This window comes from Pseudarthrobacter sp. MDT3-1 (genome assembly GCF_054510755.1).
Genome location: NZ_JBTNDX010000019.1, coordinates 1 through 55,785, shown reverse-complemented (window position 1 = coordinate 55,785; position 55,785 = coordinate 1). Strand labels below are relative to the sequence as shown.

The following is a 55,785-nucleotide window of genomic DNA, read 5'->3' as shown; positions in this document are numbered from 1 at the left end:
AGTGCTTCGTGCCTGAGGCCGGGGGAGCGTCAGGCGGCGATGGCTGTTAGAGCAGTTCGTCGAGGTCGTTGACCACGCTTGTGGCTCCGGCGTCGAGCAGGGTCTGCCGGCCGGCGCCGCGGTCCACGCCGATCACCGAGTGGAACTGCCCCGCGTGTCCGGCCTGGACACCCGAGACGGCGTCCTCAACCACCACGCATTCTTCGCTGGGCAGGCCCAGCAGTTCCGCGGCGTACTGGTACGTGGCGGGGCTCGGTTTGCCGGGCAGGCCCTGGGCCGCAGCCACCACACCGTCAACCACTATTTCGAAGTACCCGTTCAGGCCGGCGGCTTTAAGCACAGCCGGGGCGTTCCGGGATGAGGAGACGACGGAGACCTTGAGTCCGCGGTCCACGGCGGCTTCCAGGAAGCGCACCGAGCCTTCAAACGGCTCGACGCCGGCGCTGACGATGTCGTTGAAAACCTTGTTCTTCCGGTTGCCCAGTCCCTGGACGGTGGTGTCCTGCCCGGGGATCTCGGCGGAATCTTGACCGGTGGTGCCGTCACTGGGCTCGCCTTCGGGCAGCACGATGCCGCGGGACGCCAGGAAGTCCCGGACGCCGTCGAACCTGGGCTTGCCGTCGATGTGATCGAAGTAATCGTCCTCGCGGTAGCCGGGCACATCCGGACGGGACGCCAGGAAGCCCTCGAAGAGTTCCTTCCACGCCTGTTCGTGGACAGTGGCTGTGGGGGTCAGCACGCCGTCGAGGTCGAACAGGATGGCGGAGGCAGTGGTCCAGCTGGTGCTTTGGGTTTTCAGAACGTCAGTCATGCGCGGTGTCCTTTCAGACGGCGGGCAACAGGCGGGATGTCACGGGCGGGATGTCACTGGGCGGAAAGTAGTGGGGCTATGTAAGCGGGGCTGTGCATACAGGCGGAACGTGGAAGGGCTGGCAGAAAAGCGGCGGGCAGCAAGGAGGGGTCCAAGCAAGGAGCGGAGAGGGGCGGCCACGATGCCGCCGGGGTCAGCAGAGGCGGCTAAGGGCCACGGTAAAACCACGGCGGGCCGATGGGCTGCTGTTTAACGTCTTCTTCCATCATGAGCGCCTTGGCACGGCCTGACAACTTGGCGGAGCAGGCATCGCGGCGCAAGGCGGGCAGGAGGCCTGGATAGAGGCCTGGCACATGGCACCTGTCCGGCTGCCCTTTCCGACGGTTTCCAATGGCCCGCAAAGAGCCGGCCACCGACGAGTGTAAGCGCTTACAAATTTCGCGCGCAACTGTTTTTTCTCATATTGCGATACGGGGCACACGCCCGGGCGGGCACAGGGTTCAACCGATCACGCGCTTGGACCGATGACGCAGTTCAGCCGGGCACGTAGTGGCGCAGGAACGCGCTAACGTCCACCATCTCCGACTTGCTCATGGCGTGGCCCATGCCCGGATACGTCCTGGCGGTCAACCGGGTGTTTTCGTTCAGCCATTGTCCGGTGTAGGCCGTGGCGTCCTCATTGATCACCAGGTCCGCCTTGTCCCGCCCCCAGAAAAAGGGCGGCGGGGCCGTGAAGGATTCGGTCAGGGACAACAGCTCGTTTTCCAGCACAAAACCGGAAAGCCCAACCGTGGCCTTGTAATCCGCGGGATGGAGCCGGAGCAGCGTGCTGGCCATGGCCATCCCCTGCGAGTAACCCAACAGACTCACGCTGCTGTGCTGGCCCCTGACGGAGTTAATCCACGCCTGGACGGTGTTGGTGGCCGCGATGACATCCGCGAAATCGTTGGCCAGGAAGTAGTCCAGCAGGAACCAGCCGTAGTGGTCGCCGATCACCATGGGTGCGCGCAGGGCAACACAAGTGAACTCGGCAGGCAGGTATTCGAACAGCCGCACCATCCGCGACTCATCGGTGCCGTAGCCATGCATCATGACCAGCAGCGGCGTGCCGTCCCGTTCGCTTTCCGGCTTGGACCACGTAACTGTTTCCATCGGATCAGCGTAGCCAGTCCAGCGGGCCAGCGGCTCGCATCGACTCCTGCCGCGAATGTGCCGGAAAAGCCGCCCGCCGTGCTTGGCTCTCTATTCTGCCCCGGACCCGAGGTGCCCGGCCGCATCCTTCTGGACCGCAGCAGCCTTGGATGAGAAGTCGGCGATGGTCCGCAACTGCTCGTCGCTGTAGCCCTCCAGCAGGGCCGCCAGCCCGCCCATGAATCCAGGAAATAGGGCGCCGCGGCAGAGGCCTGGTCACCCACCAGTTCGATCAGCACCTTGCGCCTGTCCTCCTGATGCCGGACGCGCCGGGCCACACCCTTGGCCTCAAGCCGCCGCATCAGGCCGGTCACGGATGCGGGGGCCAAGCCCGGCCGCTCGCCGAACTCCCCCGCCGTCAGGGGGCCGAAGCGCATCAGAATGTCGATCGCCTTGCCCTCGGTGGCCGAGAGTCCCCGCAGTTCGGAGAACGAAATAAATCAGAAGGAGAACAGCCATGTTGAACTGCCTCATCATCGGGTCCGGCGTCGCAGGGCTGGCGACGGCCCTGTCACTGCAAAAGGCGGGGCACACGCCCGTTGTCTTCGAAGCGTACGGCGGCCCGTCGGACGGCGTCGGAGGCTTCCTTACCGTCGCCGTCAACGGCTTCGACGCCCTGGACACCCTTGGGCTGAAGCACGCCGCGGCAGGGCTGGGGTTCAGCACGCCGCGGATGTCCATGTACCTGGGCTCGACGGGACGCCACCTGATCGACTTCAAGTACGGCGGCGCCCTGCCGGACGGGACCACCGCCCGCACACTGACGCGCTCCGAGCTATACGGACTGCTCCGCACGGAAGCGACGCGTCGGGGCATCCGCATCCTGTACGGAAAGGGGCTCAGCTCCGTGACCGAAACCCCCGACGGCGTGACCGCAGGATTCGACGACGGCACGTCCGCCGAAGGCCACCTGCTGATAGGCGCGGACGGGCTGCGGTCCACCGTCCGGACTGGGTCTACCGTCACCACATCGACTGGGGAGCCGGGCACGACTCGGGATTTGAGGCCAGCGTTCCGCCCAACACCGGACACGTAAGGTAGCCTGACGCTGGAAAGCATGCTTAGCAAGTGCGGCGCACAGGATGCTGCCGCGCGTAGTACCGCCCCTCCAAGATCAGCGGACAACAAGGAGCAAGTCATGAGAATCGGTTCCTCCATCTTCCTTATTGCACTCGGCGCCATCCTGGCCTGGGCCGTCGCCCCGGGACTCATCCCCTTCATAGACCAGGTCATGGTTGGCTACATCCTGATGGCTGTTGGCGTGATCGGGCTGATCGCCTCCCTCATCCTGGCCTCACCGGGCCGCAGCCGCCGGGTCAGCGAAACCCGTTCGGTGGTTGATCCCAACACCGGCGAGCGCATCACCCGCAACGAAAGCCGCGACGGCGGTATCTAGGCTCCACAACCACCCGGACGCCGGGCCGGACCACACAGGCCCGGCCCGGCTTTTCCGTTCCGCGCGAAGACCCGGCCTGCGGACTTTGTTTCTTGTGGGTTTCCATTGACAAACCAACATAAGCGAAGATAAAGTCAAGTAATTCAACATCATGTGATGCCAATCACTGGACGTCACAGCCGCTGGGATTCAGCACTTTACGCAATGGAGGGTACGTGTTCGCCGAGGAGCGCCAGCAGAAGATTGCCGAGCTAGTCGCGGGCACGGGCCGGGTCAGCGTGACCATGCTGGCGGAGCGCTTCCGCATCACCACCGAAACCGTCCGCCGCGACCTCGCCACGCTCGAAACCACCGGCACCGTGCGGCGGGTCCACGGCGGAGCAGTTGCGGCCGACCGCTTCAGCACCACCGAGGAAAGCATCAACGAACGGACCATCCAGCGCCCGGACCAGAAGATGCGCATCGCGCAGACTGCACTGGCCCTGATCCCCCAGGCCTCGTCCGGCAGCATCCTGCTCGACGCCGGTTCCACCACCGAAGCGTTGGCCGACCTCCTCTCCCGCCGCGCCGCCGTCGAACCTTCCGCCGGCGAAACTGGAGCCGAACTGGTGGTCATCACCCACGCCGTTCCCATCGCAGCCAAACTGTCCAGCGCTCCCGGAATCGCCCTCCAGATCCTGGGCGGCCGCGTGCGCGGCCTCACCCAGGCCGCCGTGGGACAGTCAACAGTGGAGGCCGCGCAGCGGATGCGCCCGGACATCGCCTTCATCGGCACCAATGGCATCCACCCCACCTTTGGCCTCAGCACGCCCGATCCTGAAGAAGCCGCCGTCAAGGCAGCCTTCGTCCATTCGGCACGCCGCATCGTGGTGCTGGCCGATTCCTCCAAGCTGGACGCAGAAACCCTAGTCCAGTTCGCCTCCCTGAAAGATCTGGACACCTTGATTACAGACAGCGAGCCCAGCCCCGAACTGGCGGCAGCCCTGACCGAGGCCGGCGTCGACGTGGTGATCGCGTGATCGTCACCTTCACGGCCAACCCCAGCCTGGACCGCACGGTGGCCCTGCCCGGACCCCTGGAACGCGGCGAAGTCCAGCGCGCCGTCTCGGTCAGCCAGGAATCCGGCGGCAAGGGCGTCAACGTCTCCCGCGCCCTGGTTGCCTCCGGCCTGGAGACCATCGCGGTGCTCCCGGGCGCCGCGAGTGATCCCGTCCTCGCCGGGCTGCTCCACGATGGCGTGCCGTTCGCGGCCCTTCCCATCGACGAGCCGCTGCGAACCAACGTGGCGCTGACCGAGCCGGGTGGCGTGACCACCAAGATCAACGAGCCCGGCCCGCGGCTGAGCGAGGACCAGCAGGAAGCCCTGATCGGCCTGCTGCTGGAACGCGCCCGCGGCGCCAGCTGGGTGGTCCTGGCCGGTTCCCTGCCTCCCGGCTTCCCGGCCGACTTCTACGCCACCGTCACGCGGCGATTGCGGGCGGCAGCCAACGGCGGCGCCCCGCTGATCGCCGTCGACTCCTCCGGCGGCCCGCTCGTCGCCGCCGTCTCCGGCATCTCGCCGGACGGCACGGCACAGCATGGCACGTCACAGGACGGTGTGTCCGGGAAACCGGACCTCCTCAAACCCAACGCCGAGGAACTGGCGGAACTGGCTGCTGCAGCCGGCTTCGCCACGGCGTTTACCGCAGACGAACTTGAAGCGGATCCGGAATCTGCTGCAGCGGCCGCCGCCGCCGTCGTGCGTTCCGGTGTGGGTGCTGTGCTGGCAACTCTCGGATCCAAGGGAGCTGTCCTAGTAACGGCCGACGGCGCGTGGCTGGCCACGCATCCGCCGGTCGCCGCGGTCAGTACTGTCGGCGCGGGCGATTCATCGCTGGCTGGCTATCTGCTCGCACACGGCCAGGGCGCCGCCCCGGCCGATTGCCTCCGTCAGGCAGTGGCACACGGTGCCGCCGCCGCCTCCCTGCCGGGTTCCACTGTCCCGGCAGTCCACCAAACCACCCCGGATGCCGTAACCATCACGGCCCTTCGAAAGGATTGACAGTGACTCAGCTCATCACCACCGAACTGGTCGAGCTCGACCAGAACCTGGGCACCTCGCCCGAGGACGTGATCCGGCACCTGGCCAGCAAAGTAGCTGCCACCGGCCGCGCGTCCGAAGTTGAAGGACTCTTCGCCGACGCCTTCGCCCGCGAACAGAAGACCGCCACCGGCATCCCCGGCGGCATCGCCATCCCGCACTGCCGCTCTGCTGCGGTCATCGAACCCACGCTGGCCATGGCCCGGCTCAACCCCAAGGTTGACTTCGGCGCCAAGGACGGCCCCGCGGACCTGATCTTCTTCATCGCCGCCCCCGACGGCGCGGACCAGGAGCACCTGAAGCTGCTGTCCAAGCTGGCCCGGTCCCTGATCAAAAAGGACTTCACTGCCGCGTTGCGTGCAGCGTCTTCCCGCGAGGAAATCGTGGAACTGGTGGACGGCGCCCTGGCGGACAAGCCGGCGTCGCACGCTGCCGCTCCTGCGTCCGATGCCGCTCCTGCTGAGGCAGCCGCCGGCGCGGGCGCCGCTGCTTCCGCTGCCGGGTCTGCGGCCCGGCCGAAGCGCCTGGTGGCTGTGACCGCGTGCCCCACCGGCATCGCCCACACCTACATGGCAGCGGACTCACTCGTCGCCGCGGCCAAGGAAGTCGGCGTGGACCTGCAGGTGGAGACCCAGGGTTCCTCAGGCGCCAAGCCACTGGACCCCTCCGTCATCGCCGCCGCCGACGCCGTGATTTTCGCGGTGGACGTGGATGTCCGGGGCAAGGAACGCTTCGCCGGCAAGCCCGTCATCAACGCGCCGGTCAAACGCGGCATCGACGAGCCGGACAAGATGGTCCAAGAGGCTCTCGCCGCGGCTGACAACCCGAACGCACGCCGGGTTCCGCACTTCGGTGCCGAGGAACAGGCTGATAATGCGGCCATGGAAAAGGGCGAGCACATCGGCCAGAAGCTGAAGAAGGCCCTGCTCACGGGCGTCAGCTACATGATCCCGTTCGTCGCCGGTGGCGGCCTGCTGATCGCCCTGGGCTTCCTGATGGGTGGCTATCTGATCACTGATTTCGCCGATGCAATCGTGGTGGACAACAGCATCTTCAACCTGCCCACCGAATACCCTGACAACGCGTGGGGCCCGCTGGGCGCCTACCTCGGTGCCGTGCTCTTCAAGATCGGCGCCCTGTCCATGGGCTTCCTGGTGCCCGCCCTTGCGGGCTACATCGCCTACGCAATCGCTGACAGGCCCGGGATCGCCCCAGGCTTCGTCGCCGGCGCCGTAGCTGGATTCATGGGTGCAGGCTTCCTCGGCGGCATCGTCGGCGGCTTGCTCGCCGGCTACGTCGCCCATGTGATTGGAACCTGGGCCGTACCGCGCTGGCTCCGCGGCCTGATGCCGGTGGTAATCATCCCGCTGCTCGCCTCCTTGGTTGCGTCGGGCCTGATGTTCCTAATCCTGGGTGGCCCGATCGTCGCCCTCACAGCGGGACTGAACACGTGGCTGTCCGGCCTTACCGGCGCCAGCGCCATCGCCCTGGGCATCATCCTGGGTCTCATGATGTGCTTCGACCTCGGCGGCCCGGTCAACAAGGTCGCCTACGCCTTCGCCGTCGCCGGCCTTGGTGCCGCAACGCTGGACAACCAGGCTCCGTGGCAGATCATGGCCGCCGTCATGGCTTCAGGCATGGTGCCGCCGCTGGCCATGGCGCTGGCATCAACCGTCCTGGACAAAAAGCGCTTCAGCCTCGCCGAGCGTGAAAACGGAAAGGCTGCGTGGCTCCTGGGAGCTTCCTTCATCTCCGAAGGCGCCATCCCGTTCGCCGCCGCCGACCCGCTCCGCGTTATCCCCGCCAGCATGCTGGGTGGAGCAGTCACCGGCGCCATCTCCATGGCGGCAGCCGTAGGATCCAAGGCCCCTCACGGAGGAATCTTCGTGTTCTTCGCCATCGACAACTTCCTGATGTTCGTTGTCGCGATCGCGGCTGGAACCATCGTCACCGCCCTGGCAGTGATCGGTCTCAAGCGCTGGGCCGTCCGCGAACCCGCTGCTACCGTGGAGTCCGTTCCCGCAACCGTCTGACCCGGCCGTACACACCACAGATTCACGGCGCTGAACCAACAGGCGCCGAAAGAAAAAGGAGCAAGAATGTCAGAACGCACCGCAACCGTCGCCAGCCGAGTAGGCCTGCACGCCCGCCCCGCCGCCATCTTTGCGGAGGCCGCCGGCGAGTTCGACCTGGACATCACCATCGCCCGCCAAGGCGAGCCGGTCGATGAGGCAATGGACGCCGCGAGCATCCTGTCCCTCATGAGCCTGGGTGCCGCCCACGGCGACGTTGTGGTGCTCCGCGCCGAAGGTACCGGCGCGGATGACGCCCTGGCGCGTCTGGTTCAGATCCTGGAAACGGATCACGACGCCGAGTAGCGGCTTCACGCCGGCGGCCGCCGTTGCGCCTGTCCCCTCTTTGGGGAAGGTACGACGGCGGCCGCTGGTTCTTAAGCGTCTGGCCCAACTAGGTAGCAGCAAGTGTCGTTACGGACGCGCTTAACGACAGTTACTGCTACCCAGTTGGGCTACTTACCCGCGTTCGGCGATCTTCTTGACGTCCGCCACGAGCATGTCCCACATGCTCTTGGAGTGCTCCGCCGCGTCTTCGTTGGCGTTGTTGTCCTGTGAGAGCGTGAGCGTTGTTGCACCGTCCTGGTCCTCGAGGGTCCAGGTGAGCGTGTGGTAATTTTCCGGCTTGTCCTCTTCGCCGCCCAGCGGACTGAAGTGCGTGTGGACCAGCTTGCGGCCGGGATCTACCTCGAGGATCTTGCCCTTATCTTCGTAGGGCTTGCCTTCCCACTCGCCGCGCCACGCGATGGGGCTACCTTCCGTCCAGTCGGTTTCCAGGTCCGCGCCGAACATAAATTCCTTCACGGCGGCCGGATCGGTGATTACCTTCCAGACGCGCTCCGCCGGAGCATCAATGGTGATGGTGGATGTGGCCACGAGGTTCACGGGCACTACCGGGCCTCCTTGGCGGTCAACAGCAGATATTCCCAGTCCATTTGCCATACGGCATCACCGTGGGCCTCCCCAAACGAATCAGCCAGTTCGGTCAGGGCTTTGTCCAGGGCCTGTGCCTTGTCCTGGTCGTCGCCGATGAACTTGTAGACCGAAATGGTGGGACCGTAGTGGGACTTGAAGTACCGCAGGAAGTCCTCCGGCTGGTGGAAACTGCGGATGGCCAGCGTGCGCTTTTTCGCCTGGATATCGGTGATCCTGTCGCCGAAGAGTTCCCGCACGTGGTCTTCGCTGCCCCACAGCGGGGGCGGCTGGGCTCCGGGCGGGGGCGGCGGCGCGAACGGCTTCATGGTGGCAAACATCCTTCCAATGAAGCCTTCGGGCGTCCAGCTGAGCAGGCCGATGGTGCCGCCGGGTTTGCACACCCGCACAATTTCGTCCGCGCCGGCCTGATGGTGCGGAGCGAACATCACGCCCAGGCAGGACGTGACCACGTCAAATGAATCGTCCTCGAACGGCAGCGCCTCAGCGTCACCTTCCACCCATTCAAGCCCGACGCCGCGATCGGCAGCCTGCCGGCGCCCGGCGTCGAACAACTCCGGGGTGAGGTCGCTGGCCACCACATGGGCACCCATCATGGCCGCAGGGATGGCCGCGTTGCCGGCGCCGGCAGCCACGTCCAAAACGTGCTGTTTCGGCTTGATTCCGCAGGCATCAACCAGAATGGCCCCGAGATCCTGCACCAGCTCACTAGCCAGTGCCGGGTAGTCCCCCGAGGCCCACATGGCCCGGTGCTTTTGCTTCAGAGCCCGGTCTGCCTCGTCTACGTCCACTTTGTCATTCATGCTGGCGCCCCTCTCCTTTGACAGGCTTTTTCCTTGACAGGCTTCGAGTGACAGCACGCTGTTGCACAGGGCTGCAATGCGACCCATTGTGGCCGCAGCGGGGCGCGCTGTAAAGCGTCTGGGGCTAGGACTCGGCGCGGAAGCAAGCAAACTTAGGGTTTCCTTGTGTTTCCCCAACCCCGGAATTAGCGTGGAAGCCTGACCAGCCATTACGGCGCTTCGGCGTCCAGGATTTCCCGGTCCCGGTGAAGGAGGACGACATGCCCGGCAAAAAGAACCCGAGCCTGAAAGATCCTGAACTCTACGAGGAACTGCGCGAGGACGGCGCGTCCAAGCAGAAAGCCGCCCGTATCTCGAACGCGGCCGCCAAGAAAGGCCGCTCCGCGGTGGGCCGCAAGGGCGGGAAATCCGGCGACTACGACGACTGGACCGTCCCGCAACTCAAGGCCAAAGCCAAGGAAATAGGCCTCACCGGCTACTCAGCCAAAAAGAAGAGCGAGCTTATCTCCGCCCTGCGGAACTCCTAGGCGGCGGCCATCCCCACCAACACAGCACGCTTGCGGTCTACGCATTCCCGGTCCGCTTTTTCGCGGACCGCCTCAAGCACCCTTTCGCGCCCGCGTGGTAGTGGCCTTCGCCGCAGGCTTCGCGGCGGCGGTTTTGGTTTCGGAGGACTTCGCCGCAGCCGTCCTGGCGCTCGTTGTCCTCGTCCCAGCAGTCTTGGCACCGGCTTTGGCGGGAGCCTTCCCGCCGGGACTGTCGGCACTTTCTCCTGTGCCGGCGTCGTCCGCGTCCGCATCCTCAGAGGCGGCAGGCTTCCCGCCGCCGCGCTTCCGCTCCAGGCTGCGCTTCAGCGCCTCCATCAGGTCGATGACCTCGCCGTTGCCGCCCTCACCCGCTTCGGCGCCGAACGTTTCGTCGGTATCGAGCGAATCGCCCTTCTCCAGCTTGGCGTCGATGAGCTTCCGGAGCTGCACCTGGTAGTCATCGGTGAAGTGCTCGGGTTCGAAATCCGCGGCCATGGACTCCACGAGGGCGGCGGACATTTCGCGTTCCTGGGCGGAAATCCGGATGGACGTGTCCAGCGCAGGGAAGCTGGCGTCCCGGACCTCGTCGGGCCACAGCAGGGACTGCAGCACCAGCACCTCGTCCTTGATGCGCAGCGCCCCCAGCCGTGTCTTCTCGCGCAGGGCGAACTGGACGATGGCCACACGATCCGTATCCTCGAGCGCCCGGCGCAGCAGGACATAGGCCTTGGGCGACTTGGAATCCGGTTCCAGGTAATAGCTCTTCTCGAACATCATCGGTTCCAGCTGCTCCGACGGAACAAACTGGACCACCTCGATCTCGTGGCTGTTCTCTGCCGGGATGGATTTGAGCTCATCCTTGGACAGGACCACCGTCCGGCCCTCGTCCTCAAACGCCTTGTCGATGTCCGAATAGTCGATGATTTTGCTGCACACCTCGCAGCGGCGCTGATACCGGATCCGGCCGCCGTCGGCATTGTGGACCTGGTGGAGGCTGATGTCGTGGTCCTCGGTGGCGCTGTAGACCTTCACGGGCACGTTGACGAGGCCAAACGCGATGGCACCTTTCCAGATGGCTCTCATCCCTCAAGTGAACATCACGCGGGGCCGGAGGTGAAGACCCATGGCCGGCCCTAAAGAGCGCGTCAGGGTCGCGGGGCGGGAACTGACCCTCACCAACCTGGACAAACTCATCTACCCGGAAACCGGGACCACCAAGGCCGATGTCCTGGCCTATTACGCCGCCGTGGCCCACGTGCTGATTCCCGCCGCGGCCAACCGGCCCGCCACCCGCAAGCGGTGGGTCAACGGGGTGGGCACCGCCGGGCATCCCGGCGAGGTGTTTTTCCAGAAGAACCTGGAGGATTCAGCGCCGGGCTGGCTCCCCCGCGCCGCCATCACGCACAAGGACCGGACCATCTATTACCCGATGGTGAACGATCCCGCCACGCTCACCTGGTTCGGACAGATCAATTCGCTGGAAATCCATGTCCCCCAGTGGCAGGTGGACTCCCACGGCAAGCAGCTGAACCCGGACCGCCTGGTCCTGGACCTCGATCCTGGCGACGGCGCCGGACTTGAGGAATGCGCCGAGGTTGCCAGGCTGGCACGCGCCATCCTGCAGGACGTGGGCCTGGAACCTGTGCCGGTGACCAGCGGCAGCAAGGGCATCCACCTCTACGCGGGCCTTGACGGAACGCAGACCTCCGACCAGATCTCGGACTTTGCGCACGAACTGGCCCGCGCGCTGGAAGCGGACCACCCGGATCTCGCCGTGAGCGACATGAAAAAGACGCTGCGCACGGGCAAGGTGCTGGTGGACTGGAGCCAGAACAGCGCCGCAAAGACCACCATCGTGCCGTACTCCCTGCGCGGCCGCCTCACGCCCACGGTGGCCGCCCCGCGGACCTGGCAGGAGATCGGGTCTCCCAAGCTCGAGCACCTCGACTACAAAGCCGTGCTGCGCCGGGTCAAGGCGGGCAAGGACCCGTTCGCCGCCGTCGCCCGCGGTGCCGGTCACCCGGATTCCCTGGACGGGGAGACGGACGACGGCGGCGCCCACGTCCGCCTGGAGCGGTACCGGTCGATGCGGGACCCGGACGCGACGCCGGAACCGTTCTCCGGCGCCTCCGGAAATGGCGACACCTTTGTGATCCAGGAGCACCACGCGAGCAGGCTGCACTTCGATTTCCGGCTGGAGCACGAGGGGGTGCTGGTGTCGTGGGCCCTGCCGAAGGGCGTCCCGGAATCCGGCGAAAAGAACCACCTGGCCGTCCAGACCGAGGACCACCCCTTGGACTACGCCACGTTTGAGGGCACCATTCCCAAAGGCCAGTACGGCGCCGGGGAAGTCAGCATCTGGGACCACGGCACGTATGAACTGGAGAAATGGATCAACGGCCGGGAGGTCATCGCCACGCTGACCGGCACCGAGGGCGGCGGCCTGGGCGGCACCAAGAAGTTCGCCCTCATCCACACCGGTAGGGGGCAGGGCAGGGACGCCGAAGGGCAATGGCTCATCCACCTGATGGACAAGGACCACCAGACTTTCCATCCGCGGCGGGCTCCGGCGGAGGATGAACCGGCGGAGGACGCGGCGGATAATTCGGCGGCGGACGCTTCCGGGACTGAGCCTGCCGCGGACGTTTCCCCGGCCGCGGCCGCGCCTTCCCCACTGCGTGCTGAAGATTTCAGTCCCATGATGGCAACGTCCGGTACCGCCGCCGACCTTCACGGCAGCGACTGGCAGTTCGAGCTGAAGTGGGACGGCGTGCGTGCCCTGTTGGTCGCCGACGAAGAGAAGGTCCGTGTCTTCAGCCGCAATGGCATAGACGTCACCGCAACCTACCCCGAGCTGAAGGACCGGGCCTGCTGGCCGGCGGGCCCGTTCGTCGCCGACGGTGAGATTATCGCCGTCGGGCCTTCCGGCAGACCCGATTTCGGGCTGCTCCAGGGACGCATGAAACTGTCCCGGCCGGCCGACGTCGCCAAGGCCCGCGCAGCAATCCCTGTCCGGCTGATGCTTTTTGACCTGCTGTCCGACGGCAGCGAGGACCTTCGCCGGCTGCCTTTCGCGAAGCGGCGGCTGCGGCTGGAGGAGTTCCATCACCCGTCGGAGTGTCCCGTGGAGCTGTCCGCCGTCCTGGACGAGAGGATCGAGCACATCCTGGAGAGTGCGCAGGAGTTGGGGCTCGAGGGCGTGATGGCCAAGCGGACCGACAGCCGCTACGTCAGCGGGCAGCGGACCCGGACGTGGATCAAGATCAAGCTGGAGCAGACCCAGGAAGTGGTGGTGGGCGGTTGGCGGCCGGGCAAAGGCGGGCGGCAGGGTTCGGTAGGTTCGCTGCTGTTGGGCATCCCCGACGGCAACAAGCTGCGGTATGTGGGCCGGGTGGGCAGCGGGTTCAGCATGCGCGAACTGCACGAACTCCGCCAGAAAGTGGACGATCTGGCGCGCAAGACGTCACCGTTCGACGACGTTCCCCGCGTGGATGCCTCGGACGCCCACTGGGTGACGCCACGGCTGGTCGGTGAGGTGACTTTCGGGGAATGGACGGGCAGCGGCAAGCTCAGGCATCCGGTGTGGCGGGGCTGGCGGCTGGACAAGAACGCCGACGAAGTGGTGCCGGAGGGTTAGCGACGCTGCGTTGGCGACGCGCAAATTTTCCTGGGACACGCAAAAGGTCTGGCGACACCCGAATTCGGGTGTCGCCAGACCGTTTGTGTGTCGTCAGGTCGGATGCGCGTCGTCAGCGAGGGTGTTCCTAGGACGAGTGCGGCATCTGCGGGCGGCCGGTACGGTGCACGGCCGTGACTGCAGCCTCATGGCCCGCCCGGCCATGGTCTGAACCCTGCTCCTTGGGGTGCCGGTGCTTGCCGTTGCCGTCCGGCCAGTGGTGTTCGCCGGCCATCGCCGCAGTCACCGCAAGGGTGGCCGGGTCCGGCATGGACGGGGTGTCCATGGCTGCCGCGAGATGGTCCGCGACCTCCGGTTCGATCCTTGCTCCAGCATGTTTTTCAGCCATTTTTTCTTCCTTCCGCAATGAAATGAAGTGTTTACCAATGGTAGGTCTGGTGTGCTGTCCGGGCGCTGGATTTACCAGCGGACCTTCTTCTCTGCCGGGCCCTGCTTGCCGCTGACATGGGTGGGCTTGTGGTTCTTGCCGACGCTCTGCAGCCCGGCGTCGCCGCCCCTGGATTTGCTGGCCAGCATGGCCCGCTGCGCTTCGGTCAGCCCGGCCCGGATGCCCTTGGCTTCGGCATCGTCCTGCGCGGATTCGGGCTGGCTGGGAGTGTTTTCAGTCATTTGGTGGAACCTTTCTGAGGAGAATCAGTGTGTCTGACGAGATCAGCATGGACGGGGCCGGTGGTACCAGGCCGCAGGCGTCCACCTACTCAAAAATCAGTGTTCCCATGAATCAACAATAGGCAGTTTCAGGCTCGGTTGTGAACCCCCGGTTTCCGGCCTGTACATGGGGCCGAGTGGCGGCCGGGAACTGGTGCCCGAACGGCCGTGGCGGCCGTCACTTTTCCCCGGGTTTCAGGGGAAAAATGGCGCAAAAAAGGGGTCGTGAACAAAAAGATTCCGTAACGATGGGCCCCAACCGCCCGAATCCCAATGATGACGGGGCGAGAGCAGCCAAAAGAAATCCCTGAAAACCGGTGGAAACCCTCTCTAAGGAAGGCACTTTACGGTATAAAACTCTCATTTGCCATGGAATCCGCGTAAAATTGAAAGCCTGCCCAGAGCGGGGCAGCTACAAGTCGCAAGCAAATGACCTCCATAGGAGTCGCCCAAATGCCCACAGACCGAAGCACGACCGACTCTTCAGCAGGCGTGAACAACGCCAGCCGACCCAACGATGCAGTACCAAATAGCGCACTGCCAAGTGCGCGTAAACCGAAGATCCTTGCGCGTCGCCGGCTCAAAGAGTCCGACGTGAATGTTGTAAACCAGCCCATGCTGAAAAAAGCGCTCGGCGGAACCATCGTGGGTAACACCATGGAGTGGTTCGACGTCGGCGTATTCGGCTACCTGATCACCACCATGGGACCTGTCTTCCTTCCCGAGGCCGACAAGTCCGTCCAGACGCTGTTCCTGCTTGGAACGTTCGCTGCCACCTTCATTGCCCGTCCACTCGGCGGTGTTGTGTTCGGCTGGCTCGGCGACAAGATCGGGCGGCAAAAGGTCCTCGCCGCAACACTGATGATTATGGCTGCCAGTACGTTCGCCGTCGGGCTGTTGCCCGGGTACGCCCAGATCGGCATCTGGGCCGCTGCGCTGCTGGTAATCCTGAAGCTTGTACAGGGCTTCTCCACCGGCGGTGAATACGCAGGCGCCACCACGTTCGTGAGCGAATACGCCCCGGATAAGCGCCGTGGATTCTTTGCAAGCTTCCTGGACATGGGCAGCTACCTCGGCTTTGCCCTGGGTGCGGCGCTGGTTTCTGTCCTGCAGCTGACCCTTGGCCAGACAGCCATGGAGGAATGGGGCTGGCGCATACCCTTCCTCATTGCAGGCCCGCTGGGCCTCATCGCCATCTACTTCCGGAACAAGATCGAGGAATCCCCTCAGTTTCAGGCCACCCTGGATGCCCAGGAATCCATCGGGCAGGCCGCCGCAGCAGCTGACGTGGACGCCGCCAAGAGTCCGGTCGGAATCGTTAAGGCCTATTGGCGCTCGCTCATCGTGGCCATGATCCTTGTGGCCGCTGCCAACACCGCCGGGTACGCCTTGACGTCCTACATGCCGACATACCTCACGGAGTCCAAGGGCTACGATCCCGTCCACGGCACACTGCTGACCATCCCCGTGCTGGTCATCATGGCCTTGTGCATCCCGCTGACGGGCAAGCTGTCCGATCGCATCGGCCGCCGGCCGGTCCTCTGGATCGGCGCCATCAGCACCGTGGTGCTGGCTACGCCGGCGTTCCTGCTGATCGGCGTCGGTGACGTCTGGTCCACGCTGGCAGGCCTCTCGCTGATCGCGTTCCCAGTCACGTTCTATGTTGCGAACCTCGCCTCGGCATTGCCCGCACAGTTCCCGACAGCCAACAGGTACAGCGCCATGGGTATCGCCTACAACTTCGCAGTTGCCATCTTCGGCGGCACCACGCCGTTCATCGTGGCCGCGCTGATCACGGCGACCGGCGATGACATGATGCCGGCCTACTACCTCATGGCGACCTCAGCCTTCGGGGTTGTGGCCATCTACTTCCTGAAGGAATCAGCCAAGCGTCCGCTGCCCGGCTCCATGCCCAGCGTGGACACCCAGGCAGAGGCCAAGGAACTCGTGGCCACCCAGGATGAGAACCCGCTGATCGACCTGGCCGACATGCCGTTCGAATCCCAGGACGTCACCGATGCCGCGGCCATTAAGGTTCCGGCCGGAGTCTAGGCACCACAGTCTAAGCACCGCAACAACAAACCGGCCTGACCGGGCCGTCTTGTAGCCCGCGCTCAAAGGCCCGTCCCGCGCGCTTTCCTTGGGGGAAGCACGCAGGGCGGGCCTTAGCCGTGCCCGGCGCCGCCCTTCCGGCCATACCAACGCGACGCCCTGTGACCCAGCTAATGGCCAGCATTCCGGGCTTCTGCTAATTTTCGAACAAGGGCTTGAAGAATAGGTGGTGTTGGCTGTGCGCAGAGTCATGGCCCATGCCCGCACGCTGCACGCCCTGGGCCCGGCGAACAACGACCGGCTCTCGGCCGTTCGGGTTGCCCTCAGCGTGGCAGTGCCCTCCCTGGTACTCCTGGCCATCGGCCGTCCCGAGCTGACGATGTACGCAGTGTTCGGTGCCCTGACCGGCATGTACGGACGCTCGGAATCCCACCAGCTTCGACTCAAGCACCAGGCGCAGGCGGCAGTGGTCCTGATCAGCGGCATCACGGTGGGCGTGTTCCTGTCCGTCAACCACCTCCACTCCTGGTGGCTGGTGCTCGTGGAGGCCGTGCTGGCCGGTGCCGGTTCCCTTTTCTCCGACAAAGTGCGGCTCAGGCCGAATGGACCGTTCTTCGGCATCCTGGCACTCGGGGCCTGCGCCTCGGTCCCGACGAGCGTGCCGTTCCTGACGGCCGTGCTGATCGGTGCGGCCTCGGCCGCGTTCTCGATCGTGGTGGGCTTCGCAGGCTGGCTGCGGGTCCGGGCCTGGGAGGCGGGCGCCGTGCGTGATGTTCCGCGTCCCAGCAGTGAACTCCGGCAGGCCGCGCTGGTCCACGCCGCCCGCTATGTCCTGGCCGTCGGTGCCGCCGGAACCTGCGGCGTCCTGAGCGGCAGCGGCCACCCGCACTGGGCCATGGCCGCGGCCGCCGTCCCGCTCGCGGGGGCCGACCTGCCCAGCCGCGTCCACCGCGGGATCCACCGCATCGTGGGGACGTTCGTCGGTTTGGCGTTGGTCGCCGTCGTACTCTTTCCTGGGCCGTTGTCCCCGCTGCAGTATTTCCCCGGCCACACTGCCGCCGTGCTGGCGCTGCTGGTGGTCGCATTCCAGTTCCCCACCGAACTCTTCATGGCGCGGCACTACGGCTGGGCCATGGTCTTCTTCACGCCGGTGATCCTGCTCATGACGCAGCTTGCCGCGCCCGTGGACCCGGGTCTCCTGGTCACCGAACGCGCGGTGGAGACCTTTGTGGGCGCCGTGATCGGCATCGCCGTGGTGGTCGCCATCCGCGCACCGCGGAGGGCTACTGCTTCGGACGCCGCGGCGGTCCGGACGTAAACCGCGCCGGCAGCACACGCGAGATGGCGGCCACCAGTTTGTAGCGTTTGGTGGGGATCGAAACGCCCTTGCCGCGGGCGTTGTCAGCCAGGCCGTCCCGGACCACCCAGTCCGCCCGCAGCCACATCCAGTGCGGGGCGACCGACTTTTCCATGCCCATGCGGTCATGGAATTCGGTGTGCGTGAATCCCGGGCACAGTGCCGTGACGTGCACGCCTCTCGGTCCGTAGGCCAGGTTGGCCCAGCGGCTGAAGATGACCTGCCAGGCTTTCGCAGCCGAGTAGCTGCCGCGGTTGGCGAAAGCCGACACGCTGGCCACGTTGATGATCCTGCCGGAGCGCCGCTCCAGCATCCCCTGCAGCGCAGCATGGCAGAGCTCCATGGGGGTCTGCACGTGCAGGCGAAGGTGTCTTTTCTCGTCCTCCAGGGAATTTTTTTCGAACGAGTGCAGCAGCCCGATCCCCGCATTGTTCACCAGGACCTCAACCGGCCGCGCCGCGTCCGTGAGGCGCCCGACGACGGCGGCCACACTGGCGTCGTCCGTCAGGTCGGCGGGCAGCACCTCAGTGGAAACGCTGTAATCACGCTCGAGTTCGTCAGCGATCTGCTGGAGCCGGGCGGCGTCGCGGGCCACGAGCACCATGTGGTGGCCTTCCTGCGCGAGCTGGCGGGCGAACTCCGCTCCCAGCCCTGCGGTTGCCCCTGTTACGAGCGCGGTGGTGGGTGTCTCCATGCGCCCAGACTAGCCGTGTTACGGCGCCGGCGGCTGGTGCAGGCCGAAGGTTGAGCCCTGATCGTCCTTGCAGAGCTTGAATCTTCCGTACTCCGCCGGGTCCTCGTCACCCAGTTCCGCGCTGTCCGCCGAGCCGCCAAGTTCACGCACCCGGGCCAGGGCGGCATCCATGTCGTCCACCCGGAAGAACAGGTAGGGCACCGCGCCCTTGTCGCCGCCGTGCAGCCCGCCGGGGATGCCGGGGGTGCCGGGGGTGCCGATTATGGACCCGCCCTCATCGGACGGTCCAGGGCTGAAGTCCCAGCCGAAGAGCGCGCCGTAGAACGCCCTGCCCCGTTCGGGATCTTCGACTCCGATTTCAAAGAACGCTGGTTCGCCGGCCATGGCTTCTCCTTTTCAGGTGGAGTCAGATGGGTCGAGTGGGGTCCATCGGACGAAACCACCGTAAACCCCCACAGCACCCCGGTCGAGAGTCAGCGGGCCCGCTCAGGAACTTGGAAAAAAGGTCTTTGGTTTGTGTCGATCCGGCCTCGCGCCATTCGACCTATGGATGAGAAGGTCGAAGGGCGACCTTCCACAACCAAGGAGAAGATTGAGATGGCCAAGTACATGCTGATCATGCGGGAAACCGACGAGTCCCTCGCGAAGTTCACGGACGTCGACTTCGACGAGGCGATGAACGCCATGGGCAAGTTCAATGACGAACTGATCCGCGCCGGCGTCCTGCTGGCGGCCGAGGGCCTGGAGGATCCGAAGGAGGGCGTTGTGGTCGACTTCACCGGCGAAACACCGGTGGTCACAGACGGCCCCTACGGAGAAACCAAGGAACTGTTCGGCGGCTTCTACATCCTCGATGTGGCCTCGAAGCAGGAAGCCATCGAGTGGGCGAAGCGGGCGCCGCTCACGGCCGGCCGCAAGACCGAAATCCGCCGCGTGCCCACCATCGACGAGTTCCCGCAGGACAACGAATGGATCCAGAAGGAACGCGCCTGGCGCGAGCAGACCGGGCAGCTGTGACCGGGCAGCTCTGACCGACACATCTGACCGTTTATGAGCGGTGCTGAGGCGCGGGGCGCCGTCGAGGCGGTGTGGCGGATGGAGTCTGCCCGCATCGTCGGCGCCCTGGCCCGCTATACAGGCGACTTCCCGCTGGCCGAGGATCTCGCCCAGGAGGCACTCGCCGAAGCACTCGTCTCCTGGTCCGTCAACGGGATACCCGCCGAACCCGCCGGCTGGCTCCTCACCACAGGCCGCCGTCGTGCGATTGATACGTTCCGCCGGCGGGCGGCACGGGACGAAAAGTACGCCCTGCTGGCCAGCGACCTCGCGGCGGAGGAGCCAGGAGCGGACACCTTGTTCGACTCCGATGCGATCGACGACGACGTGCTCGCCCTGATGTTCATCTCCTGCCATCCGGTGCTGGCCAAGGAAGCCCGGATCGCGTTGACGCTACGCGTAGTGGGCGGCCTGGGCAGCGACGAGATTGCCAAGGCTTTCCTGGTCCCGGTGGCGACGATCCAGGCACGCATCACCCGTGCCAAGAAGACGCTGGCCGCCGCGCAGGTGCCTTTCGCGGTGCCTGAGCCGCACGAGCGGGCTGAACGTCTTAGCTCGGTGCTCAACGTCATCTACCTGATCTTCACGGAGGGCTCGTTTGCCTCGGGCGGCGCGGAATGGATCCGCACGGACCTGGCCGGCGAAGCCCGCCGACTGGCCCGTGTACTGGTGCGCATCTCGCCGGAGCCCGAGGTGTTCGGGCTGATTGCGCTGATGGAACTCACCGCCGCGCGGTTCCCGGCCCGGCTCGATGCGTCGGGCCGCCCGGTGCTTCTGGAAGACCAGGACCGACGGCGGTGGGACCAGGCCGCGATCCTGCGCGGACGTGCGGCGCTGGCCCGGGCCACGGGATCCGGACGCGGGTTGGGTGCGTACGGTCTCCAGGCTTCCATCGCTGAGTGCCACGCCGTGGCTCATTCGGTTGCCGAGACGGACTGGCAGCGGATCGTCATCCTCTACGAAGCCCTCGGCCGGCTGGCCCCTTCCCCCGTCGTCGAACTCAACCGTGCGGTCGCCGTCGCGATGGCCTCCGGCCCGGCGGACGGACTGGAGCTGGTGGAGGCCATGGCCGCACGGGGAGAACTGGCGGGCTCGCACCTGCTTCCCGCGGTCCGTGGCGAGATGCTCACCCGGCTCGGCAGGTGTGACGACGCACGGTCCGCACTCCTGCAGGCCATGGCGCTGTGCGGAAACGCCGCCGAGCGCGCGGTGCTGCAGCGCAAGGTGGACGAGCTCAGCTGACCCCGGGGTGGGCCGCGGTCCAGCACCGAGCGCGAACGGACACTTAAGCCTCCGCCCGCCCCGCCGCCGGATTCTGCTCCATCATTCCTGCAAGCCCCGGGACCGGGCCCGGAATCACCGGCCCACCTGGCCGAAGCCTGCGAATGATGGAGCAGAATCCGACGCTACGCGAACCTGGCGAGCGGGTTGGCGAGCCGGCCGGCCATCTGCAACCCGCCTGACGGGTCGGTGAGGTCAAGCATCTGCTGGTTGTTCCGCAGCTGCAGCCGGTTAAGGCACGACAGTTCAAAGTCAGGGGCGAACAGGTCGTGGCGGGCGAACTGGTCCGCGAGCTCCGGGTGTTCAGCCTGGTACTCCTGGATGACCCGCGCGGCCGTGCACCAGAACTCCTCCTCGCTGAGTTTCCCGTCCTCCACCAGCAGGGCACCGAGGAAGCGGAAGATGCAGTCGAACACATCCGTAAAGATGGCCAGCACCTTTTCGCCGTCAGGGATATCAACCTGGATCCTCGATACCTCCTCGGGCAGGTCCAGCCGGCGCCCCATCACCACGATTTCCTCGGCGATGTCCTTCATCACCGCACGGACGGGCACACCGTTATCCAGCACCAGGATCACGTTCTCGCCATGCGGCATAAAGGCGAGTTCGTACCGGTAGAGGCAGTGGACCAACGGGACGAGGTAGGCCTCGAAGTAGCGGCGCAGCCATTCGGCAGGCTCCAGTCCGGAGCGCTCAATCAGGGCAGACACCATCGGTTTGCCGGTCGAATCGACGTGCAGCAGGGACGCCATGGTGGCAAGCTGCTGGCCGTCCTCCAGCAGCGGGAGCGGACTTTCCCTCCACAGCGCGGACAGCATCTTCTGGTACGGCGAGCCCTTGGCGGACGCGGCCTCGTAGTAGCCGTTGTGGTAGCCGATGGCCGCGATCTCGCTGATCATGGCCAGGCCGCGTTTCTGCAGGGCTTCGTCTGATCGGATCAGGTCCTGCAGCCAGTCGTTGATGGCGGGGGTTGCCTTCATGTACTGCGGCGAGAGTCCCCGCATAAAGCCCATGTTCAGGACGGACATCGCCGTCTTGACGTAGCTCTTGGCGGGCGCGGCCGTGTTGAAGAACGTGCGGATGGACTGCTGGGCCTGGTAACTGTTGGCACCGGTCCCCAGATGGATGATGTGCTGCTGGGCGATTTCGGCAGCGAACGTGACGGTGAGCTTGTTCTCCCACTGCCACGGATGCACCGGCATCAGGAAGTACTGGGCGGGGTCCGCGCCCTGCGCCGCGAAGTCGCTGTCAAAGGACTGCAGCGCGGCGGCGCCGAGCTCGGCCTCCAGGTGGGCGCGGTAGTCCAGTCCGGCGCTGGCGGTGAAGACAGCCTTGCTGCGGTGCACCCCGATCCATTCCAGGCGGACGGAGGCTCCGGTCTCCGGCGCGAACGCCCGGTAGTCACTGATGCCAAACCCCAGCCTGCCGTTGTTGGCCACGAAACACGGGTGGCCCTCCGTCATGCTGCGTTCGATGGCCTGGAAGTCGGCGGCGGGGTCCGTGCCGCCGGTGACTCCTGCCGCGAGTTCCTCGGCGGACGGCTGTCCCAGCCACTGCTTGTAGGAGTGGCCGGCCAGGGTGCTGCTGATCTCTTCAAGGTAGACCGGGAGCATCTCCTCGCGGATGCCCAGGGTGTCCCTGAACTCGGTGATGAAACGCAGGGCGTCCGGGGCGGCGTCCTCGCCGCTGCGTGTGCAGTGGATCGAAGCGGCGTCCACCGACCAGTGCTCCAGCTCAAGCACGCGGGCCGTGAACGAGTACGCCGTGAGGCCGTCGTCGCTGCGGACCACGTACACCGCGGGCTCCTCCGGACCCGTGGCACCGCTGCCGGAGCCCAGGCGCTGCGGCTCCAGGATGCGTTCGTGCAGGAATTCCGCGAGCGCCTTGCGGACCAGGTGGCGGTTGGCCGCCGCCCAGCGTTCGGGTGCGAGGTGGGGAACAGTGTTGGCGGTGCTGTCCGATATTTCGACGACGGCGGGGTCCAGCTCGATGATGGTCACAGTGATTCTCCCTGATGGATCGGGACGGAAAGGTCATGGGAAGGGACTCGGGGGTGGCCCAGCGCTGCGCGGGCGGCGAGGTGGTCCTGGCGTGTGCAGAAGCTGAGCAGCGCTTCCTTGTCCGGCAGGGTGACAACCTCCGCCGGCTGGAAGCCCAGCCGCTCGTTGAGCACATGGATCTTGGAGTTCTTGGCGTCTGGTTCAACCACCACGCGTTCCACTCCCGGTTTTTCGAACAACCGCTCCAGCACGGCATCCATCACCGCGGCGGTGTACCCCGGTTGGGGGTCTCCCGACGGCGGCGCCACCAGCAGGTGCATGCCAATGTCGCCCTCCTGCACGGCATAGATCGCGGCCAGCGGCGAGGCGGCCGGCAGGTATTCCTCCATCAGGAAGGCGGGGACGCCGTCGTCGTTGATCCCCAGCAAGGCGTGGTGATGCCCCGTTGCCTGGATTCTCGAGTATTCCTCCACAACCCCGTCAACTGTGGCGGACAGCATCCCCCAGAACGACGCGTACGGCTGTGTGACCCAGCTGTGGAGGAGTGGTGCATCGGTAGCGGCGTCAACACAGCGGAACGAGAAGCTCATGCGGACACCCATGCTTTTCCTGTTGAGAGCGCTTCGGCAGGTTCGGGCAGGCCATTCGGCGCGCCGAACTGCTGGAACGCGATGCTGCGCTCCACCGGGTAGACCTCGCGGCCGGTGATCTCGCGCAGGATGCACGAGTTGCGGTAGGCGGCCATGCCGAGGTCCGGGGTGACAAAGCCGTGCGTGTGCAGCTCGGCGTTCTGGACGAAAATTTCGCCGGGTTCGACGCCGGTGCTGTAGTTGCGTGCCACGGCGAACCGGCCGGCGGAGTCCCTGGCAATCCGGTCCTGGATTCCGGCCAGGAAGTCCGGCTCCCGGTAGGTGTAGCCGGTGGCCAGGACCACGGCTTCGCTGTCCAGCACATAGTCCGAGCCCTGCTCCTCGTGCCGGAGCTGCAGGGTGTGGGAACCGGTGGCCTGATCCCAGGCGGCGCCGGTGAGCGACGAATGGGTGAGGAGCTGGGTGTCCACCATGCCGGAGAGGCTCTTGGCGTACAGGAGGTCGTAGATGGCGTCGATCAGCTCGGAGTTGATGCCTTTGTACAGGTTCTTCTGGCTCTTGATGAGGCCGTCGCGCTGGCCCTGCGGCAGCCCGTGGAAGTAGTCCACGTACTCCGGCGAGGTCATCTCCAGGGTGAGCTTGGTGTACTCCAGCGGGAAGAACCGCCCGGACCGGGTGACCCAGTTCAGCTGGTAGCCATAGGTGTCGTTGTCCTGCAGGAGCTCGTAATAGATTTCCGCGGCGCTCTGGCCGCTGCCCACGATGGTGATGCTCCGCTTGGCCTGCAGCTCACTCTTCCGCGACAGGTAATCGGCGTTGTGGAGGACAAGTCCCCCGCCGCCATCAGCGGCCGCGTCGACTATTCCGTCACAGGACGCCGGCACGTACGGCGAGGTGCCCGTGCCCAGCACCAGCCGCCGCGCCAGCAGCACCTCAGGCCCGTCCGGACCTTCCATTGAAAGGCGGTATACGCCGGCGTCGTACGTTAGATCCAGCACAGCCGTGCTAAAACGGACGGACCGCAGCTGGCCGGCCACCCACTGGCAGTACTGGTTGTACTCGGCGCGCAGCGGATAGAAGTTTTCGCGGATATAGAAGCGGTAGAGGCGCCCGGTCTGCTTGAGGAAATTCAGGAACGAATACGGCGACGTGGGGTCGGCCAGCGACACCAGGTCCGCCATGAACGGCACCTGCAGGTGGGCCGGCTCCAGCATCATGCCCGGGTGCCAGTCGAAGGATTCCCGTTGCTCCAGGAAGACGCCATCCAGCCCGTCCACCGGCTCGCTGAGGGCGGCGAGGCCAAGATTGAAGGGCCCGACGCCGATGCCGGCGAAGTCGAAAATGCGCGGTTCGGTGGAGGTGCTCATGGGGACACCTCGCTGGTGCTGTTGTTGGTGTTGGCGCCGGACAGCAGCTGCACGCCGGTGCTGCGCAGCAGCTCGATGATCTCGCTGATGTCCTCCAGGGTTGCTTCGGCGTTGAGGAGGGTGAACTTCAGGTAGTGCCGGCCGGCCACCTTGGTGCCAGCTACGACGGCCTGCCCGGACGCGAAAACGGCCGCACGGATGGCCGGGTTGAGGGTGTCGGCCGCATCCTCGGAAAGCCGGCCGTGAGCGTCGGTGAGGCCGACATCGGCAAAACCGGCGCCGGTAAGGGCAGCAGCGCCGGACAAAGCACCGGAAACCCGGGGCCGGTACCGGAAGACCAGCGTGCTGAGCTGCGGAGCGGCGGCGAGCTCAAAGTCGTCGTCGGCGGCCAGCACTGATCCCACCCGGGCTGCGAGATCGATTGCTTCATCAAACAGGGCGCCGATCGCATCCGCGCCCATGATGCGCAGGGTCAGCCACAGCTTGAGCGCGTCAAAGCGCCGGGTGGTCTGGATGCTTTTGTCCACCTGGTTGGGGATCTCGGCCAGGGCGGCGCTTTCCGGGTTCAGGTAGTCCGCGTAGTAGGTGACGTGCTGGAGCATGGCGCGGTCGCGGACCAGCAGGGCGCTGGAGCTAACGGGCTGGAAGAACGTTTTGTGGAAGTCCACGGTGACGGAGTCGGCCAGGCGGGTCCCGTCCAGCAGGTGGCGGTAGCGGTTCGAAACCATCAGCCCGCCGCCGTAAGCCGCGTCAATGTGGAACCAGGCACCGTAGGCGCGGGCCAGGGCCGCGAGGTCGGCGAGCGGGTCCACCGCACCGAAGTCGGTGGTCCCGGCGGTGGCCACAACCGCCATCGGCACCAGCCCGGCGTCGTGCACTTCCGCCATGGCCTCGGCGAGCGCGGCCGGGTCCATCTTGTGGTCCGCGGCGCATGGGACGGAGATGACGGCGTCGAAGCCCATGCCCAGCATGGACGCGGACTTCTGGATGCTGAAGTGGCTGGCTGCTGAGGTGAAAATCCGGAGCTTTTCCAGCAGCGCGGGCAGCCGGAGTCCGGCGTTGGCCGGCTCCTGCCGCAGCCCGGCGACGGCGTGGTTGCGCGCGATCAGCAGCGCCTGCAGGTTGGACTGGCTGCCGCCGGAGGTGAACACGCCGTCGGCTGCCGCCCCCAGCTGCAGCCGTTCGGCGGTCCAGTCGATGAGCCGGCGTTCGATCATGGTGGCCCCGGCGCTCTGGTCCCAGGTGTCCATCGAGGAGTTCACCGCGGACAGGATGGCCTCCCCCACCAGCGCCGGGATCACCACCGGGCAGTTCAGGTGGGCCGCGTACTTCGCATCGTGGAAGTAGATGGCGTCCCGGAGGTACACGGTCTCCAGCTCTTCCAGGGCCGCGGCGGTGTCCGGGAGCGGCTGGTCCAGGTCAACGGCGCCGATACGCGCCTTCATTTCGGCGGGCCCGACGCCGGTAAAAGGCCGGGTGGTGCGGTCGATTTTGGTGGCCACGGCGTTGACTCCCTGCAGCACCTGCGCCACGTACCGGGTGGAGTTCCTGGTGTTGAACAGATGGTTGGTGGCAGCGAGGGCCAGCTCCACGCGGGAGCCGAAATCCTGCCCCTGCAGGGTTTCGCCCTCCCGATTTTCATCCACGTACATCTCATCAACACGGGGCAGCAGCGGCACAGTGGTCATCCTTAGTTCGACGTTGGGGTTGTCTTTAGCAAGGTAAGCCTTACTTAGGTGAACCTTTTCGTCAAACTTTAGTGACTTATTTATCTTAAGCCGCCGGATACGGGCGTTCTTCAGGTCGCGGGCGCTTCATTGACTGGCCCCGATCGCGAATCGGGTGCAAAATACTCCGCGCGAACGGACACTTGAGGCCCTCCGGAGGGAGTTTCCGGGGGCTTAAATGACCGTTCGCGCTGGTTCGAGGGGCTTAAATGACCGTTCGCGCTGGTTCGAGGGGCTTAAATGACCGTTTGCGCTAGTTGTCCGGCCAGTCGATGTGCTGTTCGTAGCCCCCCTCATGGGCGCGGAGGTAGCTGGAAATGAACGGGCAATGCGGGATGATGCGCTTACCCGAAGCCACCACGTCGTCGAGCGCGAAGTGAGCCAAGACCTTGCCCAGTCCCTGGCCCTTGAAATCCTCAGCGGTGTCGGTGTGGAGGAAATCCACGTGTCCGGGCAGGTCCCGGAAGAAGGACTGGACGGCGATCTTTCCGCCCACCCGCAGCTCGTAGCGGTGGTGCACGTCATCCCTGGACAGCGAGACGTCGGGGCTGAACTTGTCCTCTGTGGAAATCATGTTCTCAGTCATGGTTCGACATTGGCACTACTTGGCCCCGCTGGCAATGGCCCGTCACTCTGGCTGCCGGCGTGGTCCACCCGTTCGGCACCGACATCGCCGGGGACACGTTCGGGCATCCGGCCCAGCAGCAGGACGGCCAACACAAAGCATGCTGCACCGCCTCCGAGCAGGCCCAGCGTCAGGCCGTTGAGGGCAGCGTCCGCCACCGGAATGAAGACGACGACGGCGGCCGTCACCACCGCGGCGGCGGGCCGGCCGCGGGTGTGGACGGACGCCGTCGGACGTTCCTCAAGGTGGCCGAACGCGGCCAGTACCGGGAGCAGCAGGGCGACAACCCCCAGGAGGACGAGCGGCCGCGCCCACCACCATTCGGCGGTGCCTGCCCCGGGCTTGGGGAAGTCGGTGAGGAGCAGGAGCCCGGACATAGCCGCGAGCAACGGCAGGTGCCACAGGTACACGGTCATGGAGCGGCGGCCGGCAACCATGACCACCACGCGGATCCAGCGCACGCCGGAAACCCAGCCGAGCGCCGGCCGGAAGAGCTGGAGCGCGGCAGCCTGGGACACGCCCAGGAGCAGCAGGCAGAGGTTGGGCGGGTTGAGGTTGACCAGCATGTTTCCGGAGTAGAGACCCAGGCCAGTGACCAGCCCGAGCACCAGGTTGGCTGCCAGGATGAGCCCCACCAGGCCGGAGCGCGTGAGCCTGGCGACGTGCCCGTCGGCCACCAGGAAACCAAGCTGCTGCACGGCGCACCACAGGAAAACAAGATTTGCGTAGGCGAGGATGGGCAGGGCTCCGCGGAAGCAGTCGATGGCCACCACGAGGGCCGCCAGGACCGCAACGGTCAGCCAGGGCGCGCGCTCATGGAACCGGGCCAGGAGCGGGATGTTGAGCTGGGCGGCCAGGTAGGCGGCCAGGAACCACAGGGGCATGCCGGCCCCGGTGGCCATCAACTGAACCACCTGGGGGTCCACCCCGAGCAGGAGCGCCGCCGAAAAGCCCAGGAACATCACCGCCAGGAGTGCCGCCGCCGGGCGGACCAGCCGCAGCAGCCGGGCCTGGGCAAACTCGACGCCCGTACCGCCGCGGGCTCTCAGCCGCTGCCAGGACTGGAGGCCGGTGGTGCCGCCGGTCACGAAGAACAGCGGCATCACCATGAAGATCCAGATCACGGGCTCGAACCACGGCTGATCGCCCAGCGTATTTTTGGAGGTCACGGTGCCGTCCCCTTGCAGGACGGGGCTGACCATCATGCAGTGGCCCACCACCACCAGGGCCAGGCAGACGAACCGGACAAGGTCGATCACGAGGTCGCGCCGGACCGCCTGGTCACTGTGCGGGGCTGGCCCCTTCACACCACTCACGTGCAGTCCCTACAAGCGCCGATGCTGTTGTTGACTCAATTGTCCGCCCGCGATGCGCTTCCGGCCAGAAACGGGCACAACGTCGCCTCAGCAGTGGTCGCCTCAGGAGCGTCAGTCAGCCAGCAACGGCCAGCAACCCCAGCACGACGGCGAGCAACGGCGTCGTGCCCTGCAGAACCGCGGCGCGGAGGTACTTTTTCCCGCTGAGTGCCAGCACCGCCGCGGCGAGCAGCATGGAGCCGCAGCAGCTGAAGATCAGCGTCCAGCCCACCACGTGCTGCGCGGAAGCGTCGGGGCCAAGCGCCACGCAGCCCACCCCGATGATCGCGCCGATGGCCAGGAACAGGTTGTAGAAGCCCTGGTTGTAGGCGAGGGGTTTGGTGGTCTCGGCGTCGGCCTGGGAGGCGAGGCCGAAGCGCTTCCACGTGGCCGGCGTGGTCCAGGTGAAGGATTCCATGGTGAAGATGTACACATGGAGCGCCGCGGCGAGGAAGGCAAAAAGCAGGGAGGCCAGGATCATGTGCTGATCCTAGCCTCCCCACAACTCAGACGAGCGTCAGCGGGTGAGCATGCCCAACGCCGACGTGGCGAATTCCCTGGCCGAGGTGTTCCAGCGGCCCAGCAAGCCCTGGAGGTTCTCGCCGTCGGCCCGGTGCGCCGGCAGCTGTTCCTGGAGCGCGGACAGCACGCCGGTGCGGAGCTCGGTATTGAAGTTCACTTTGCCCACGTTCATCGCGGCGGCCTTGACCAGCTCCCCCACCGGAATGCCGGACGCGCCGTGGAGCACCAGCGGGATGTGGGTCCGCACGGCAATGTCCTGCAGGACGTCCCAGCGCAGCTGCGGCTCGCCCTTGTACTTGCCGTGGACGTTGCCCACCGCAACAGCCAGGAGTTCCGCGCCGGCCCGGGCCACAAAGTCCTCCACCTGGGCAGAGTCCGTCAGGCCGGCCACTGCCACACCGGCTTCGTCGGCACCGAAGGCGCGGTCCTCGTCGCCGGCCAGGCCGCCGAGTTCCGCTTCAAGCACGACGCCGGCTCCCAGCACAGAGCGTGCCTCACGGACCAGCGCAATGTTGTCCTCATACGGAAGGGACGAGCCGTCCGCGAGGACCGAATCCGCCCCCGCGGCGACGGCGTCGGCCATCACTTTGAGGTCCGTCGCGTGGTCCAGCTGGACCACCACCGGAACGGATGCGGCGTCTGCCAGCCCGCGGAGCGCGGCGATCAGCCGGAGGCCGTTGGACGTGCCAGCCGTTTTGGGGGCCACCAGCAGGATGACCCCGCGGCCCGCGTCCTCGGCAGCGCCCACAACAGCCAGCGCTGTGGTGAAGTCGTAGCAGGTGAAGGCGGGAACGGCCGAGCCCTGCTGGAGGGCGGCGGTGACCAGGTGGTCGAGTCGGGTGCGCATCAGACGCTCAGGCCTCCCACGAGGATCCAGGCCACGTAGGTCAGGATGAAGCCGGCCACGCCGAGGACGGTGGTGAGGACGGTCCAGGTCTTGAGGCCGTCCGAGACGGTGAGGCCGTAGTAGCGCACCACGGTCCAGAAGCCGGCGTCGGTCACGTGGGACAGGCCCAGCGAGCCGAAGCCGATGGCGATGACGATGACGGCGATCTGGGCCGGCGAGTAGCCGCCTTCCATCACGGCGGAGGTCAGCAGGCCGGTGGTGGTGACGATGGCGACGGTTGCCGAACCCTGGGCTGCACGCAGGGCCAGGGAGATCACGAAGCCGAGCACAATGACCGGCAGGCCCAGGTGGTCCAGCGTCTGGGACAGTGCAGCACCGATGCCGGAGGTCCGCAGGACCTCACCGAACACGCCGCCGGCCGCGACAACCATCAGGATGGACGCGATGGGAGGCAGGGCGCCTTCGAAGATCTCGCCGGTTTCCTTCAGGGACCAGTTGCGGCGGACCGCCAGCAGGAAGAAGGACAGGGCAACGGCCACCAGGAGGGCGAAGAATGGGTTGCCGATGAAGGCAGCCAGGCCGTACCAGGAGTTGTCCTTGGGGATGGTGAGTGTGCCCAGGGTGCCGATGAGGATCTGCACGATCGGCGCGGCGATGAGGAAGATGATCAGGGCCGGACGCGGCGGGGCGATGCCTACGGCGCCCGGGCCTTGGTGGCCGACCTTGACCAGGGAGTCGGAACCGAATTCGTCCACCTGGGCCTTGACGCCGGGGAGGAGCTCGTACTCCTTGCGGTTCATGATGCTGGCAACCCAATAGGACAGGAATCCGAGCGGGACGCAGATGAGCAGCGAGATCAGCGTGATGAGCCCGATGTCGGCGCCGAACACTCCGGCGCCTGCCACGATGCCCGGGTGCGGCGGCACGGCGACGTGGATGGAGAGCATAATGCCGGCCATCGGCAGGCCGAACTTGACCGGGTGCACGTTGGCGATCTTCGCAAAGGCGTAGACGATCGGGACGAGCACAATGATGCCCACCTCGAAGAACACGGGGATGGCCACCAGGAAGCCGACGGCGGTGAGCGCCACCGCTACGCGCTTGGCGCCAAGCTTCCCGGTGAAGTGCGCGGCCAGCGACTGGACGCCGCCGGAAACCTCGATCATCCGGCCCAGGACGGCGCCGAGCGCGATCAGCAGGGCCACCTTGCCCATGGTTCCGCCCACACCGGTGGCGACGACGGTGAAGACGTCCTTCAGCGGGATCTGCGAGGCCACGGCCACTGCGATGCTTACGGTCAGCAGGGCCACAAAGGCCTGGATCTTCAATCGGATGATCATCACCAGCAGGACGGCGATGCCGATCGCCGCGATGGTGAGGAGCAGCGGAGTACCCAGCTCCACCGCGGGTTTGATGGCGGGGGCGTCGGCCGCCCGCACCATCAGCGAGTTAGTCAGGGGGTTCATTGCGGTGTCTCCTTCGACAAGCCAGTCTTCCAGAAGACGGGCTGGCGGGCGCTGTTTCTTGTGCTTTGTGAACGCTGGAAGATACGACGACGGCGGAGGGGTGACCGCCGTCGTCGTACGTTTTTTGGGGGCGCTTTAGCGGAGGTGAAGTGGTGGTGCCTAGGCGGTGCGCTTGGTGGGCGCGACAACCTTGATGACTGCGGAATCGTCGGCGGCGGCGAGGCCCTGGGCCTGGCCCAGGAGGTACAGCTGCTCGGCGGCGGCGGCAACGGGGGCTGCCAGGCCGGCGGCGCGGGTGGCCTTGCCCACGATGCCCATGTCCTTGACGAAGATGTCCAGGCGGGACAGGACCTCTGCGCCTTCCTCGGTGTAGGCCTCGAGGATGCGCGGGCCGCGGTTGGAAAGCATAAACGAACCTGCCGCGCCGGCTTCGAGGGCTGCGAGGGTCTTGGCCTGGTCCAGGCCGAGCGCGTCGGCGAGGGCCATGGCCTCGGCGGCGGCCGCGATATGGATGCCGCAGAGGAGCTGGTTGACGGTCTTGAGGGCCTGGCCGTCGCCGGGCTTGTCGCCCACCACGGTGAGCGTGGAAGCTAGCAGTTCGAGGGCAGGGCGGGCCTTCTCCTGGGCCTCGGGGGAAGCGCCGACGACGATCAGCAGGTCGCCTTCACCGGCGCGCTTGGGGCCGCCGGACAGCGGCGCGTCCACGAGCTCAACGCCGTATTCGGCGAGGCGTGCCACGGTGGCGGGGATGGCTTCGGTGCCCACCGTGCTGCCGAGGATGACGACGGCACCCGGCTCGAGTACGGAGGCCACGCCGTTCTCGCCGAAGAGGACGTCGTTGAGCTGCTCGCCGTTGCGGACCGCGAGGAGCAGTGCATCGGCGCCCTTGGAGGCTTCCCTGGCGGAGGCGAAGGTGCGGATGCCGGCTTCTTCGGCGAGCTTCAGGCGCGGCTCGGCGATGTCGAAGCCGTGAACGGTGAGCTCGCTGGCCAGCCGGGTGGCCATGGGCAGGCCCATGGCGCCGAGGCCCAGGACGGTGATGGTGTAGTTGCTGGTCATGGTGTTCTTCCTTGAATACTGGCGGGATTAGAAGGTGCTGCTGAGCTTGCGGGTGACGTCGGCGAGGGACTGGTCGTCGCCCACGTTGCCGGCGAACACGATGTACGGGATGCCCTTGGCGGGGCCGTCCACCGGCTCCCAGAGCGAGACGATGCCCGGCAGCATGGGACCGCGGACAATGGCGTGGCGGATTTCCAGGCCGTGGGCGGCGACGTCGGAGGACGTGATGCCGCCCTTGGCGATGACGAACCGCGGCGGGAAGGTTTTGAGGGTCCGGTTCACCACGGCGACGACGGCGGCGGACACCGTGCGCGCGATCCGCAGGCTCGCTGCGGCGTCGTCGGTCTTGATCAACAGGCGGCTGGTGTGGACGATGACGTCTCCCCCGTGGAGCGCCTCCACGACGGTGTCAACGGTCTGGTCGAGGTGTGCCGCCCCGGCGTCGTTGAGCAGCTTCTCGACGTCAATCTCCACAATGCGCGCTGCGCCGTGCTGTTCGGTGAGGGCCTTGAGCTGGCGGGTGGTGACGCCCACGTGGGAGCCCACCACGATCAGGCCGCCGGCCTCGGACGGGTTGTTGCCGGCGTAGGCTTCAGCGCCGGTGAGCGCGGTGCGGATTTCCTGGCCGATCCGGGCACGGACAAACGGCGGTCCCACGCGGTAGAGGAGCTTCTTGCCGCGGCGTTCGGCTTCTTCCAGGCCCAGGGACAGGGCGCGGAGATCGTTTTCGGTGACAATGTCAGCGACGATCGGCGTGGAGTTGGTGGCAGGCTCGATGGCGTCGGCGATGGCCTCGGCGGTGATCTGCGGATCGGCAGAGGCGCGGATGATGTTCAGGTCCAGGACAATCACGGATTCGGCGGCGAAGCGGCCCTGTGACTTCTCTTCCACGTATTTGGTCATGTCCGAGTTGGCGAAGCCGAAGCTGGCGTCCTTGGCGAATTCGGTCTCGGCCACGGGGGTGAGCTTGCCGGCGTCGTCCCCGGTGCCGCGCATGTAGTGCACGCCGCCGATGGTCACGCGGCCGGCATCGGGGAATGCCGGAACCAGCACAACGCCGTCGGTGGCTTCTCCGCTGACGTCAGCAACAGTGGCCGCAATGACGTCGGGCTCCAGCGGGTAGTGGCCACGGAGGGTGGAGTCGCTGCGGCTCACGAACCCCAGCCGCAGGCTGGAACCGGCACTGGCATCTGCGGAACCGGCGGCGGCCAGTGCGTTGCGGACCACTTCCTCGTTGCGGGCTGCGGCTTCTGCGGGGTCCAGGCTGCGGGTGTTGGTCAGCACGTACACGGCGGGCTTCGCCTGGCCAAAGGCCCAGATGAAGTCCTCCACTTCCCAGCGGGTAAGCACGGGCAGATCCGCAACGGACTGCGTTCCGGTGGGGTCGTCGTCGAGCACTACGAGCATCCGGGGGGTCTCCGCGCTGGACGCGGCGACGGCGTCGGCAACCAGGCGGGCGGGAATCCGGACTTCGGCCGGGAAGGCGGCCAGGATGTCTGCTTCAAGCGTCACAGTGCACTCCGTTGTGTGGAAATCTAAGTATCGAGGTAACTGTAAGATGTCTGACATCTAACATTTCAAATAGTGTGGCACAGGACATAGAAACGCGCAAGTAGACTTGTCAGACATATCTGGCGACGCCGCAAGGGGGACATATGGCACGGAAATCACTGGTGGGCGTTGTTGCCGACGAACTCCTGGACCGGATCATTGCCGGGGACTTTCCACCCGGATCCAGCGTGCCCGGCGAGCTGGAACTCAGCGCCAGGCACGAGGTGAGCCGGATGACGGTGCGCGAGGCCATGAAAACCCTGGAAGCGCAGCGGATCCTCAGCGTGGAACGCGGCCGCGGCACGTTCGTTAACCCGTTGAACCGTTGGGCTTCGCTGGAAGCTGTCCTGCGCGCCGCGTCAGAGGGACAGAACGAAGCCGCCGCCTCCGTGCAGCTCATTGAACTGCGCCGAATGCTCGAAACCGGGGCGTGCGAACTCGCGGCGGCACGGATCAGCGACGCCGACATCCAGACGCTGTTCGGCCATGTGGCGGCGATGCGGGCCGCCCATGAGGTCAACGACATTGCCGCCTTCGTGGAGGCTGATCTGGCATTCCACGACCTGATCCTGCGCGCCTCGGAGAACGTTTTTGTGGCGGTCCTTTTCGCGCCGCTGCACCGGGTTCTGGAAAAGCGTCGGGCCGAAACATCGGCCGTGCCTACCATCCAGGAGCACGCCATCGGGCACCACCAGAACATTGCCGAGGCGCTGGAATCGCGCGATCCGAGCCGGTCGCGGGAAGCCATGGACCTGCACATGCAGCAGACCCTGGATGACCTCAAGACCCTGGTCCTCGAAGCTCCCTGACCAGCGTCCACTCCGTAGTATTGGGTCTGGCCACGCCTGAGAAGTGCCACTAGTGTTCAAGGACGGCCCGCAACCGGGAATCGAAGGCGATCACGAGGAGCGAAGTTGTCCAACCACACGTACAGCATTACTGAAATTGTCGGCACCTCCGAAGAAGGCGTGGACGCGGCCGTCCGGAACGGGATCACCGAGGCCGCAAAGACCCTGCGCAACCTTGACTGGTTCGAGGTCAAGGAAATCCGGGGCCACCTCGAAGACGGCAAGGTTGCCGACTGGCAGGTGCGGATCAAGCTCGGTTTCCGGCACGAAGGCTGACCCTTCCAAGGTATGAACAGTGATGGCCGCGTCCTTTGGGCGCGGCCATCACTGTTCAGCCATTCGGCACGGCCCTGCCAGGCACTTCCTACAACGAAGGTAGGACTGCCGGTCCTAGGAAAAACAGGGACACGGTCAAGGACTGACTATCGGCGCGAAAGTGCATAGGCTCGTACCGGAGCAGTTCCCGGAAGCGGTTTCCTGCCGGACATCCCGAGCCAGGAACCATCCTTCAGCAGTACGAGGAGTACCCATGTCAGAAATCTCGCTGAACAACGGCGTCACTATCCCCCAGCTCGGCTTCGGCGTTTTCCAGGTTCCGCCGGAAGACACCCAGCGGATCGTTGAGGATGCCCTGGCAGCCGGCTACCGCCACATCGACACCGCGGCCGGATACCGCAACGAAGCAGGTGTGGGCGCTGCCATCGCAGCCTCGGGTATTCCGCGCGAGGAAATCTTCGTGACCACCAAGCTCCGCAACGGCGATCAGGGCCGGGCCTGGGACGCATTCCAGGACACCCGCGAGGCGCTGGGTCTTGACTTCGTGGACCTCTACCTCATCCACTGGCCGGTCCCGTCACAGGGCCTCTACGTCCAGGCTTGGAAGGAACTGGAGGCCCTGTATGCCGCCAAGGCGATCCGTGCCATCGGCGTCTCGAACTTCCTCTCCGACCACCTGGACACCCTGCTCGAGTCCGCGGACGTCGTACCCGCCGTGAACCAGATTGAACTGCACCCCAGCTACCAGCAGGTCAAACTAGCCGCCAAAAGCCGTGCCCTCGGGATTGCGGTGGAGGCCTACAGCCCGCTGGGCCAGGGTGGGGACCTCAACGGAAACGCCGTCACCGCCGTTGCGAAGGCACACGACGCCACCACGGCGCAGGTGGTCCTGGCCTGGCACCTGGCCGCCGGCACCATCGTCATCCCCAAGTCGGTTAACCCGTCCCGTATCCGCGAAAACTTCGCGGCCGCTTCCCTGACCTTGACCAACGACGAGCTCGCCTCCATCACCGCCCTTGAGCGGGGCGCGCGCATCGGTTCCGATCCCGCCGTCGCCGCTTTCACACAGCTGTAGCCAACGCTGACCGAGCCTGCCGGCACCGATTCCGGAAGGCTCGGTCACCGCGTTCCGCCACGTCCAACCACCAGCGAAGGATCCCTCCGTATGCAGTACACGCACCTGGGCCGTTCGGGCCTGAAAGTTTCCCGGCTTTGCCTGGGCACCATGAACTTCGGCCCGCACACCGACGAGGCTGACGCGCACCGCATCATGGATTCCGCCCTGGACGCCGGCATTAACTTCTTCGACACAGCCAACGTCTATGGCGGCAGCGGGCACCGGGGCTGGACCGAGGAAATCATTGGCCGCTGGTTCGCGAAGGGCGGCGAGCGGCGCGAACGGACCGTCCTGGCTACAAAGCTGTACGGCACCATGACTGACCGCCCCAACGAGTCCAAGCTGTCCGCGCTGAACATCCGGCGCGCCCTGGACGCCAGCCTGAAGCGCCTCCAGACGGACTACATCGACGTGTACCAGTTCCATCACATTGACAGGGACACGCCCTGGGACGAGATCTGGCAGGCCATCGAAGTGGCCGTCCAGCAGGGCAAGATCCTCTACTCGGGCAGCAGCAACTTCGCGGGCTGGCACATCGCCCAGGCACAGGAAGCCGCCCGCCGCCGGAACTACACCGGGCTGGTCAGCGAGCAGTCCATCTACAACCTGTTCCGCCGCGAGGTGGAGCTGGAGGTCATCCCCGCCGCACAGCAGTACGGCCTGGGCCTGATCCCGTGGTCGCCGCTCCAGGGCGGGCTGCTGGGCGGCGTCCTGAAGAAGGAACGCGCGGGCGTCCGGCGCACCGAAGGGCGCGCCGCAGAAACGCTCAAGCAGCACCGGGACCAGATCCAGCAGTTCGAGGATCTCGCGGACGGGCTGGGGCACGAACCCGGCGACATCGCGCTCGCGTGGCTGCTTCACCAGCCTGCTGTCACCGCACCGATCGTGGGGCCGCGCACGCAGGAACAGCTTGACGCCGGCATCCGGGCGTTGGAGGTCACGCTCGACGCCGACGCGCTCAAGCGGCTCGACGACATCTTCCCGGGCCACCGGCCGGCACCGGAAGACTACGCATGGTGAAGCCATTGGATTCCGCGGCCGACACCGTGGCACCACGGAGCATCCTCTTCCTGGGCGGCACCGGGGTAATCAGCGCCGCAGCGGCGGAACGCGCCGTCGTACTGGGACACCGGGTGACCATCCTCAACCGCGGCCAATCAGGCAAGCCGGTACCGGACGGCGCGGAGGTCCTGCACGCGGACATCCGCGACCAGGACGCTGTGCGGGCGGTGCTGCAGGGCAGGGAGTTCGACGCCGTTGCGGACTTTATTGCCTTCACTCCAGATCAGGCGCGCTCCGGCATGGAACTGTTCCGGGGCCGGACCGGCCAGTACGTGTTCATCAGCACCGCGTCGGCCTACCAGAAGCCGCCCACCCGGCTGCCGATCCTGGAATCCACTCCGCTGAAAAATCCGTTCTGGCAGTATTCACGAGACAAGATCGCGTGCGAGGACCTCTTGTTCGAGGCGTACCGGGCAGATGATTTTCCGGTCACCGTGGTGCGTCCCTCACATACGTACGACCGCACGAGGGTGGGCCTGGTGGGCGGCTGGACAGACATCCACCGGATGCGCACCGGTCAGCCCATCATGGTGCACGGCGATGGCACCTCGCTCTGGACCGTGACGCACGCCAGGGACTTCGCGAAAGCCTTCGTGGGACTGCTCGGCAGGCCGCAGGCGGTGGGCGAGAGCTACACCATCACGTCGGATGAGTACCTGCCCTGGAACCAGATCTACGGCCTGTTTGCGCGGGCGGCCGGGGTTGCCGAACCCGAGTTGGTCCACATATCTTCGGAAACCATCGCCGCGCACGGCGCCGGACATAGCCCCCATCTGGGTCCAAGCCTCCTGGGCGACCGCGCCCACTCGGTGGTGTTCGACAACGCCAAGATCAAAGCCCTGGTGCCTGGCTTTGCCGCTACCATCCCGTTCGCGGACGGGACCCGGGAGATCGTTGACTGGCATGACAGCCACCCGGAACTTCAGGTGGTGGACCAGTCGTTTATGGATCTGAGTGATCGGCTGATCAAGTGGGCGCGAAGGGCCGCGGACTGACGGCGCGGCCCCGGCCATGCCATTTACAACGTTCTAAATACTCGGGATTTTCGCCGGGCGCAAGGGTTGATTTGTGGCGCATATCCCCACTAGGTTACTGGGGAAGCGTTTTCCCAATCCAAAATTGAAAGGATTCACTGATGAATCCGAGCAGGATATCCGTGCGCCGTTTTCGGTGGCCACAGCTGCGGGCCTTGCCNGGGCCTTCCGCGAAGCCCGCCAATGCGGGCATACAGCTGGATTACTTGGACCTCGGGGGGGGGGGTGCTGCCGGCACATCCGAGGGCGTCTTCCTGAGCTGGCGCCTCTTCGGCCACGAAGCAACCGGCTCGTCCGCCACAGGCCTCACCGGCACCGACTTCAATTTGTACCGCGACGGCCAGAAGCTCGCAACAGTCACAGACAGCACGAACTACCTTGACGCCGCCGGAACCGCGTCGTCGGCATATGACGTGCGTGCCGTCGTCGCGGCGTTGAACTGGACCGGAGCGCCACTGCCACCTCGTGGGGCGGCAACTCCAAGGACGTCTCCCAGGTCGACTACACGGGCAACACCTACGTGGACACCTACAAGGCCGACGGCACGCTGCTCCACCGGATCGACCTGGGCGTCAACATCCGGTCCGGCGCCCACTACACGCAGATGCTGGTGAACGATTTTCGACGGCGACGGACGTTCGCCAATGATGTTCAAGACAGCCCCGGGCACCAAGACCATCTCCTACAATCCGGACGGCTCCGTGGGCGCAGAGTCCTTCATCTCGCTGCTGCAGAAGGACCTCGACGCCGGCCATTCCAACTCCGACGATTACGGATGAGCGCCGCCGACTACTACCAGCACATGGTGGACACGTTCCTGGGCTGGCGCGACCACCCCGAGGTCAGGGCCGGCAACTGGCCCGCCACCCTGGAAGAAGCCTTCGGCATCGCCCCGCAGTACCAGTACCCGCTGTCCCGGCCAGATGCCGAAGCGGTGACGGGCTACTTCATGGATGTCTACGCGCCCGCCCGGAGTGCCCGGAACGTGTTGCGGGCCTTTGAGGGCTTCATCGGTTCCGGCCCCGAATCGAACCCGGCAACCGCGTAGACAGGTTCCTGGCCGGCGTCGCATATTTGGATGGCAAGAAGCCCGCCGCCGTGTTTGCCCGCGGCTATTACACGCGCAGCACACTTGCCGCCTACAACCTGGGACGGCGCCAACCTCTCCCCGGTGTGGAACGTGGACTCGGGCTGGGCGCCCATGACCAACCCCTTCAAGGACAGCCCGCACGGCCGGGACGGCACGGACCCCGAGTTCGGCACCCTCACCACGCAGGGCTTCCACTCCCTCAGCGCCTCCGACGTGGACGGTGACGGCAAGCAGGAAATTGTGTACGGCTCGGCCACCATCGACGACGACGGTTCGCTGCTGTACAGCTCGTCCGACACCATGCCGGCCGGCAGCGCCACCCCGGGAGAGGAGGCCCGGCTGGGCCACGGCGATGCCATGCACGTCACGGACATTGATCCGGCCCGCCCCGGCATCGAAAACTGGGCCATTGGCATGCAGTCGGCCGACGGAGACAAGCTCTCCGCGACCTCGCCGGGCACCAACATGAGCATCAGATGGGCTGCCGACATGACAACCCAGATCATCAACGGCTCCGGGGACCAGACCCCCACCATCGATGACTGGAAGCGCGGCCGGCCGCTCACCGCCACGGACACGCGCACCAACAACGGCACCAAGGGCACGCCGAGCCTCGTTGCAGACGTGGTGGGTGACTGTCGGGAGGAAATGCTGGTCCGGACGGCGGACAGCTCGGCGCTCCGGATGTACCTGAGCACCGAAGTGACCAACCACAAGCTCTACACGCTTATGCACGATCCGCAGTACCTCGCCGAGGTGGCCCGGCAGAACACCACGTACAACCAGCCCTCGTACACGGACTTCTATCTGGCCTCGGACATGCACTTCGGTGATGTGCCGCTGCGAGCGGCTTGGCTCCCGGGCAGCGTGAAGGCCATACAGCAGGCATTGGAGGACCTGGTTGAGGCCGGCGATCTAGCGGGCCCGGTCGCGAAGCAGCTGGCAGCGAGTGTTCAGCAGGCGGCGAAGGCAGTGGACGACGGCGATGCCTCCCAGGCGGCACAGGCCATCCAGCGCTTTGTGAAGTTCCTGGACCAGCAAAAGAAGCCGGATCAGGTATCCGACGTAGCGCGAACAGTACTCGACCACCAGGCCGGAAATATTCTACGGGCGTTCGAAGGCTAGGAAGGCGAAAGCACGGCAGACTGTTGAAATGACTCTCTCACCGCTCATCACGCTCAATAACGGCCACGGCATCCCGCAGCTGGGGCTCGGCACCTGGCCGCTGGACGACGAACAGGTGACTGCCGCCGTCGTACATGCCCTGGAAGCCGGATACCGGCACATCGATACGGCAGTGAAGTACGGCAATGAGGAAGGTGTTGGGAACGGCATCCGCGCCAGCGGGGTGGACCGGGGCAAAATCTTCGTCACCACCAAGCTGGACGGCCAGTTTCAAGGCCAGGACCGCGCGGTGGCGGGGCTGGAGGGGTCGCTGATACGCATGGGGCTGGACTACGTGGACCTGCTGCTGATCCACTGGCCGCTCCCTGCGCGTGATGATTTCGTCTCGACGTGGAGGACGTTTGAGCGGCTGCAGGCGGAGGGCAAAGTCCGGTCCATCGGCGTCTCCAACTTCAAACCGGCCCACCTGGAACGGCTGCTGGCCGAAACCGGCGTGGTGCCGGCCGTGAACCAGATCCAGCTGAGCCCGGCGATCACCCGCGTGGCCGACCGCGAGTTCAATGCCCGGCACGGAATCGTCACCGAATCGTACAGTCCGCTGGGCGGCTCCGGAGCCAGACTCCTGGGTGCTCCACTTCTGGCCCAACTCGGAGAAAAGTACGATAAAACGCCCGCCCAACTGGTGCTGCGCTGGCATATTCAGCAAGGACTTGTAGTCATTCCAAAATCAGGCGATCCCGAGCGGATGCGGGAAAACCTGGACATCTTCGATTTCTCCCTGGATCGGCAGGATCTCGCGGAACTTGCCATCCTGGACGAGGGGCCCGGCGCCGGAAACGATTCGGACGCGACAGGCCACTGAGCGGGCCCGAACAGGCTTTCCATGGAGATTCGGAGTGGCGAAAATAAACTAAGCATGATTAGTATTGGGGCAGAGGGATTGAAGCGTACCCGGGATCCGGGGACCTCCCTGATGTAGGAAGAAGGAACGACAAAATGGGTTTCTTTGCATTTTTGATTCTTGGCCTTATTGCCGGCGCGATCGCTAAGGCGATCCTTCCGGGCAAGCAGGGTGGCGGCTGGATCATCACCCTCATTCTGGGCGTTGTCGGTGCGTTCCTCGGCGGCTGGCTCGGCGGAATGATTTTCGGTACCGGCCTGCAGGAGTTCTTCTCGCTGCAGACCTGGCTGCTCGCGATCGCAGGCTCGATCATCGTGCTGCTGGTTTACAGCATGGTCACGAAGCGGAGCGTCCGCAGCTAGCTTCGTCACCGGCATGAAAACCGGCCCTGGGACAACATCCTGGGGCCGGTTTTCATTCCCCCGGCCAAGCTGATCGGGGACTGACACCTTCTCAACGAGCAGGAGTTCACTATGAAATCAAAACTTCTTTTAGGTATTGGAATCGCGGCAGGTTACGTCCTGGGATCGCGGTCCGGCCGGGCAGCGTACGACAAGCTCAAGGCCAGGGCGGCGAGCATCTGGGACAGTAAGCCGGTCCAGGACAAGGTCAGTGCCGCCACTTCGGCCATCAAGGAGAAGGCTCCCGAGGTGGCGGACCAGCTCGGTGAGGCCGCGCGCCGGGCGGGCACAGTCATCGGCTCGGCCATCCACCCCGACGCCGCGTCCGGCACCAGCAAGTCCAAAACGTCCGACGCCGGCGCCTCGGTGGGTGCCCCCGGCACCGCTGCGGTTGGCAGTGCCGCTGTGGGCGATCACGTCCCCGCCCACAGCACGCACCCGGAAACGGTGAACCTGGGGACATCGGACGTTGAGTCAGACCCCGCGTTCAATGACAACCAGGGCCAGGACTGGTCCGGTGAAGGCGGCGCCACTGCTGCCGGCGCAGCCACGAACGTTGACCCCCGACGGGAATGATCGGGGATCGTTGCCGGGACGTTACGCAGGATTCGCCGTGTGACACGGAAGCCACGTTGAAATTGTGCTAAAAATGGTCGTTGCTGGCCGCCGCGCTCCTTGGGGGACGCGGCGGCCAGCCACGCCTCAGGTTATTGCCAGATGCCGTCTCAGGTGACCAGCTCGGCAGCACCGAATGACACGCTGAACTGAACGCACCACAGGTCAACTGACGGGTACTTCGACAGGTCAACGTCGGCGGGAATCTGGTAAACCTGATTGCCCTGATTTCCCTTGATCAGGCCGCTGACCGATGCAACGGACCAGCCGTAACCGGGTTTGAAGTCTTTGGGGCGACGGCGGCAATACCGCCGCTGTTCTGGCTGCGGCGATGGCCTCGGTGAACGCTGCCGGCGCCGCAACCACCCGGCCATGGATCACCGCGCGAGCCAGACAAAGACGCTACTTCTCGCACTGCCTGACCACATCCGAATCGTTCAGGATCCCACTAGGTGTTTCCGGAAAGTCCCTGTTCTATGCCAACAAGCAGAGCGGGGACCATCGTCTGACTAAGGGCGTGATCGCATGCGACCCGTGCCTGAAGGGGGCACCAGCAGGGCCGGTTTCGCCACCCTTCAGGCGTGACTAGTTGAATAAAGTCATTTGACTCCAGCGTCACAGGTCGTGCAAGACTGAAGGCTTGGTGCACGGGGATGCAGCAGAAGCCGGAGCAGCGTTGGCTACGCCTGCACCTCCCACAGGGAGTCCAAGGCACAGTGCTGATCCCATAGCAATTTTTGAAGTTTTCTTGATCATTTTCAACATCCCCACATCTTGAATCGATCGGGAGGACTCGCATCCTGGGCGCGGGTGCCCTATTTGTGCTGGCCGCGGTAACTGGCGGCGGAAGCGTGGTGATTGCTGGATTCCTACTTACAGGCGCTCAGGTAGGCATCCTGGCGGGTATTGCCGGATCGTACGCTGCGGTCTTGGGGTACGTCTCAACCTACATCTGCTAGTCCCACGGTGGTCCAAAGCCAACAAGGCCAAGCCGGGCGCTCTGGACTCAGGTAAGTTCTTCGAGATCCGCAGGGGAAAATCAAAGTCCTAGGGTCCCGAGATTGAAAAGGGAGCTTGCTTTTTGAACTGCTCCCTTTCATCTTAAAAATGATCCTGGACTACTGCTACGAGCAGATTCGGTTCTCGCCGGACTTAACGGCAGTCATCCACCCACTACTAAAGTCGGGCCCGGCCGACTACAACGGTGCCGTCCAGTTCTTCCGAGCGGACGGTCCGGACCGCGAAGCCCGCACTCGCCAGGATCGACGCCGTCCCTGCGGCCTGCCGCTCGCTGGTTTCGATGATGAGATTCCCGCCGGGCCGCAGCCATTCGTTGGCCTCGGCAGCGATGCGGCGGTGGAATTCGAGTCCGTCAGCGCCGCCGTCGAGCGACCAAAACGGTTCATGCTCACGTGCTTCGTGGGGCATGGAATCTATTGCACCGGTGGGGACATAGGGTGCGTTGACAGCCAGAACACGGATCCGTCCCTTGATGGCGCGCGGTAGCGCATCGAACAGGTCGCCCTGGTGGACCTCGCCACCGACGCGGCCAATGTTCCGGCGGGCGCAGGCCACCGCGGCATGGTCAATGTCCGCCGCATGGAGTTCCAGCCCCCGAATCCAGAAGGCGATGGCGGCCCCCACCGCACCGGACCCGCAACACAGGTCCACAACAACGGCGGGCTCCGAACTCTCCCGGTGCTTCCGCTTCGGGTCCGCCGAGAGCAGGGCTGCGGCCTCACTCACCAAGAGCCCGGTGCGGCGGCGCGGAACAAAAACCCCAGCATCGAGCTCAATCCGGAGTCCGCAGAACGCGGCCCGGCCCAGGATGTGCTCCAGCGGGTACCCGGCAACGCGCCGGTCCACCGCCGCAGCGATTTCGGCCGGGCCGGACACCGCGGCGAGGAGAAGCCGGGCTTCCTCCTCCGCAAAGACGCACCCGGCCGAGCGAAGCCGCTCAGCGATCCCAGCAAGGGACTCAACATCCAATTCAGTGGCTGACATGGGTACACCTTCCGCAATCCGATGGGCGCCGAGCGCCGTCGCCCGCCTCTGAATGTACGCGAAGGTAGCCCTGGCCGCCTATCTAAAAAGACTGGATTTATTCAGTGCAAGCGCTTACAGTGTGCCGTGGTTCACCTGGCGATCGTTCCTCGACTGCCCTCGCGACCGCGTATCTGACCGCCAACTGATGCCGCCCCACTCGCAACTCCACAGCAGCCTGTACAGCAACGCCGCTACCAGGAAGGTCTCCTGACGTGAACACACGCACCCGCAGACAACGCCTCAACAACCCGCTGACAACATGGCTGGGACTGCTCGCCGCAGCCCTGGTCGCTTCCATTTCCGTCCTCCCGGCGCACGCGGCGCCGGGCCCGAAAGACCCGGGGTCGTCGTCGGCCCATCACTCCCTCCGAGCCCCGGTGACGGACGAGAATTTCTACTTTGTGATGGCCGACCGCTTCAGCAACGGTGACACAAGCAATGACTACGGCGGCCTGGGCAGCGACCCCATAGTGTCCGGCTTCAACCCGACGAAAAAGGGCTTCTACAACGGCGGCGACCTGGCCGGGCTGCTCGACAAGATCGACTACATCCAGGGCCTCGGCACCACGTCCATCTGGCTCACGCCCAGCTTCAAGAACAAGGCGGTGCAGCCCGAGGACAATTCGGCCGGCTATCACGGCTACTGGATCACCGACTTCACCCAGATCGACCCCCATCTGGGAACCAACGACGAGTTGAAGGCCCTCATCGACGAAGCCCACTCGCGTGGCATTAAGGTGTACTTCGACATCATCACCAACCACACCGCGGACGTGATCGGCTACGAAGAGGGCGCCCGCAAGACCTACGTTTCCAAGGACGCCGAGCCGTATAAGACCGCGGCGGGTGTGGCGTTCGACGACCGCGACTTCGCAGGGTCGAAGGATTTCCCGGAGCTTGATGCCAAGACTTCTCTGCACTTTGCAAGTGCCTACGCTCTGATCAGGCGGAGATTTCCTTCGCGTCACCGATCCGGGCCAGGGCTTTGCGAAGTCGCGCATCAGCGTCGTCCGCGACCTCCCGAACGGCGGGGCTGACGCTGAGCTCGACCATTGTCTGGGGGTCGATGGCTTCGATGGTGGTTACGCGTGCGTTCTTGCTTCGTCGGACAACGACGTTGCAGGGAAGCAGCGCACCGAGTTCCGGTTCGGCCGGGAGGGCGCGGCTGGCCAAGGCGGGGTTGCAGGCGCCAAGGATTACATAGTCACCGACGGCGTCGGCGGCGTCGGTTCCAAGCTTTGACTCAAAGGTGGCCCGGACGTCGATTTCCGTGAGTATGCCGAAGTCCTGTTCCCCGAGCGCCTCACGGGTGCGCTGGACAGCGTCCTCCCAGGACAGGGGGTCGAGGACCACCCCGCGGAAAAGTAGCGCTAAGGATCAATCCGACCGCAACGATTGCTAGCGTCGATCGTTGAGAGAGCATGGCTGGTGAATATTTAACGGCTGCCGAAGAGGCGGCGTACGGGCGGTATGCGCATGACGCTCCGGAACAGTCGGTGCTGGAGCGGTTTTTCTTCCTCGATGACTTGGACCGCGAGATGGTGGCGAAGCGGCGAGGCGACCACAACCGGCTCGGGTTCGGACTCCAGCTTGTGACCCGTAACGTCATCTGGGTGCCTTCCTGGATGATCCCGTGGATGTTCCAACCGCTTCTAACCGGGTAGAACGTTACATAGGCGAGTACACGGCAAATATTACAAAATGAGCTCTGTGTTTCCGCGCCTTTTCAGACATGCCCTGGAGTGTCTTGCGAACGATCGTTTATGCCTCGAAAGGTTTCCACCGCCGACGCCGGGGTGGAATGCTACCGCGGCGGCGCGCCCGGCGGCGTTAGGGTGGGAGCATGGGAGTCGAACCAGCCGTAATAAAGCGAATGTCGAGAATGCGTCCTCAGGATCCGGCCAGCGTGCCCCGGGAGGTGGGGGGCGAACCGGATCTGGTGGTGGTGGACACGAGTTGGGGAGAGCTGCAGCCGCTGCAGTGCGCGCCCGGGGTGGTCACCCTCGGCGAGCTCGAACTCCTGGAGCAGATCAGCGGCGGCGCGGTCCTGATTGACGGCCGCGTGCCTGATTCCCGGGGCGGGGTCACGATTCCAGGCGCAGTCAACATCCCCCACGACCGGATCCTGGATTTCAGGGATCAACTCGACCTTTCGAGGCTGAGCGTGTTCTTCTGCAACGGCCCGCAGTGCCCGCAGTCCCCGGCGGCTGTCCGGGCGCTGGTGGAAACCGGGTATCCGGCCTCCGCTCTGGCGTATTACCGAGGCGGATTGCACGACTGGGTCACCCTGGCCATGCCCACGGAACGGGTCACGTGACCGCCTGTGCCTGTCACAGCACCGAGGTCAATGGCGACACCGCGCACGGGGCGCTACCGGGGTCAGAGCCTGAACCTTACTCGCGTCTGTGGCCGGTGTCGCCGCTGCCGTGCCGGTGCTTGACGGGAGACCGGCAGCCCGTGTAACGGCGGTCGCAACGATGGCACCGGGCGGCCTTGTGGAGCATTCCGCGCATTTGACTCGGCCGGTGGACAAGGGGACTTTCCATGATTAACACCGTCATCTTCATCTTCATCATCCTTGAGGCATTCCTGGTCGCTATCGCTGCCCGGAGGGTACTCGGTGTGCCAATCGGATGGCCCCGTTCTGCGCTGATTGGCCTGTTGGTGATTCTGGGCCTGCGCGCCAACATCAGTTTCGTTCTGGACTATGCCGGACTTCCGCAGAATCAGGTATTGGCCTTTCCCTCGCCAATGGCCCTGTTGTTCATGGGCTTGGCGGCAGCATGGATATTCGCGCTGGGAGTTGCGGCCCTTGTCGTTCTGGAGCTCGCTGTTCCGACCGGCACGCTTCCCCGGATATCCGTGTGGCTGCGGGGCTGGAAGGCCAGGCGCCACCGGGCCAAACGGTACACGCAGGTGATTGGCATCGCGGCCAGGCACGGTTTGGGGGCATACATCCGGGGCCATCGCGGATCCGATCCGCACGCAGGGCACACCCGCGTTGCCCGGTCCCTCACTCTGGCGCTCACCGAGGCCGGCGTGACGTTTATCAAACTCGGGCAGATGCTGTCCGCACGCACCGATTTGATACCGGAGGAATTCGTCGTCGAATTGTCCGCGTTGCAGACACGGGCCGAACCCGAGCCGTGGCACGATATTGAGCCGGCCATCGCCGCGGGCCTGGCCCGGCCCGTTTCCGAGGTTTTCGAGCATATTGACCCAGTCCCTCTGGCTTCCGCGTCCATCGCCCAGGTGCATCTGGCAAGATTGCTCGACGGTGGCGACGTCGTGGTGAAGATCCAGCGCCCGGGGGCGAGGGCGCAGGTCGAATCGGACATCGAAATCATTCTCCGGCTGGCCCGCTGGCTGAACAAAGCGACGCCGTGGGGCCATTCACTGGGTGTCTATCGTTTAGCGGAGGCGTTTACCGTCGCGTTGGGGGAGGAACTCGACTACCGGGTGGAACTGGACAATATGCGCATCGTTGGCGCGATTATGGCCTCCTACGACGGCGGGAAGATTGCCGTCCCGTCCGCTTGCACGGACTATTCGACACCCCAGCTGCTGGTCATGAGCAGGCTGGCCGGCACGCCTGTCGGGGAAGCAGCAGAGATGCTGAACTCGTTGGGCAGCGACGTGCGCAGGAACGCTGCTGAGAAACTATTCAAGGCCGTGCTCCATCAGATCATGGTGGCCGGAGTGTTTCACGCCGATCTGCACCCGGGAAACATCGTTGTCGATGAACATGGCGGCCTGGGGATGCTGGACTTCGGTTCGATCGGCCGGCTGGACCAGACGACTCAACGGTCCTTGATGATGCTGTTGCATGCCGTCGACACCAACAACGCGGTCGCTGCCGCCGATGCCCTCCTTGACCTGATCGAGCGCCCGGAGGCGTTCAACGAACGCCGATTCGAGCGTGACGTCGGGCTCGTGATCATGCGGTACCGCACGGGCTTTGGAGGGGCCGGAAGCACCAGCATGTTCACAGCCCTGATCACCCTTATCACCGGTCACGGTGTGGCGGTCCCAGCACCGATCGCCGCCACCTTCCGTGCCATGGCGACCCTGGAGGGCACCCTGTCGCTAATCAGCCCCGACTTCGACATGGTCGCCAGCGCGCGGGCGGACAGCCGGGAAATTCTGGCGGCCGAATTCACGAAAGATTCGCTAAGGGAGAACCTGGAGAAACAGCTGCTCATGGTCTTGCCTGTGCTGCAACGACTCCCACGGCGAATCGACAGGATCACCGAGGATCTGGAACAGGGCCGATTTTCCGTGAACATCCGCACCGTTGCGAACAAGACTGACCGGGGCTTCTTCACTGAAATTGTAAAGCAGCTGAATACGACACTCCTGGCCGGCGCCGCGACCCTCGGAGCCATCCTGCTGATCACCAGCAGCACAGGACCCATGCTGACGCCCACGGTCCCGTTCTATGGCTTTTTGGGATTCGCCATGCTGTTTGCGGCGTTTGTACTGGCCCTGCGCGCATTAGTGCTGGTATTCAAAAGAAACCCCGGACCTCCTCTGGAATAGAGCCCTTCAGCGGATCCCGGTCCAACCACCTCCTCCCGGAGGAATCCAGATCCTTCAATGCCCCACGCAACCGGACGTCCGCGTCGGCGTCGAGCCGGCGAGGGCTTGTTGCGCGGCACCAAGCCGGGCAATCGACTGCGCCCACGGGCTGCCCTGTCAGTTACCAGGAAAGAGAAGGCCCCGTGGGGCACCCCTGCCCCGGGGCACCACGGGCGACCGGCGGAACCGGTGACATCGACGCACCGAAATGAACCAGGACATGACGGATCAGAGACTGTCGCCGCTCCCGGAGTCTCCATCCCAGCCGGCGCCGTTACCGGAATCGCCGCCGTGTCCGCCGCGCAGGATCGAATCGATCAGAATTCCGCCCAGCACGGCTCCCCCGAGGCCCCCGCCGCACCCACGGCTCCCGAACATGCCGCCGCCATAGCCGCGGTTGTCCAGGCCGCCGAAGCCCTGCACATCGGACCGCGCGAGCTCTGCCGCCCGGGATGCCAGAACCCCGGCCTGCTGCGCGTAGGTCAGGGAAGATCCAGGATTCCTCTGCTGGATGGAGAGCGCGGTGTCCAGATTGCGTTGCGCTTCGGCCAGGCGTGTCCTGGCCCCGGGTCCCACACCGCCGCGGCGGGCGGCAATGTAGTCCGAGGCAACCGAGATCCGGGCCTGTGCATTCATGATGGCCTGCTGGAGAGCCTGCCCGGCGCGCCGCGCCTGATCCTGCTGGTTCCGGACCCCGGAGAGGGCCTGATCCAGGCCTTGGCGCGCCGCTTCCATGCGCTGCAGCGCGGCGATCGGGTCGATCCTTCCTGACTGTAGCTGCTGTTGCACCTGGTTCAGGACCGCCTCGGCGCCTGCGACGGGGCCGGCGAGGTCGGTGTGCTGGCCGGCCGCCATGGTGGCCTTGGCCTGGGCGAGGTCCTGGGCGGCGTCCTGCACCGCGGGGTCGAGATTGGTCCGGGCGGAGTCCAGGTCGTGCGAGACCTTGCCGATGGCGTTAACCAGCACGTTGGTCTGGTGCAGGCCTTCTTCGGCAGCACGGACAGCGATAGCCGCGGCGCCCGGGTCAGCCTCCGTGAGCTTCTGCTGTGCGGTCTGCGCGGCGGTGTCCAGAAATTTCAACCGTTCCCGGGCCTGGGCTATGTTGTCCGAGACCGGGGCCACCGCCGCGTCGGAGTACCGTGCGCGCAGCCCGGTCATGGCATGCTCAGCGTCCGCTACCTTGGCCGCTGCCTCGGCCCGTCCGGCCCGGAGCAGTTCGAGTGCCTGTGGTGCGTTCTTTTCGAGCTCACGCAGGGAGTCGAAGGAGACTTTCTGTTCGGCCAGGGCATGGTTGGCCGACTCGCAGCGGCTGATGATCTCGGTATACGATGCCCACTGTTGCTCCTCGGTGGCCGGGATCGCGTCGTCCAGCTGCTGCTGGAGTTTGAAGGACTCGCTCAGGTCTGACTTGGCATTGGCGAGGGCCTTCGCATAGGGCGCAACGGAAACATCCCCGAACTGGGCCTGCGCGAATCCTGCTTCCTGCTGGCCGGAGCGCACGGCGTCGTCGGCTGCTATCAGCAGCGACACGGCCCGTTGTTTCAGCTCCGGAAGGCTCGGCGCCGCTGGCTGATCGCCCGGGCCGCCGTCGCGTGGATTTATCCCCGGTTTTTCCGGCTGTATCCCCGGGCCGGTAAGCAGCACCAACCGGTCGCGGTATTGCTGCGTGTCCAGCTCGCCGCCGGCGTAGCGCTGATCGAGGATCCGACGTGCGTTGCTCCTGTCCGCGGCGTTACGGTTCTGCCCCGGTGCTGATCCCGTTCCTCTTCGGCGGGTGCCACCGGACAATGCCCGGGCCGCGAGAGCCGCCACTAGAACAGCGACCGCGACCGGGAGTAACCAGAATAGCCAGGACACGTCTATACCGGACCCGTACCCACCCATCATGGGGTGCCTCCTTCAACCGGCCCTACTCCGCAGCCGTCTGGTTCCAGACTACGCCAACATACCCCAGGGGGTGTATCACGAACTCTGGCCCCGGGCGGCGCCCTGTTCGGATCCGCGTGGAAATATGACTGCTGCGCCCGGCCGTGCCGCCGGACCCGAGGACGACTCCCGGCGGTATGTTCAGGCCAGGGACGAGAGCAATAATCAGGGCATCCACACATCTGCCAGAGCGCGCTCAGAGACACTGGTGGTCCCGCAGCAGCCATGGGCCCGGGACGCGGAGCTTCCTGACCTGGCGCGGCCCCGCGTCCGGCGGGTACCCACGACCAGAAGATCGGCCCCGGAGGTGGCCTTCAGCAGTACCGCGGCGGGCAACCCCTGGGTCAGCTTGCCGGTGACCGTGCACCGGCGCCTGAGACCCGGCCCAGAGCCTGTGCGTGCGCCTTGCCCGATCGGGCCGGCGGCACAGCCGGGACGCCATAACGCAAGGGTAGTTCTCCGACAATTCCTCACATGCGGCTGCACGGGCCCCGTGGTCAGTCAAGAGCGGCTCTGTACCGGGGCCCCGGCGGATGATATCTTGCGCAAGAGCCGGTACGCCAGAGATGTTCGGGCCGGCCCGTGAAAGGACGTACGAATCATGATGGGTGGCGGGCTCGGCATGGGCTGGTGGTGGGCCATCGGCCTGCTGATGGCCAGCGCCCTCCTCTGGGTCATCATCCGCAGTGTCCGTGCCGCCGGAGAGAACAGCGGCCAGAACAACGCTCAGGAACCCCGAGACACGGACATCGGGGCCGCCGAAACCCCCGGGGGTGCCCGCGGGATCCTCGCTGAGCGGTACTCGCGCGGCGAACTGAGCGCACAGGAGTACCAGGAACGTCTCCGCGTCCTCGGCGGGGGCCCGTAGCGGCGCCGGATACCCCCGTCGGCGGGTACTCCAGCCGGCTTCTCGGCCTGCGCGGTATTCTTACCTGGCCGGAAGGCCAGCTTCGGGCCACCCCGGGTGGACTGGTGCCCCATTTTCGTCAGGAGACGTTCACGACCCGCCCTGGAAGATCAGGTGCCGCAGAGGTCTGACGGGACCGGAATCCGGTGCCGCCGGCAGTCGCCCCGACCAAGGCCGACGACGCCGACCGACAGGGCCGTCATGATGAGGGTGATAGAGACCCCGAAAATGACCTGCCCGCGATGCGGGACGGGTTTCATTCAGGATGCCGGAGTGCGGAGCGGCGGGCGGTGTATTCCGTTTCGTCGATCTCGCCGCGGGCGAATCGTTCGTGCAGAATACGCTCCGCGTCGTAGTGCGGGGGCCGCACGGGGCCGGGTCCTTCATGCGGAGGGGTGCGCCGAAGCAGGAGAACGACGACGGTGACCACCCCTCCCCAGAACACCAACATCATCAGTACCATCGCCACCCAGGCACCTACACCCCAGCCGTTCCCGTCCCATCCATACATCCTGACTCCGTCCCGTACCGTGCCTATGTGCTGACCAGCCTGTGGTTGGAGGCTATCGCCTCCCTAGCCCACGGAACAGGGTCCAAGGTCCTCAACCGGTTCCCCATATCTCATGGCTACTTTGAGTGGACCGCTTCGTGGACGTCCGCGGCTTCGGATTTGGTCCCCTGACAGGCGAGGCCGGGGACGCGCGCGCCGGTGGACAGCGTCGCCGGGGTTCGTTCGTCGCCGCCCGCGAACCTGGACCCCGTGCTACGCTGATTGGCCGGACGGTAACTCAGCAGCCCGGTGACGCCCGCCAACAAGGCCCCGGCTGAGCCGGGCGTCCTGTGAATAATCCCGCTGGCACCGCGGCCGGCAGGCTCCAGGGCCGTAACGCGTTCCACCGCAGTCGCTCTCCGCGGCCGGCCGGTCGCCGCACGTTGGCCGGGTCTCAGGCGGTTTCGAGTTCCTTCAGGGCCGCGAGGAGCCGCTGATCGGCGTCCGAGGCGACCTCGGAGACGGCCGGCGCGTCGCTGAGCTGGACCATGGTCTGCGGGTCGATGGTCTGGATGACGGTGGTGCCGGTGTCCGGTCCACGTCTGATGACGACGTTGCAGGGCAGCAGCAGACCCATGTCCGGGTCCGCCGCGAGAGCTTTCTGCGCCAAGGCAGGGTTGCAGACGCCCAGGATGAGGTAGTCGCCCAGGCCCTGCCCGGCGTCGGACCCGAGCTTGGCCTCGAAGGTGGCGCGGACATCGATTTCGGACAGCACGCCGAATCCCTGACCGGAGAGGGCTTCACGGGACCGGGTTACTGCCTCTGCGTAGGGCAGGGCGACGGTGATGGTGTGTGCGTAGCTCATTGTGGTACTCCTTCATCGGTTTTCTGATTTTTGCAGAGGGCTGCGGGTCGCCGTGCTACCGGGCTTCGATCAGGCCCATCATGCCACTGTCCTCGTGGTCGAGGATGTGGCAGTGGTAGACGGTTTTGCCGGTGAAGTCATCGAAGGCGATTCGGACCCGGACGCTGCTGCGGGCCGGGACGTTAACCACGTCCTGCCACATGGGAGTGTCCACGGGCCTGCCGGCCTGTTCGATGATCTGCATCGGCCACACGTGCAGGTGCACCGGGTGATCCATCGGACTTGTGTTCCGCAGGGTCCATTCCTCGACGGCGCCGGCGGGGACGGTCGTGTCGACCCGGGCCGGGTCGAACGGCCTGCCGTTGATAGTGAAGCTCATCAACCCCGAGCCCATGCCGCCGCTGTTCATACCCATACCCATGGCGAAGACCAGTTCCCGGTGCGCGGTGACCGCCAGGGAACGCAGGTCCCGCGGCACGGGCTGCGCCGGGACCGGTCCCGGCGCGGCGGCCGGTGCGCCGGCAACGGCGAAGGTGGCCAGGACCGTCCCGTCCGGGCCGGCCGGGGACTGTCCGCCTCCGTTGTTGCCGCCCATCATGGATCCCACCATGCTTCCCCTGTCCACGGGTAAGGTGCGCAGCACGGCGGTCCCGGCGGCGGCGGTGACCAGCAGGTCCGCCCGGTTGCCCGGGGCCAGCAGCACCTCCTCGACGTCCCGGGGACTCTGGTAGCGGCCCGAATCCAGACCCAGCAACTGCAGGGACTGGCCGTCCAGGCGCAGTTTCAGGTACCGGGATGTGCAGGCATTGATGACCCTCCACCGTTCACGCTCGCCCGGCCGGGCGGCCAGGACCGGGTTCAGCTGCCCGTTGACCAGCACCAGGGCACCTTCCCGGCCCATCATTTTCTCCATCGCCGAGACGGCGGCGATGGAACCGCCACCGGTGAGGGAGATGTCGGAGATGACCAGGACCCGTTCCCGGCTGACCGGCACGGGCTGGGGGTCCTGGACGATGATCGCCCCGTACAGGCCGCCGAAGATCTGGTCGGCCACACTTCCGTGGCGATGCGGGTGGTACCAGTACACGCCCGGAGGGGCCGTCCGCCGGCAGCCGGTACTCATACTCAAAGGACGTTCCCGGTTCAACCGAGACCAGCGCATTGTCGCTGTTGCCCTGCGGGGAGACGTGCAGCCCATGGACGTGCAGGTTGGTCGGATCCCCCAGCCTGTTCTCCAGCATCACATTCACACGGTCCCCGGGCCGCAGGAACAGGGTGGAGCCGGGCACGGACCCGTTATAGGACAGCGCATTGGCATCCCTGCCCGCGATCCGAACCTCGCCCAGGGCTGCTGAAAGCTTCACCTGAAGCCGGCCATCGGCACTGTACAGGGCCTCGGGTTCACTCAGGTCCTGCCCACCGGCGGACTGGAATCCTGAGCCTTGGCCCCACAGCAATCCTGCCGCGCCCGCCATGGCGGCTGCGGCCCCCGCACCGCCCAAGATAAGGGCCGTTCGCCTGTTCATCGGGTCCATCAGGTCCCGTCCGCGAGGGCTCTGAGCCGTTCGGCGTATTCCTCCGTGCTCAGCTCCCCCCGGGCATACCGTTCATCCAAGATCCGCCGGGCAGTGCCTCCTGGACCGGACCGGTCCGGGGCCTCCCCGCGGCCGGTTCCCCCACGGTTCCTGCCCCCAAAGAAAAACCGCACAGCAAGAGTCCCCAACAGGACGATGCCGATCAGCAGGAGCAGCCAGAACAGCCACGCCGAACCCATCCCGGACCCAAAGCCACCCAACATCATCCTTCTCCGCTCCTGCAGCCCCGTCCACGGCCCGTCCGGCCTTTCCTTCTTTTTGAGCCTATCGCAATATACCCCCTGGGGTAAGTCGATCACCAGGCCGCAGCGTCAGCGCTTCGGCGTACAGAGCCAATCAAAGCCGGCCACATGCCACTTTCACCGAACATGTCAGCGAAAGCCCGCCCTCCGTGCCGGTGGTCGCGGCCAGTCGAAGGTGGGACCAGTACAGCGGTCGCTAAAACCGCGCTCGTCACAGCGGATCCAAAAGAGTGCGCAAGAACCAATACTTGCCCCGTGGACGTCGGTTAAGGCCAACCTCCGACAGGACTAACGTCGGATAATTTACCAATTCACAAGCCACCCCTCTCTGTGTCGCCGGGAGCGGGAGCTGTGCTGAAGAGTCCGATATCGCTGTTCATCTCAGAACCTCCTACGTCGTGACCCAGGGATTGGCCGCCGGCTCAGCTGCCGCCGGTTCCGCCGGTATGGTCGGTCCTTCAGGGCGGGGGCTGTAGGTCTTGATGGACGCCTCTACAGCTTCCTTGTGGGTTCCGGTGTACCAGGGCAGGGTCCGGACCAGCGTGGCCGGTGCACCGGAGGCAAGGACCACGGCGCGGCCCCGGTCGAGTTCCGCGAGGTTGGGGACATCGAAGACGCGCTCCTTACCTTCCTGCCGGGAGCGGCTGGAGCCTGATTTGCCGGGCGAGATGGAGACGTTGGTGTAGCTGTAATCCCCGATCAGGTCCGAGAGTGCCCGGAGAAAGACTTCTTCGGCCACGCCGCCGCCGTAGACCCTGACGTTGGCGGCCGACCAGATTTTCCGCATGTTCGCCTCTCCCCACAGTTCAACGCCCTGTGACCAGGACGGTGGGGCGGGACGGTAACCGCGTGGGTAGAGCTCATGAGCCTGCTCCTCATATGTCGTTACAGATACGGCCGGTTCAGGTTGGGGGCCGCGCCGGGGCAGTTTGGGGGGAAACTGCCCCGGCACGGGGTCTG

General features: G+C 65.5%; 54 protein-coding genes and 4 pseudogenes. 26 read left to right on the top strand and 32 right to left on the bottom strand.

Translation table 11 applies throughout. From position 1 onward, the window contains the following. Positions 1-46: 46 nt before the first annotated feature. The 4 genes and pseudogenes from ACX80X_RS14960 to ACX80X_RS14945 form a co-directional block, all read right to left on the bottom strand. The gene (locus ACX80X_RS14960; RefSeq protein WP_252614556.1) at positions 47-811 is read right to left on the bottom strand and encodes an HAD family hydrolase; all 765 of its coding nucleotides are present in this window, start codon (positions 809-811) and stop codon (positions 47-49) included. A 534-nt stretch (positions 812-1,345) separates the two neighbouring features. Then, positions 1,346-1,963, bottom strand: a complete 618-nt coding sequence (locus ACX80X_RS14955) for an alpha/beta hydrolase (RefSeq protein WP_252600621.1) — start codon at positions 1,961-1,963, stop codon at positions 1,346-1,348. A 90-nt stretch (positions 1,964-2,053) separates the two neighbouring features. Next, entirely contained in the window at positions 2,054-2,182 is a 129-nt protein-coding gene (locus ACX80X_RS14950; RefSeq protein ID WP_256471108.1) for a hypothetical protein, read from the bottom strand. 68 nt (positions 2,183-2,250) lie between these two features. Beyond that, a pseudogene (locus tag ACX80X_RS14945) lies at positions 2,251-2,424 on the bottom strand (MarR family transcriptional regulator); the annotation flags it as partial. Between the two features lie 35 nt (positions 2,425-2,459). On the opposite strand from ACX80X_RS14945, the gene ACX80X_RS14940 reads away from it, so the two are divergent. From ACX80X_RS14940 to ACX80X_RS14915, 6 genes are all read left to right on the top strand, one after another. Further along, entirely contained in the window at positions 2,460-3,038 is a 579-nt protein-coding gene (locus ACX80X_RS14940; protein WP_252600623.1) for an FAD-dependent oxidoreductase, read from the top strand. Between the two features lie 102 nt (positions 3,039-3,140). Continuing rightward, on the top strand, positions 3,141-3,398 hold the full coding sequence (locus ACX80X_RS14935) for a DUF6458 family protein (protein WP_056348963.1): 258 nt from the start codon (positions 3,141-3,143) through the stop codon (positions 3,396-3,398). A gap of 215 nt (positions 3,399-3,613) precedes the next feature. Next, positions 3,614-4,417, top strand: a complete 804-nt coding sequence (locus tag ACX80X_RS14930) for a DeoR/GlpR family DNA-binding transcription regulator (RefSeq protein ID WP_252600625.1) — start codon at positions 3,614-3,616, stop codon at positions 4,415-4,417. Continuing rightward, the gene (locus tag ACX80X_RS14925; protein ID WP_252600626.1) at positions 4,414-5,439 is read left to right on the top strand and encodes a 1-phosphofructokinase family hexose kinase; all 1,026 of its coding nucleotides are present in this window, start codon (positions 4,414-4,416) and stop codon (positions 5,437-5,439) included. Before ACX80X_RS14930 ends, ACX80X_RS14925 begins: the two co-directional genes overlap by 4 nt. Positions 5,440-5,441: 2 nt before the next feature. Continuing rightward, on the top strand, positions 5,442-7,511 hold the full coding sequence (locus tag ACX80X_RS14920; protein ID WP_252600628.1) for a PTS fructose transporter subunit IIABC: 2,070 nt from the start codon (positions 5,442-5,444) through the stop codon (positions 7,509-7,511). Positions 7,512-7,577: 66 nt separating this feature from the next. Then, positions 7,578-7,856 carry an HPr family phosphocarrier protein gene (locus ACX80X_RS14915; protein WP_056348975.1) on the top strand — a complete coding sequence of 93 codons (279 nt, stop codon included), beginning with the start codon at positions 7,578-7,580 and terminating at the stop codon, positions 7,854-7,856. A gap of 153 nt (positions 7,857-8,009) precedes the next feature. Here the strand turns inward: ACX80X_RS14915 and ACX80X_RS14910 are convergent, their stop codons facing one another. Beyond that, complete coding sequence (locus ACX80X_RS14910; RefSeq protein WP_252600630.1) at positions 8,010-8,441, bottom strand: SRPBCC domain-containing protein; 432 nt, start codon at positions 8,439-8,441, stop codon at positions 8,010-8,012. Beyond that, positions 8,441-9,286, bottom strand: a complete 846-nt coding sequence (locus ACX80X_RS14905; protein ID WP_252600632.1) for a class I SAM-dependent methyltransferase — start codon at positions 9,284-9,286, stop codon at positions 8,441-8,443. The genes ACX80X_RS14910 and ACX80X_RS14905 overlap by 1 nt, the downstream gene beginning before the upstream one ends. 260 nt (positions 9,287-9,546) lie before the next feature. On the opposite strand from ACX80X_RS14905, the gene ACX80X_RS14900 reads away from it, so the two are divergent. Beyond that, positions 9,547-9,813: a DUF7218 family protein gene (locus tag ACX80X_RS14900; RefSeq protein ID WP_056348983.1), complete on the top strand. Its 267-nt coding sequence runs from the start codon at positions 9,547-9,549 to the stop codon at positions 9,811-9,813. 72 nt (positions 9,814-9,885) lie between these two features. Here ACX80X_RS14900 and ku read toward each other — a convergent pair whose 3' ends face one another. Continuing rightward, complete coding sequence (gene ku, locus ACX80X_RS14895) at positions 9,886-10,896, bottom strand: non-homologous end joining protein Ku (protein ID WP_252614558.1); 1,011 nt, start codon at positions 10,894-10,896, stop codon at positions 9,886-9,888. A 40-nt stretch (positions 10,897-10,936) separates the two neighbouring features. On the opposite strand from ku, the gene ACX80X_RS14890 reads away from it, so the two are divergent. Continuing rightward, positions 10,937-13,450 (top strand): ATP-dependent DNA ligase, encoded by a 2,514-nt coding sequence (locus ACX80X_RS14890; RefSeq protein ID WP_252614559.1) that lies wholly within the window; start codon positions 10,937-10,939, stop codon positions 13,448-13,450. A gap of 127 nt (positions 13,451-13,577) precedes the next feature. Here the strand turns inward: ACX80X_RS14890 and ACX80X_RS14885 are convergent, their stop codons facing one another. Together ACX80X_RS14885 and ACX80X_RS14880 are read right to left on the bottom strand one after the other, a co-directional pair. After that, on the bottom strand, positions 13,578-13,838 hold the full coding sequence (locus ACX80X_RS14885) for a hypothetical protein (protein ID WP_252600640.1): 261 nt from the start codon (positions 13,836-13,838) through the stop codon (positions 13,578-13,580). A gap of 71 nt (positions 13,839-13,909) precedes the next feature. Beyond that, the gene (locus ACX80X_RS14880) at positions 13,910-14,119 is read right to left on the bottom strand and encodes a hypothetical protein (protein WP_252600642.1); all 210 of its coding nucleotides are present in this window, start codon (positions 14,117-14,119) and stop codon (positions 13,910-13,912) included. A gap of 492 nt (positions 14,120-14,611) precedes the next feature. On the opposite strand from ACX80X_RS14880, the gene ACX80X_RS14875 reads away from it, so the two are divergent. Together ACX80X_RS14875 and ACX80X_RS14870 are read left to right on the top strand one after the other, a co-directional pair. Next, positions 14,612-16,210, top strand: a complete 1,599-nt coding sequence (locus ACX80X_RS14875; RefSeq protein WP_252600644.1) for an MFS transporter — start codon at positions 14,612-14,614, stop codon at positions 16,208-16,210. Positions 16,211-16,460: 250 nt separating this feature from the next. Continuing rightward, positions 16,461-17,528 (top strand): FUSC family protein, encoded by a 1,068-nt coding sequence (locus ACX80X_RS14870; RefSeq protein WP_252610786.1) that lies wholly within the window; start codon positions 16,461-16,463, stop codon positions 17,526-17,528. On the opposite strand, the gene ACX80X_RS14865 is transcribed toward ACX80X_RS14870, so the two are convergent. Together ACX80X_RS14865 and ACX80X_RS14860 are read right to left on the bottom strand one after the other, a co-directional pair. Then, positions 17,494-18,261 carry an SDR family NAD(P)-dependent oxidoreductase gene (locus ACX80X_RS14865; RefSeq protein WP_252614561.1) on the bottom strand — a complete coding sequence of 256 codons (768 nt, stop codon included), beginning with the start codon at positions 18,259-18,261 and terminating at the stop codon, positions 17,494-17,496. The two genes, ACX80X_RS14870 and ACX80X_RS14865, sit on opposite strands and share 35 nt — an antisense overlap. Positions 18,262-18,279: 18 nt before the next feature. After that, the gene (locus ACX80X_RS14860; protein ID WP_252614562.1) at positions 18,280-18,645 is read right to left on the bottom strand and encodes a VOC family protein; all 366 of its coding nucleotides are present in this window, start codon (positions 18,643-18,645) and stop codon (positions 18,280-18,282) included. Between the two features lie 213 nt (positions 18,646-18,858). On the opposite strand from ACX80X_RS14860, the gene ACX80X_RS14855 reads away from it, so the two are divergent. Together ACX80X_RS14855 and ACX80X_RS14850 are read left to right on the top strand one after the other, a co-directional pair. Continuing rightward, complete coding sequence (locus tag ACX80X_RS14855; RefSeq protein ID WP_056347932.1) at positions 18,859-19,278, top strand: YciI family protein; 420 nt, start codon at positions 18,859-18,861, stop codon at positions 19,276-19,278. 33 nt (positions 19,279-19,311) lie between these two features. Further along, positions 19,312-20,559: an RNA polymerase sigma factor gene (locus tag ACX80X_RS14850; protein WP_252614563.1), complete on the top strand. Its 1,248-nt coding sequence runs from the start codon at positions 19,312-19,314 to the stop codon at positions 20,557-20,559. A gap of 164 nt (positions 20,560-20,723) precedes the next feature. Here ACX80X_RS14850 and ACX80X_RS14845 read toward each other — a convergent pair whose 3' ends face one another. The 11 genes from ACX80X_RS14845 to ACX80X_RS14795 form a co-directional block, all read right to left on the bottom strand. Further along, positions 20,724-22,598: an IucA/IucC family protein gene (locus ACX80X_RS14845; protein WP_374209933.1), complete on the bottom strand. Its 1,875-nt coding sequence runs from the start codon at positions 22,596-22,598 to the stop codon at positions 20,724-20,726. Next, positions 22,595-23,188 (bottom strand): GNAT family N-acetyltransferase, encoded by a 594-nt coding sequence (locus tag ACX80X_RS14840; protein ID WP_252600651.1) that lies wholly within the window; start codon positions 23,186-23,188, stop codon positions 22,595-22,597. The genes ACX80X_RS14845 and ACX80X_RS14840 overlap by 4 nt, the downstream gene beginning before the upstream one ends. Beyond that, positions 23,185-24,555 carry a lysine N(6)-hydroxylase/L-ornithine N(5)-oxygenase family protein gene (locus ACX80X_RS14835; protein WP_252614564.1) on the bottom strand — a complete coding sequence of 457 codons (1,371 nt, stop codon included), beginning with the start codon at positions 24,553-24,555 and terminating at the stop codon, positions 23,185-23,187. The genes ACX80X_RS14840 and ACX80X_RS14835 overlap by 4 nt, the downstream gene beginning before the upstream one ends. Beyond that, positions 24,552-26,207 carry a pyridoxal phosphate-dependent decarboxylase family protein gene (locus tag ACX80X_RS14830; RefSeq protein WP_252614576.1) on the bottom strand — a complete coding sequence of 552 codons (1,656 nt, stop codon included), beginning with the start codon at positions 26,205-26,207 and terminating at the stop codon, positions 24,552-24,554. Before ACX80X_RS14830 ends, ACX80X_RS14835 begins: the two co-directional genes overlap by 4 nt. A 328-nt stretch (positions 26,208-26,535) precedes the next feature. Next, a complete protein-coding gene (locus ACX80X_RS14825; RefSeq protein ID WP_252600653.1) occupies positions 26,536-26,868 on the bottom strand; it encodes a GNAT family N-acetyltransferase in 333 nt (110 codons plus the stop codon). After that, positions 26,865-28,223: an acyltransferase family protein gene (locus ACX80X_RS14820; protein WP_252614565.1), complete on the bottom strand. Its 1,359-nt coding sequence runs from the start codon at positions 28,221-28,223 to the stop codon at positions 26,865-26,867. Before ACX80X_RS14820 ends, ACX80X_RS14825 begins: the two co-directional genes overlap by 4 nt. 115 nt (positions 28,224-28,338) lie before the next feature. Beyond that, the gene (locus ACX80X_RS14815; RefSeq protein ID WP_252614566.1) at positions 28,339-28,743 is read right to left on the bottom strand and encodes a DUF1304 domain-containing protein; all 405 of its coding nucleotides are present in this window, start codon (positions 28,741-28,743) and stop codon (positions 28,339-28,341) included. Positions 28,744-28,779: 36 nt separating this feature from the next. After that, a complete protein-coding gene (locus tag ACX80X_RS14810) occupies positions 28,780-29,631 on the bottom strand; it encodes a class II fructose-bisphosphate aldolase (RefSeq protein ID WP_252614567.1) in 852 nt (283 codons plus the stop codon). Beyond that, positions 29,631-31,097, bottom strand: a complete 1,467-nt coding sequence (locus ACX80X_RS14805; RefSeq protein WP_252614568.1) for a GntP family transporter — start codon at positions 31,095-31,097, stop codon at positions 29,631-29,633. Before ACX80X_RS14805 ends, ACX80X_RS14810 begins: the two co-directional genes overlap by 1 nt. Before the next feature lie 159 nt (positions 31,098-31,256). Further along, positions 31,257-32,156: an NAD(P)-dependent oxidoreductase gene (locus tag ACX80X_RS14800; protein WP_248763110.1), complete on the bottom strand. Its 900-nt coding sequence runs from the start codon at positions 32,154-32,156 to the stop codon at positions 31,257-31,259. Positions 32,157-32,183: 27 nt separating this feature from the next. Further along, on the bottom strand, positions 32,184-33,668 hold the full coding sequence (locus ACX80X_RS14795; RefSeq protein WP_252614569.1) for a four-carbon acid sugar kinase family protein: 1,485 nt from the start codon (positions 33,666-33,668) through the stop codon (positions 32,184-32,186). A 143-nt stretch (positions 33,669-33,811) separates the two neighbouring features. Here ACX80X_RS14795 and ACX80X_RS14790 point away from each other — a divergent pair, with 143 nt between their 5' ends. The 9 genes and pseudogenes from ACX80X_RS14790 (at position 33,812) to ACX80X_RS14750 (ending at position 42,137) form a co-directional block, all read left to right on the top strand. Continuing rightward, positions 33,812-34,516, top strand: a complete 705-nt coding sequence (locus ACX80X_RS14790; RefSeq protein WP_252610765.1) for a FadR/GntR family transcriptional regulator — start codon at positions 33,812-33,814, stop codon at positions 34,514-34,516. Between the two features lie 105 nt (positions 34,517-34,621). Next, entirely contained in the window at positions 34,622-34,831 is a 210-nt protein-coding gene (locus tag ACX80X_RS14785; protein ID WP_252600661.1) for a dodecin, read from the top strand. Between the two features lie 253 nt (positions 34,832-35,084). Continuing rightward, complete coding sequence (locus ACX80X_RS14780; protein WP_252600662.1) at positions 35,085-35,906, top strand: aldo/keto reductase; 822 nt, start codon at positions 35,085-35,087, stop codon at positions 35,904-35,906. A 90-nt stretch (positions 35,907-35,996) separates the two neighbouring features. Then, positions 35,997-36,968 (top strand): aldo/keto reductase, encoded by a 972-nt coding sequence (locus ACX80X_RS14775; RefSeq protein ID WP_252610767.1) that lies wholly within the window; start codon positions 35,997-35,999, stop codon positions 36,966-36,968. Then, positions 36,962-38,005: an SDR family oxidoreductase gene (locus tag ACX80X_RS14770; RefSeq protein WP_252610769.1), complete on the top strand. Its 1,044-nt coding sequence runs from the start codon at positions 36,962-36,964 to the stop codon at positions 38,003-38,005. Before ACX80X_RS14775 ends, ACX80X_RS14770 begins: the two co-directional genes overlap by 7 nt. A gap of 140 nt (positions 38,006-38,145) precedes the next feature. Continuing rightward, positions 38,146-40,259, top strand: a pseudogene (locus tag ACX80X_RS14765) (rhamnogalacturonan lyase family protein). Between the two features lie 28 nt (positions 40,260-40,287). Further along, the gene (locus ACX80X_RS14760) at positions 40,288-41,121 is read left to right on the top strand and encodes an aldo/keto reductase (RefSeq protein ID WP_252614570.1); all 834 of its coding nucleotides are present in this window, start codon (positions 40,288-40,290) and stop codon (positions 41,119-41,121) included. 134 nt (positions 41,122-41,255) lie between these two features. Beyond that, on the top strand, positions 41,256-41,522 hold the full coding sequence (locus tag ACX80X_RS14755) for a GlsB/YeaQ/YmgE family stress response membrane protein (RefSeq protein WP_252600666.1): 267 nt from the start codon (positions 41,256-41,258) through the stop codon (positions 41,520-41,522). 111 nt (positions 41,523-41,633) lie between these two features. Continuing rightward, positions 41,634-42,137 (top strand): hypothetical protein, encoded by a 504-nt coding sequence (locus ACX80X_RS14750; RefSeq protein ID WP_252600667.1) that lies wholly within the window; start codon positions 41,634-41,636, stop codon positions 42,135-42,137. 149 nt (positions 42,138-42,286) lie between these two features. Here the strand turns inward: ACX80X_RS14750 and ACX80X_RS14745 are convergent, their stop codons facing one another. Continuing rightward, on the bottom strand, positions 42,287-42,550 hold the full coding sequence (locus tag ACX80X_RS14745; protein ID WP_252600668.1) for a DM13 domain-containing protein: 264 nt from the start codon (positions 42,548-42,550) through the stop codon (positions 42,287-42,289). An 802-nt stretch (positions 42,551-43,352) separates the two neighbouring features. Then, on the bottom strand, positions 43,353-44,180 hold the full coding sequence (locus ACX80X_RS14740) for a putative protein N(5)-glutamine methyltransferase (RefSeq protein ID WP_252610774.1): 828 nt from the start codon (positions 44,178-44,180) through the stop codon (positions 43,353-43,355). Between the two features lie 293 nt (positions 44,181-44,473). Between ACX80X_RS14740 and ACX80X_RS14735 the strand changes: the two are divergent. After that, positions 44,474-45,145, top strand: a pseudogene (locus tag ACX80X_RS14735) (alpha-amylase family glycosyl hydrolase); the annotation flags it as partial. A gap of 19 nt (positions 45,146-45,164) precedes the next feature. Here the strand turns inward: ACX80X_RS14735 and ACX80X_RS14730 are convergent. After that, positions 45,165-45,575, bottom strand: a complete 411-nt coding sequence (locus tag ACX80X_RS14730) for a DUF302 domain-containing protein (RefSeq protein ID WP_252614571.1) — start codon at positions 45,573-45,575, stop codon at positions 45,165-45,167. A gap of 68 nt (positions 45,576-45,643) precedes the next feature. Between ACX80X_RS14730 and ACX80X_RS14725 the strand changes: the two genes are divergently transcribed. The 3 genes from ACX80X_RS14725 (at position 45,644) to ACX80X_RS14715 (ending at position 48,761) form a co-directional block, all read left to right on the top strand. Beyond that, entirely contained in the window at positions 45,644-45,886 is a 243-nt protein-coding gene (locus ACX80X_RS14725) for a DUF4158 domain-containing protein (RefSeq protein ID WP_252610778.1), read from the top strand. Between the two features lie 218 nt (positions 45,887-46,104). Then, the gene (locus ACX80X_RS14720; protein WP_252610780.1) at positions 46,105-46,539 is read left to right on the top strand and encodes a rhodanese-like domain-containing protein; all 435 of its coding nucleotides are present in this window, start codon (positions 46,105-46,107) and stop codon (positions 46,537-46,539) included. Between the two features lie 347 nt (positions 46,540-46,886). Then, the gene (locus ACX80X_RS14715; protein WP_459309958.1) at positions 46,887-48,761 is read left to right on the top strand and encodes an ABC1 kinase family protein; all 1,875 of its coding nucleotides are present in this window, start codon (positions 46,887-46,889) and stop codon (positions 48,759-48,761) included. A 267-nt stretch (positions 48,762-49,028) separates the two neighbouring features. Here ACX80X_RS14715 and ACX80X_RS14710 read toward each other — a convergent pair whose 3' ends face one another. Beyond that, a complete protein-coding gene (locus tag ACX80X_RS14710) occupies positions 49,029-50,612 on the bottom strand; it encodes an SHOCT domain-containing protein (protein ID WP_252614573.1) in 1,584 nt (527 codons plus the stop codon). 715 nt (positions 50,613-51,327) lie between these two features. On the opposite strand from ACX80X_RS14710, the gene ACX80X_RS14705 reads away from it, so the two are divergent. Next, complete coding sequence (locus ACX80X_RS14705; RefSeq protein ID WP_252602453.1) at positions 51,328-51,594, top strand: SHOCT domain-containing protein; 267 nt, start codon at positions 51,328-51,330, stop codon at positions 51,592-51,594. Positions 51,595-51,889: 295 nt separating this feature from the next. Here the strand turns inward: ACX80X_RS14705 and ACX80X_RS14700 are convergent, their stop codons facing one another. The 6 genes and pseudogenes from ACX80X_RS14700 to ACX80X_RS14675 form a co-directional block, all read right to left on the bottom strand. Continuing rightward, complete coding sequence (locus tag ACX80X_RS14700; RefSeq protein ID WP_252602501.1) at positions 51,890-52,096, bottom strand: SHOCT domain-containing protein; 207 nt, start codon at positions 52,094-52,096, stop codon at positions 51,890-51,892. Positions 52,097-52,577: 481 nt separating this feature from the next. Beyond that, complete coding sequence (locus ACX80X_RS14695) at positions 52,578-52,988, bottom strand: DUF302 domain-containing protein (RefSeq protein WP_252614574.1); 411 nt, start codon at positions 52,986-52,988, stop codon at positions 52,578-52,580. A 55-nt stretch (positions 52,989-53,043) separates the two neighbouring features. Continuing rightward, entirely contained in the window at positions 53,044-54,042 is a 999-nt protein-coding gene (locus ACX80X_RS14690) for a multicopper oxidase family protein (RefSeq protein WP_308293093.1), read from the bottom strand. Positions 54,043-54,154: 112 nt separating this feature from the next. Then, a pseudogene (locus ACX80X_RS14685) lies at positions 54,155-54,463 on the bottom strand (multicopper oxidase domain-containing protein); the annotation flags it as partial. A gap of 59 nt (positions 54,464-54,522) precedes the next feature. Next, positions 54,523-54,789 carry an SHOCT domain-containing protein gene (locus ACX80X_RS14680; protein ID WP_308293094.1) on the bottom strand — a complete coding sequence of 89 codons (267 nt, stop codon included), beginning with the start codon at positions 54,787-54,789 and terminating at the stop codon, positions 54,523-54,525. 427 nt (positions 54,790-55,216) lie between these two features. Then, positions 55,217-55,777 carry a TraM recognition domain-containing protein gene (locus ACX80X_RS14675; protein ID WP_308293096.1) on the bottom strand — a complete coding sequence of 187 codons (561 nt, stop codon included), beginning with the start codon at positions 55,775-55,777 and terminating at the stop codon, positions 55,217-55,219. Positions 55,778-55,785: the final 8 nt, after the last annotated feature.

Bases quoted from the DNA above. Each gene is read 5' to 3' on its own strand.
- ACX80X_RS14960 (WP_252614556.1), bottom strand. From the start codon at position 811: ATGACTGACGTTCTGAAAACCCAAAGCACCAGCTGGACCACTGCCTCC.
- ACX80X_RS14955 (WP_252600621.1), bottom strand. From the start codon at position 1,963: ATGGAAACAGTTACGTGGTCCAAGCCGGAAAGCGAACGGGACGGCACG.
- ACX80X_RS14950 (WP_256471108.1), bottom strand. From the start codon at position 2,182: ATGGGCGGGCTGGCGGCCCTGCTGGAGGGCTACAGCGACGAGCAGTTG.
- ACX80X_RS14940 (WP_252600623.1), top strand. From the start codon at position 2,460: ATGTTGAACTGCCTCATCATCGGGTCCGGCGTCGCAGGGCTGGCGACG.
- ACX80X_RS14935 (WP_056348963.1), top strand. From the start codon at position 3,141: ATGAGAATCGGTTCCTCCATCTTCCTTATTGCACTCGGCGCCATCCTG.
- ACX80X_RS14915 (WP_056348975.1), top strand. From the start codon at position 7,578: ATGTCAGAACGCACCGCAACCGTCGCCAGCCGAGTAGGCCTGCACGCC.
- ACX80X_RS14905 (WP_252600632.1), bottom strand. From the start codon at position 9,286: ATGAATGACAAAGTGGACGTAGACGAGGCAGACCGGGCTCTGAAGCAA.
- ACX80X_RS14900 (WP_056348983.1), top strand. From the start codon at position 9,547: ATGCCCGGCAAAAAGAACCCGAGCCTGAAAGATCCTGAACTCTACGAG.
- ku (WP_252614558.1), bottom strand. From the start codon at position 10,896: ATGAGAGCCATCTGGAAAGGTGCCATCGCGTTTGGCCTCGTCAACGTG.
- ACX80X_RS14890 (WP_252614559.1), top strand. From the start codon at position 10,937: ATGGCCGGCCCTAAAGAGCGCGTCAGGGTCGCGGGGCGGGAACTGACC.
- ACX80X_RS14885 (WP_252600640.1), bottom strand. From the start codon at position 13,838: ATGGCTGAAAAACATGCTGGAGCAAGGATCGAACCGGAGGTCGCGGAC.
- ACX80X_RS14880 (WP_252600642.1), bottom strand. From the start codon at position 14,119: ATGACTGAAAACACTCCCAGCCAGCCCGAATCCGCGCAGGACGATGCC.
- ACX80X_RS14875 (WP_252600644.1), top strand. From the start codon at position 14,612: ATGCCCACAGACCGAAGCACGACCGACTCTTCAGCAGGCGTGAACAAC.
- ACX80X_RS14870 (WP_252610786.1), top strand. From the start codon at position 16,461: ATGGCCCATGCCCGCACGCTGCACGCCCTGGGCCCGGCGAACAACGAC.
- ACX80X_RS14865 (WP_252614561.1), bottom strand. From the start codon at position 18,261: ATGGAGACACCCACCACCGCGCTCGTAACAGGGGCAACCGCAGGGCTG.
- ACX80X_RS14860 (WP_252614562.1), bottom strand. From the start codon at position 18,645: ATGGCCGGCGAACCAGCGTTCTTTGAAATCGGAGTCGAAGATCCCGAA.
- ACX80X_RS14855 (WP_056347932.1), top strand. From the start codon at position 18,859: ATGGCCAAGTACATGCTGATCATGCGGGAAACCGACGAGTCCCTCGCG.
- ACX80X_RS14850 (WP_252614563.1), top strand. From the start codon at position 19,312: ATGAGCGGTGCTGAGGCGCGGGGCGCCGTCGAGGCGGTGTGGCGGATG.
- ACX80X_RS14840 (WP_252600651.1), bottom strand. From the start codon at position 23,188: ATGAGCTTCTCGTTCCGCTGTGTTGACGCCGCTACCGATGCACCACTC.
- ACX80X_RS14835 (WP_252614564.1), bottom strand. From the start codon at position 24,555: ATGAGCACCTCCACCGAACCGCGCATTTTCGACTTCGCCGGCATCGGC.
- ACX80X_RS14830 (WP_252614576.1), bottom strand. From the start codon at position 26,207: ATGTACGTGGATGAAAATCGGGAGGGCGAAACCCTGCAGGGGCAGGAT.
- ACX80X_RS14825 (WP_252600653.1), bottom strand. From the start codon at position 26,868: ATGACTGAGAACATGATTTCCACAGAGGACAAGTTCAGCCCCGACGTC.
- ACX80X_RS14815 (WP_252614566.1), bottom strand. From the start codon at position 28,743: ATGATCCTGGCCTCCCTGCTTTTTGCCTTCCTCGCCGCGGCGCTCCAT.
- ACX80X_RS14810 (WP_252614567.1), bottom strand. From the start codon at position 29,631: ATGCGCACCCGACTCGACCACCTGGTCACCGCCGCCCTCCAGCAGGGC.
- ACX80X_RS14805 (WP_252614568.1), bottom strand. From the start codon at position 31,097: ATGAACCCCCTGACTAACTCGCTGATGGTGCGGGCGGCCGACGCCCCC.
- ACX80X_RS14800 (WP_248763110.1), bottom strand. From the start codon at position 32,156: ATGACCAGCAACTACACCATCACCGTCCTGGGCCTCGGCGCCATGGGC.
- ACX80X_RS14790 (WP_252610765.1), top strand. From the start codon at position 33,812: ATGGCACGGAAATCACTGGTGGGCGTTGTTGCCGACGAACTCCTGGAC.
- ACX80X_RS14780 (WP_252600662.1), top strand. From the start codon at position 35,085: ATGTCAGAAATCTCGCTGAACAACGGCGTCACTATCCCCCAGCTCGGC.
- ACX80X_RS14775 (WP_252610767.1), top strand. From the start codon at position 35,997: ATGCAGTACACGCACCTGGGCCGTTCGGGCCTGAAAGTTTCCCGGCTT.
- ACX80X_RS14770 (WP_252610769.1), top strand. From the start codon at position 36,962: ATGGTGAAGCCATTGGATTCCGCGGCCGACACCGTGGCACCACGGAGC.
- ACX80X_RS14760 (WP_252614570.1), top strand. From the start codon at position 40,288: ATGACTCTCTCACCGCTCATCACGCTCAATAACGGCCACGGCATCCCG.
- ACX80X_RS14755 (WP_252600666.1), top strand. From the start codon at position 41,256: ATGGGTTTCTTTGCATTTTTGATTCTTGGCCTTATTGCCGGCGCGATC.
- ACX80X_RS14750 (WP_252600667.1), top strand. From the start codon at position 41,634: ATGAAATCAAAACTTCTTTTAGGTATTGGAATCGCGGCAGGTTACGTC.
- ACX80X_RS14745 (WP_252600668.1), bottom strand. From the start codon at position 42,550: ATGGCCGGGTGGTTGCGGCGCCGGCAGCGTTCACCGAGGCCATCGCCG.
- ACX80X_RS14740 (WP_252610774.1), bottom strand. From the start codon at position 44,180: ATGTCAGCCACTGAATTGGATGTTGAGTCCCTTGCTGGGATCGCTGAG.
- ACX80X_RS14725 (WP_252610778.1), top strand. From the start codon at position 45,644: ATGGCTGGTGAATATTTAACGGCTGCCGAAGAGGCGGCGTACGGGCGG.
- ACX80X_RS14720 (WP_252610780.1), top strand. From the start codon at position 46,105: ATGCGTCCTCAGGATCCGGCCAGCGTGCCCCGGGAGGTGGGGGGCGAA.
- ACX80X_RS14705 (WP_252602453.1), top strand. From the start codon at position 51,328: ATGATGGGTGGCGGGCTCGGCATGGGCTGGTGGTGGGCCATCGGCCTG.
- ACX80X_RS14700 (WP_252602501.1), bottom strand. From the start codon at position 52,096: ATGGTACTGATGATGTTGGTGTTCTGGGGAGGGGTGGTCACCGTCGTC.
- ACX80X_RS14695 (WP_252614574.1), bottom strand. From the start codon at position 52,988: ATGAGCTACGCACACACCATCACCGTCGCCCTGCCCTACGCAGAGGCA.
- ACX80X_RS14680 (WP_308293094.1), bottom strand. From the start codon at position 54,789: ATGATGTTGGGTGGCTTTGGGTCCGGGATGGGTTCGGCGTGGCTGTTC.